Origin of the sequence: Klebsiella sp. CB_Kp196, assembly GCF_040061575.1 — a bacterium.
Classification (GTDB): domain Bacteria; phylum Pseudomonadota; class Gammaproteobacteria; order Enterobacterales; family Enterobacteriaceae; genus Klebsiella; species Klebsiella michiganensis.
On record NZ_JBEAFH010000032.1, the window covers coordinates 173,014 to 223,382 of the forward strand.

Consider the following 50,369-nt stretch of genomic DNA (forward strand, 5'->3'; position numbering starts at 1 on the left):
CAGTGTTCCTGCCGCTGCTGCTGATGGGCGGCCTGCCGGGAAGGCTGCTGCGCGAATTCGCCGTTACCCTGTCGGTGGCGATTGGCATTTCGCTGGCGGTCTCTCTGACCCTGACGCCGATGATGTGCGGCTGGCTGCTGAAAAGCGGCAAGCCCCACGAGCCGACGCGCAAGCGCGGGGTTGGCCGCCTGCTGGTGGCGATTCAGGGCGGATACGGCAAATCGCTGAAGTGGGTGCTGAAGCACAGCCGCTTAACCGGACTGGTGCTGCTTGGCACCATCGCGCTGAGCGTCTGGCTCTATATCTCAATTCCCAAAACCTTCTTCCCGGAGCAGGACACCGGGGTGCTGATGGGCGGTATCCAGGCGGACCAGAGCATCTCGTTTCAGGCGATGCGCGGCAAGCTGGAGGACTTTATGAAGATCATTCGTGAAGATCCGGCGGTGGACAACGTCACCGGTTTTACCGGCGGCTCGCGGGTCAACAGCGGAATGATGTTTATCACCCTTAAGTCGCGCGATGAGCGCCATGAAACGGCGCAGCAGATTATCGATCGGCTGCGGAAGAAGCTGGCCAAAGAGCCGGGGGCCAACCTGTTCCTGATGGCGGTACAGGATATCCGCGTCGGCGGCCGTCAGGCCAACGCCAGCTACCAGTATACGCTGCTGTCGGACGACCTTGCGGCGCTGCGGGAATGGGAGCCGAAAATCCGCAAAACGCTGGCGGCGCTGCCGGAGCTGGCGGACGTCAACTCCGACAGCCAGAATAACGGCGCGGAGATGGATCTGATCTACGATCGCGATACCATGTCGCGGCTCGGCATCAGCGTGCAGGACGCCAACAATCTGCTGAACAACGCCTTCGGTCAGCGGCAGATCTCAACCATCTACCAGCCGCTGAACCAGTATAAAGTGGTGATGCAGGTCGACCCGGTCTACACCCAGGACGTCAGCGCCCTCGATAAGATGTTTGTGATCAACAGCGAAGACAAGCCGATTCCGCTCTCCTATTTCGCCAAATGGCAGCCGGCTAACGCGCCGCTGTCGGTGAACCACCAGGGGCTGTCGGCGGCGTCGACCATCTCCTTTAACCTGCCTACCGGCAAGTCGTTGTCGGAAGCCAGCGACGCCATCAACCGGGCGATGACCCAGATTGGCGTGCCGTCCAGCGTCCGCGGGTCGTTCGCCGGGACCGCGCAGGTGTTCCAGGAGACCATGAACTCGCAGGTGATCCTGATTCTGGCGGCCATCGCCACGGTCTACATCGTGCTGGGGATCCTCTATGAGAGCTACGTTCATCCGCTGACCATTCTGTCGACCATTCCGTCCGCCGGCGTCGGCGCGCTGCTGGCGCTGGAGCTTTTCGATGCCCCGTTCAGCCTAATCGCGCTTATCGGGATTATGCTATTAATTGGCATCGTGAAGAAAAACGCCATCATGATGGTCGATTTCGCCCTTGAGGCGCAGCGCAACGGCAACCTGCCGCCGGAAGAAGCGATCTTCCAGGCCTGTCTGCTGCGCTTCCGGCCGATAATGATGACCACCCTGGCGGCGCTGTTCGGCGCGCTGCCGCTGGTTATCTCCGGCGGCGATGGCTCCGAGCTGCGCCAGCCGCTGGGGATTACCATTGTCGGCGGCCTGGTGATGAGTCAGCTGTTGACCCTGTACACCACGCCGGTGGTCTATCTGTTCTTCGACCGTCTGCGGCTGCGTTTTTCGCGAAAAGTCCCTCAACCGGTAAGCGAATAACATGACAGATCTTCCCTCCAGCGTGCGCTGGCAGCTGTGGATAGTGGCCTTCGGCTTTTTTATGCAGGCGCTGGATACCACTATCGTTAACACCGCCCTCCCCTCCATGGCGCAGAGCCTCGGGGAGAGCCCGCTGCATATGCATATGGTTATTGTCTCCTATGTGCTGACGGTGGCGGTGATGCTGCCCGCCAGCGGCTGGCTGGCGGATCGGGTCGGGGTGCGGAATATCTTTTTTAGCGCCATCGTGCTGTTTACCGCCGGCTCCCTGTTCTGCGCGCAGGCCGCCACGCTCGATCAGCTGATACTCGCCCGCGTGCTGCAGGGCGTCGGCGGCGCGATGATGGTGCCGGTTGGCCGCCTGACGGTGATGAAAATCGTCCCGCGCAGTCAATACATGGCGGCGATGACCTTCGTCACCCTGCCCGGCCAGGTGGGTCCGCTGCTCGGCCCGGCGCTCGGCGGGATGCTGGTGGAGTACGCCTCCTGGCACTGGATCTTCCTGATCAACATTCCGGTCGGCATCGTCGGCGCCATCGCCACGCTGTGCCTGATGCCCAACTACACCCTGCAAACCCGGCGCTTTGATATCTTCGGCTTTATTCTGCTGGCCGCCGGCATGGCGACGCTGACCCTGGCGCTCGACGGTAAAAAAGGGCTCGGGCTCTCCCCCCTGTGGCTGACGGCGCTGGTGGCCATCGGCGCGGCGTCAATGCTGTGCTATCTGTGGCACGCGCGCGGCAACCGCAACGCGCTGTTTAGCCTGAAGCTGTTTACCAACCGCACCTTTTCTCTTGGCCTTGGCGGCAGCTTCGCCGGGCGTATCGGCAGCGGCATGCTGCCGTTTATGACGCCGGTGTTTTTACAGATCGGCCTCGGCTTTACGCCGTTCCACGCCGGGCTGATGATGATCCCGATGGTGCTCGGCAGCATGGGGATGAAGCGCATTGTGGTCCAGGTGGTCAACCGCTTCGGCTATCGCCGGGTACTGGTGACCTCGACGATTGGCCTCGCGCTGGTCAGCCTGCTGTTTATGGCCGTTGCGCTCGCCGGCTGGTACTGGCTGCTGCCGGTGGTGCTGTTCCTGCAGGGGATGATTAACTCCAGCCGCTTTTCTTCAATGAATACGCTGACCCTGAAAGACCTGCCCGACGATCTGGCCAGCAGCGGCAACAGCTTGCTGTCGATGGTCATGCAGCTGTCGATGAGTATCGGCGTCACTATCGCCGGGATGCTGCTCGGTCTCTACGGCCAGCAGCATATCAGCGCCGATGCGGCGATCGCTCATCAGGTCTTTCTCTATACCTACTTAAGCATGGCGGTGATTATCGCGCTGCCGGCGCTGCTTTTTTCCCGCGTACCGGATGACACCACGACCAATACCGTGATTCGTCGCCGTAAAAGGAGTGAGTCTTGAAGTTCTGGCGTCCCGGCATTACCGGCAAGCTGTTTATCGCGATCCTCGCCACCTGCATCGTGCTGCTGATCAGTATGCACTGGGCGGTGCGTATCAGCTTTGAACGCGGCTTTATTGACTATATCAAGCGCGGCAACGAACAGCGCCTGACCATGCTCGGCGATGCCCTGAGCGAGCAGTATGCCCAGCACGGCAGCTGGACGTTCCTGCGCAACAACGACCGCTTTATTTTCCAGCTGCTGAAAACCTTTGAGCGCGACAACGATGACCGCTCGCCGCCGGGCCGCGGTATGGGCCACGGTCCGATGGATGAGCCGCACGGTGGCCCCGGCCCGGAAGAGATGCCGCCGGACGCCGCGCCGGACCGGCCGCTCGACGGTCCACGCGGCGATCGTGGCGACCGCGGTCCCGGCCCCGATATGCCTCCGCACGGTTGGCGCACGATGTTCTGGGTGGTCGATCAAAAAGGACGCGTACTGGTGGGCCCGCGCGAACGCGTGCCGAAGGACGGTACCCGGCGCAGTATTATGGTCGACGGCGTTGAGGTTGGCGCGGTCATTGCCTCGCCGGTTGAACGCCTGACGCGCAACACTGATATCAACTTTGACCGCCAGCAGAAACGTACCAGCTGGCTGATTGTCGCCCTCGCCACGCTGCTGGCGGCGCTGGCCACCTTCCCGCTGGCGCGCGGCCTGCTCGCGCCGGTTAAACGCCTGGTTGAGGGGACGCACCGTCTGGCGGCCGGCGATTTCTCCACCCGCGTCGCCGCCACCAGCAGCGATGAGCTGGGGCGTCTGGCCAAAGATTTTAACCAGCTGGCCAGCACTCTGGAACGCAACCAGCAGATGCGCCGGGACCTGATGGCCGATATTTCCCACGAGCTGCGCACGCCGCTGGCGGTGCTGCGCGGGGAGCTGGAGGCGATTCAGGATGGGATCCGCAAATTTACCCCGGACTCCATCGCCTCCCTGCAGGCGGAAGTCGCCACTCTCACCAAACTGGTCGATGACTTACACCAGCTGTCGATGTCCGATGAAGGCGCCCTCTCCTACCAGAAAACCTCGGTGGATATCATCAATCTGCTGGAGGTCGCCGCCGGCGCGTTTCGCGAGCGCTTCGCCAGCCGCGGGCTGTCGATCGGCGTTTCGCTGCCGGAAAGCGCGACGATTTTCGGCGACCGGGATCGCCTGATGCAGCTGTTTAATAACCTGCTGGAAAACAGCCTGCGCTATACCGATAGCGGCGGCGGCCTGCAGATTAGCGCCAGCCAGAGCGGGGATATGCTGGTTCTCGATTTTGCCGATAGCGCCCCCGGCGTCACCGATGAACAGCTGGAGCGGTTGGTCGAGCGTTTTTATCGTACTGAGGGGTCGCGCAATCGTGCCAGCGGCGGCTCTGGTTTAGGGCTGGCGATTTGCCTTAACATTGTCGCGGCCCACGGCGGTACTTTGCGTGCCGGCCATTCGCCTTTGGGCGGGGTTAGCATTAAAGTAGAACTACCTCTGGAACGTAATTTATCGAGAGACGTATGACTGAATTACCTGTTGATGAAAACACGCCACGCATTCTTATCGTGGAAGATGAGCCCAAGCTGGGTCAGCTGCTGATCGATTATCTTCAGGCGGCGGGCTATGCGCCGACGCTGATTAATCACGGCGATCGGGTTCTCCCGTACGTTCGCCAGACGCCGCCGCATCTGATCCTGCTGGATCTGATGCTGCCCGGCACCGACGGCCTGACCCTGTGTCGGGAAATCCGCCGTTTCTCTGAGGTACCGGTGGTCATGGTCACCGCCAAAATCGAGGAGATCGACCGCCTGCTGGGGTTAGAAATCGGCGCCGATGACTATATCTGTAAGCCCTACAGCCCGCGCGAGGTGGTGGCCCGCGTGAAGACCATTCTTCGCCGCTGCAAACCGCAGCGCGATCTGCAGGCGCTGGATGCGGAAAGCCCGCTGATTGTCGACGAAGGTCGTTTTCAGGCTTCCTGGCGCGACAAGCTGCTGGACCTCACGCCCGCCGAGTTCCGCCTGCTGAAAACCCTCTCCCAGGAACCGGGTAAAGTCTTCTCGCGCGAACAACTGCTGAATCATCTATACGATGATTACCGCGTGGTGACCGACCGAACGATCGATAGCCATATCAAAAACCTGCGGCGTAAGCTGGAGTCGCTGGACGCCGAGCAGTCGTTTATCCGCGCCGTTTACGGCGTAGGGTACCGCTGGGAAGCCGACGCCTGCCGGCTGGCATAATTAGCCCCTGCCCGACTTTTCCCCGGCTCGCGCTGCGCTTAGCCGGGCTACTGGCTCACCGCCGTCTGCGGGCCGGGTCGCCCGGGCAGGCGCGTCAAGCGCCGCCTCCGGGGAAAAAGCAGCGGCTGAAACCGGCAGATAGCGGCCGCTTGATGCCTACCCGGAACTGATTTGCCGTCCGCTTATCGCCAAAGATACCCGACTGATATTTACTCCCCTCCCCCACGGCGCTACAATGCCCGCCCTTAATGTGGGGGCACTCCCCAACTCGCCGTACCGGGTGCGGCGAATCTGACCTGTCATCAGAACGAGAAAATCATGTTTAAACCGGAACTCCTTTCCCCGGCGGGAACGCTGAAAAATATGCGTTACGCTTTCGCTTATGGCGCAGATGCCGTTTACGCGGGCCAACCGCGCTACTCCCTGCGCGTGCGTAATAACGAATTCAATCACGAAAATCTGCAGCTCGGCATCAACGAAGCCCACGCGCTGGGTAAAAAATTCTATGTGGTGGTCAACATTGCCCCGCATAACGCCAAGCTAAAAACGTTTATTCGCGATCTGAAGCCGGTGGTGGAAATGGGGCCGGACGCGCTGATCATGTCCGACCCGGGGTTGATCATGCTGGTGCGCGAAAATTTCCCGCATATGGATATTCACCTGTCGGTACAGGCCAACGCCGTCAACTGGGCGACGGTCAAGTTCTGGCAGCAAATGGGACTCACCCGCGTTATTCTCTCCCGCGAGCTGTCGCTGGATGAAATCGCCGAAATTCGCAGCCAGGTGCCGGAAATGGAGATCGAAATTTTTGTCCACGGCGCGCTGTGCATGGCCTACTCCGGCCGCTGCCTGCTCTCTGGCTATATCAACAAACGCGACCCAAACCAGGGGACCTGCACCAACGCCTGCCGCTGGGAGTATAACGTGCAGGAAGGTAAAGAAGACGACGTCGGTAATATCGTGCATAAGCACGAACCGATCCCGGTGCAGAACGTCGAGCCGACGCTGGGCATCGGCGCGCCGACTGACCAGGTGTTTATGATTGAAGAGGCCAAACGTCCGGGCGAATACATGACCGCTTTCGAAGACGAACACGGCACCTACATCATGAACTCGAAAGATCTGCGCGCGATTGCCCACGTTGAGCGCCTGACCCAGATGGGCGTCCACTCGCTGAAAATCGAAGGCCGCACCAAATCACATTACTATTGCGCCCGTACCGCTCAGGTCTACCGCAAGGCCATTGACGATGCTGCCGCTGGCAAACCGTTCGACACCTCCCTGCTGGATACCCTGGAAAACCTCGCGCACCGTGGCTATACCGAAGGCTTCCTGCGTCGCCACACGCACGATGACTACCAGAACTACGAGCACGGCTACTCCGTTTCCGAACGCCAGCAGTTTGTCGGCGAATTTACCGGCGAGCGCAACGGCCAGCTGGCGGCGGTGGCAGTGAAAAACAAATTTTCCGTCGGCGACAGCCTTGAGCTGATGACCCCGCAGGGCAACGTTAACTTTACCCTCGAGCATATGGAAAACGGCAAAGGCGAACGCATGCCGGTGGCGCCGGGCGATGGCCACACAGTATGGTTGCCTGTTCCGGAAGATATGGCGCTGCAGTATGCGCTGCTGATGCGTAATTTTACTGGTCAGACGACCCGAAACCCGCACAGTAACTAGTTAATTTGGGTTATTTTTTCACGATGTAAAGATATTAGAAACGGATCACATACCGGTTCGTTCAAAGCAGATATCATCCATTTCGCTGAAAAACATAACCCATAAATGCTAGCTGTACCAGGAACCACCTCCTTAGCCTGCGTAATCTCCCTTACGCGGGCTTATTTTTTTATCTCTCTCCCGGCCTTCCCTTTCCGCATGCGGTACACTTTATGCATCATTGAGCAACAAAGGTCCCCTGATAATGTCCACGTTTCCAGCCAGCTTACTGATTCTGAATGGTAAAGGCGCCAATGAACCGTCCCTGCGAGAGGCGGTTAAACTGTTACGCGACGAAGGTATCGACATTCACGTCCGCGTCACCTGGGAAAAGGGCGATGCCGTTCGGTTTATCGATGAAGCCCTGACGCTGAACGTCGAAACGGTGATTGCCGGCGGCGGCGATGGCACCATCAATGAGGTGGCGACGGCGCTGGTGGAGCGCGACGGCAATCTGGCGCTGGGGATTTTACCGCTGGGCACGGCGAACGACTTCGCCACCAGCGTCGGCATCCCTCAGGATCTGGCCAGCGCCCTGAAGCTGGCCATCGTTGGCCGCGATGTGGCGATAGATGTTGCACGGGTTAACGATAAGACCGGTTTTATTAATATGGCCACCGGCGGTTTCGGCACCCGAATCACGACCGAAACCCCGGAGAAGCTCAAGGCCGCGCTGGGCGGCGTCTCTTATTTAATCCACGGCCTGATGCGCATGGATACGCTTAAGCCTGACCGCTGCGAAATCCACGGCGAGAACTTTCACTGGCATGGCGACGCGCTGGTCATCGGCATCGGCAACGGGCGCCAGGCCGGCGGCGGCCAGCAGCTGTGCCCGGAAGCGTTAATCAACGACGGCCTGCTGCATCTGCGCATTTTCACCGGCGAAGAGCTAATCCCCGCATTGTTCAGCACCCTGGCCAATCCGGAAACCTCGCCGAATATTATCGACGGCGTCTCATCGTGGTTCGAGATCACCGCTCCCCACGAGATGACGTTTAATCTCGATGGTGAACCGCTAACCGGCAAAACCTTCCGTATGGAGCTGTTACCGGCCGCGCTACGCTGCCGACTGCCGCCGGACTGCCCGCTGCTACGTTAATCAGGTTTCGCAAAGCAAAGACGGCGCCCGGCTGGTATACAGCAGCCGGGTACGTTCGTTGAGCCGCTGGATGTTAAGGTAAAACGGCACCTGCGGCTGGAGGAAAAACGCTGGCAGGATACGCTTTACATGCTCCTCCTGCTCGGTCTCGCCGATGCTGGCTGAGACGGTTTCCGAACGCAGGAAGTAGTGCTGGCCGTCGCGGGTAAAGCTAAACCAGATGTTCTGATTAATGGTAAACGCAGCGCCCTGCGGCGGCGTAATTTCCCCCCGGACCATCGCCAGCCCGCGGCTGCTATCAAATACGTAGCGTAAGGAAATATCGCCCTGGTAGCCTGCGTTAATTAGCCGCATCTCGCCGCTGCACTGGAAATGATTGCGCTGCCAGTATTGCCAGGATTTTATCATTATTCCGCTAAGCACCCCGATAAATACGATAGCGATTAACCATTTAATTTCACGCGGGCGCATTGGCTACCTCCTTAATGTAATATTTGGTGAGGCATTGATTATCACGCCATTGACTAAATGGCTGACGGCAGCGAATCACCGACACCCGCGCTTGCCCGGGATAAAGCGTCAAATAAATCCACGAGTATTCTTCACATTCAAATTTGCTGCGCTTGATAAAATTGACATGACGAACGTGATCAACCACATCATTATTGGCAAAGAAATGACATTGTTGCGAAAGTTTAGCAATTATGGGCGAATAAGTTTGCAAATAAGAGTCGAATTCTGTTTGCCACGCAACAAAACCGCCGACCAGACAGCTCAGCAGCGCCGCAAGCCCCCATAACAGAGAGCATCGCGGCCTTAACCGCTTTTTTTCAGGCACACTCGCAGCCGCGACCTCCTCGTGCACGGGCCCATCCAGGGGCACCTGTGGCTCCGGCGCCTTCTCCATCTCGCACGGCTGGGACTCCGTCACCGATATTGTCGCATCCAGCCTGACGCCAACCCTCGGCAGCGTAATAATAATATCGCCCTCCATGCCCAGCTCTTTAAATGCCCGGCGCAGCAGAGAAATATTCTGGTAGAAACCGTTGCTGGTTACCTGGGAGCCATGCTTTATCCACACTTCCTCGAAAAAGGTTTCGCGGGCAACGGTTTTGCCATCCTGCTGAATAAGCAGCAATAAACAACGGCTGGCCGGCATATTTAATGAAACCGTTTTCGTCTCGTCAGCAATGAGTATTAGAGCACCACGTTGAGGAATAAATGTAATTATTCCATTAATCGTATATGTTTTTTCCATCCTGTTCCCTGAGAATAGTAATCAAGTGGATAAGCGGCATGGGTACCCTACTCTAAATACGGTAATCCTTTATGACGCAGCTGATAACTTAAGATTATTCGCAGGCGAGTTTACTCTATTACTCAGCGGATCTGGAGGCGTAATGCGCAGTTTTTCCTTGCAATTAACAAGGTTTAAATGAATTTACAGCATGGAATATTTTGAGATTTGAAGAAAATCTGGTTATTTATTTCAAAATGAATAATAAACACAAGTTATGATTCCATATATTTTCATTCATACAACAGATACTTTCATTTTAGATCTAAACACCACTTTTACATTAATAGACGATATTTATAACTATTAATACATATCATTTCAAAGTTTTATCCAAAAACAGGGCGCATTGTCCGCGAGACAATGCGCCATATCGCTTAGTATGCCGCCACCTCGCGCGCCATTTCGCGCGTATATTGCCGGCTGGCGTTAACCAGCATCTGCGTATAGGCCGTTTGCGCCTCGCCGTTGACCAGCGCATCGACCGTCAGGGTTTCAAGGATTTTCCCGTACTGCATTACCGCCACCTTCTGGCATAAATGGGCAATGACGCCCAAATCGTGGGTCACCATCAGGTAAGTGAGTTTAGCCTCCTGCTGCAATTCTGCCAGCAGGTTGAGGATCTCGGCCTGCACCGACACATCCAGCGCCGACGTCGGCTCATCCAGCAGCAGCACCTGCGGCTCAAGGATCAGCGCTCTGGCAATCGCCACGCGCTGCCGCTGGCCACCGGAAAGCTGATGCGGATAGCGTTCGCGAAACGCACGATTGAGGCCCACTTTGTCCAGCAGCGCATGAATCCGCCGGTCGCGATCGTGAATGCGATGAATCTGCAGCGGCTCTTCAAGGATATCGCCAATGGTGTGACGGGGATGCAGCGATCCGTACGGGTCCTGAAATACCATCTGCACCTGACGACAGCGCTCGCGGCTAATCTCATGCCCTAAGCGCTGCCCGTCAATGGTTAACTCCCCCTGCCAGTGGGTAAACAGCCCCGCCAGGCACTTCAGCACCGTGGTTTTGCCGGAGCCGGACTCCCCCACCAGACCGTAGATCTCGCCGGGCTTAACGTGGAAATTAACGTCGTACAGCACCTGGTTACGCTTCTCCCCTTCGCCAAACGCGAGGTTGAGACGTTGAACTTCAATCATCATCCACTCCTTATTCCGTTAACCAGCTGGCCTGGCGCTGCAGCACCGGCAGTATCGGGCGACGATGCTGCATATCCGGCAGCGAGTTAATCAGCCCCTGAGTATAGGGATGGCGGGCGTTATCGAGATCGCAGGCGGCAATAGACTCCACCACCCGTCCGGCGTACATCACCAGCACGCGGTCGCAAAAGCTGCGCACCAGGTTGATGTCGTGGCTAATAAAAATCAGCCCCAGCCCGCGCGACTGAACCAGATCATCCAGCAGGCCCAGTACCTGCAGGCGCACCGACACGTCCAGCGCGGAGGTCGGCTCATCGGCAATCACCAGCTCCGGGTCGGTAATCAGCATCATGGCAATCATGATGCGCTGCCCCTGTCCGCCGGATATCTCATGCGGATAAAGCTGATAAACGCGCTCCGGCTGGCGAATACGCACCACCTCCAGCATCTCCAGCGCCTTTGCCTTCGCCTCATCTTTGCGTCCCGGATGATGGGTCAGCCAGGCCTCGGCGATTTGCTTACCGACGCAGACCACCGGATTAAGCGAATATTTCGGGTCCTGCATAATCATGGAGATACGTTTGCCGCGCACGCCGCGCATCTGCGCTTCAGTAAGATGCAGCAGATCGAGGTTGGCAAACTGCATCCGGCTGGCGCTGACGCGGGCCTTTTTCGGATGCAGCTGCAGCAGAGCGCGCCCAACGGTGGATTTACCTGAACCGGACTCGCCGACAATGGCCAGCTTTTCGCGCCCCAGCTGGAAGGAGACGCCGCGCACGGCATGGGTCACCGCGCTGCCGTTAACAAAGTCGACGCACAGATCGCGCACATCGAGCAGCGGAGCATTATTCGCTGCGGGGATCGAGGATGTCACGTAGGCCATCTCCTAAGAAGTTAAACGCTAAGCTGTTGATCAGAATCGCCAGCCCCGGAATCGTAACCACCCACCAGCACTCCATCATGTAAGTGCGCCCGCTGGAGATCATCGCCCCCCACTCCGGCTCCGGCGGCTGCGCGCCGAGCCCGAGAAAGCCCAGACCGGCCGCGGTCAGAATGATCCCGGCCATATTCATGGTGATACGGATAATGACCGAGGGCAGACACAGCGGCACGATATGGTGCCAGAGGACGCGGGCCGATGATGCGCCCTGCAGACGTACGGCGGAGATAAAATCGGCCTGGCGCAGAGAGAGCGTTTCGGCGCGCGCCAGGCGGGCTATCGGCGGCCAGGCGGTGAGCGTGATGGCGATAACCACGTGCTCCAGCCCCGGACCTAAGGCGGCGACAAACGCCAGCGCCAGGACCAGACTCGGGAAGGAGATGAAAATATCGGTGACGCGCATCAGCACCATATCGACCTTACCGCCAAAATAGCCGGCGCTGACGCCGAGCAGCAGCCCGAGCGGACCGACGGTCACCGAGACCAGCAGCACGATATAGAGCGTGATGCGCGAGCCGTACACCAGGCGGCTAAAGATATCCCGGCCAAACTCATCGGTGCCGAACCAGTGCTGCGCGTTCGGCGCGACCAGCGCGCTGTTGAGGTCCTGTACCAGCGGGTTATACGGCGCAATCAGCGGCGCGAAAATCGCCACCACCAGCAGCAGAAAGATAATTCCGCCGCCGATGGCCGTTAGCGGGTTGCGCGCCATTTTGCCGATAAACCCGACGGCCCGCGCCGCCGCGCGTTGCAACCGCTGACGGCCTTCGCCCGTGCCGCCCGAAAGCGGCGAATCCAGAGAAACGGTCATGATTTTGTCCTCGGGTCAAAGAATTGATACAGCATGTCGGAGAGCAGGTTGAGCATCACGAAGATCGCCCCCACCAGCAGCACGCAGCCCATTACCGCATTCATATCGCCCAGCAGCAGGCTACCGGTGAGGTAGGAGCCGAAACCCGGCCACGAGAAGACGGTTTCAATCAGCACCGCGCCTTCCAGCAGCGCGCCGTAGGCCAGCGCCACCACCGTCAGCAGCTGTACGAGGATATTGCGAAACGCATGGTTCCAGATGACCTGACGCTCGGTCAGCCCCTTCACCCGCGCGGTAATAATGAACTCCTGCGACAGCTGGGCCAGCATAAAGCTGCGGGTCATGCGGCTGATGTAGGCCAGCGAGTGAAAGCCGAGCAGCGAGGCGGGCAGAATCAGGTGATTAATAGCGTTCCAGAAGACCTGACCGTTGCCCGCCAGCAGCGCATCAACGGTCATCAGCCCCGTGCGGCGCGGCACCATACCGTCCAGACCAAGGTCCACCCGTCCGGCGCCGCCCACCCAGCCGAGCCAGGCGTAGAAGACTAAAAGCCCCATCATCCCGACCCAGAAAATCGGCGTCGAGTAGCCCGCCAGGCTGATAATGCGCACGACATAATCGGAGACGCTATTGCGCCGCGCCGCCGCCAGCACGCCCAGCGGAATACCGAGGCCCGCGCCGACGAGAATCGCCATCGTCGCCAGCTCCATGGTTGCCGGGAAGACGCGGATAATGTCGTCCACCACCGGTTTCCCGGTCAGCAGCGCGTTGCCCAGATCGCCGTGCAGCAGGTTGACGAAATAGATGCCAAACTGGGTGGTCAGCGATTTATCAAACCCCAGCTGATGGTAAACCTGCTGGTAGGTACTCTGGTCAGCGTCCGGGCCAACAATCGCCAGCACCGGGTCGATGGGCATAACGCGGCCAATAGTGAAGGTCAACAGCAGCAGGCCGAACAGCGTAATCACCACCTGCAGCAGCCGTTTTGATAAGCGCCGGCCGCGTGAGCCGGGCGCAAGGATTGCGATACTCATCCTTTCTCTCCTTCGCGGACTTTATCGACGTCACGCAGAAAAGTGGTGGCAGAGGGGTGCGGCTGATACTGCCGTACCTCATTGCGCACCACCACGGAATCGACCATCTGCGAAAGCGGAATAAGGGCCGGGACCAGCTGGTCGTAGCGCGTCTGGATGGCCTGGTAGTCGGCCACCTGTTTTTGCGGATCGCGTTCCAGCAGGGCGCGGTCAATCATCGCGTTGAGCTGCGGGTCGTAAAAGCCGGTGCGCCAGCCCTGGAAGTTGGTCAGGCGCGCCTCATCGCTGTTATCCGGGTTATAGACCAGCGCGCGCAGGCTGGAGTGCGGGTGCGGCTCCATTCCGCTGCCGCCGCGTCCTACCAGCAGGTCAAATTTACGCTCGCGCATCGCGCCGTAGATCTGGTTACCGGTGCCGGTGATAATTTTGGCGTTAATCCCCGCCTGCATCAGCGTCGACTGCACGGCGATAGCAATGTTCAGGAACGGCTGATCCGAGAGGACCCGCAGCGTGGTATCAAAGCCGTTGGGATAGCCTGCTTCCGCCAGCAGCTTTTTCGCCCGCGCCACGTCCAGCTTATAGCCCGGGTCGGGCAGCGTTGACGGCATGCCCGCCTTAATCGGCCGCTGGTGCAGCACCCCGTAGCCCGGCATCAGCGCTTTATTGATGCCCTGGTAGTCAATCAGATAGCGCACCGCTTCACGCACTTTCGGATGGGCGAAGTGCGCCTCTTTCATGCTCATCGCCACGTAGTACATGGTGCCGCGCTGCACCGCATCGACGGTCAGCTGGGGGTCGCTGCGCAGGGCGTTGATGTCGGAAACCGCCATATTGTTGGCAATATCGAGGTCGCCTTTTTCGATCATCAGGCGCAGGGTTTGCGACTCCTGGAAATGGCGCAGCACCACGCGGCTCATTTTCGCCTCGCCGCGCCAGTAGTCAGGATTGCGCTTCATGCGCAGCACATCTTTCGCCTGCCAGGTTTCCAGCGTGAACGGCCCGGAGCCGGCTTCATGGGTGGTCAGCCAGCGGTTACCCCAGTCGTTATCCTGCTGGTGGCTTTGCACCGTTTTGCTGTCGAGCACTCCGAGGTTGCCCAGCGCCGCCAGCGAGTAAATCACCAGCTGCGGATCGTTATCTTTGGGTAACTCGATTTGCACCGTGAAGCGGTCCGGCGCGCTGACCTGGCTGTCGATGTTTTTCTGACTGAAACCGTAGGATTTCCATACCGAGGCCTGCGCCAGGTTGAGGTGCAGGATGCGCCGCATCGACCACACCACGTCGGCGGCGGTCAGCGGATTGCCGGAGTGAAATTTCACGTCGTCGCGCAGATGAAAGGTCAGGGTTTTGCCGTCGGGGCTGATATCCCAGGATTTCGCCAGCGCGGGCTTAACGTTGGTGAGCTGCTCAGGGTCAAGCTCCACCAGCGAGTCGTAGAGGTTGACCACGATCCCCACCACTTCATTACCGGTCATCGCCGCCGGGTCCAGGGTGAGCAGGTTATTCATATTCATACCGATGATGAGCTGGTCGGGCGGCGTTTTCGCCATCGCCGCCCCGCTCCCCATCGACACGGCGAGCGCGAGCAAGCACGCTGCCAGTCGGGAGGTTTTTTTCATATCTCTGTTTGCCTGTACTGTAGGGTACATGTTGCCGGATGACGGCATTTTCGCCTTATCCGGTCTACCGGGCCGCAGACCCGATAAGCGCAGCGCCATCGGGCATTTATTTTTTTGAATCAGTCGTGGCTAACGGTATTGGCTTCGATATACGCAAAATTAATGTCTTCGCCGAGGCCCGGACGTTGTGACAGATGCACAAAGCCCTGGTCATCCATCGGGTCAACAATGCTATTGAGATAAGCCGCCGGTTCATCGTAGTCGAGGAACGGATGCAGCAGGCCGCGCTCGTACCAGCGGCAGTTGCGGATCGCCCCGACCACCGCCAGGCTTGCCGCGCCGTTGCCGTGGACTTCGCAATCCATGCCGAAAGATTCCGCCAGCGCCGCGACCTTCATGGTCGGGGTAATACCGCCCACGCCGTTAGCGCCGGCGCGCAGAATGTCGCAGGCTCCGGCTTTCACCCATTCGGCGCGCATGCGGTGCTTGCCGCCGAAGCTCTCCGGCCCGACGATGGGAATCGACAGGTTTTCCGCCAGCCACGCGTAGGAGGACATCGAATCCTCCTCCATCGGCTCCTCAAACCAGGCGAAGTTGAGTTTTTCCAGCTCTTTGCCGATCCACAGCGCCTCGGCGCGGCTGTACCAGTGATAGCCGTCAATCATCAGGTCAATATCCGGCCCCACCGCTTCGCGCACCGCCGCGCAGGCTTTAATGTCCATTTTGGGATTGGGCGCAAAAGAGATTGGCGGCATCCAGGTGTGCAGCTTGATGGCCTTGTAGCCGCGGGCGACCAGCTTTTCGGCAAAGGCGGCATACTCCTCCGGGGTCGACAGACCGCCCGGCAGATCGTCGCCGCACATCGTGCTGCCGTAAGCCGGGACGATGTCGCGATAGCCGCCGAGCAGCTTGTAAACCGGCATCTTAAGGCTGCGGCCTATCAGGTCCCACAGCGCCTGTTCAATAAACGACAGCGCGCGCTCGGTCAGCTGGTGAGCGCTGCCGCGCTGCCAGTGGTTAAGAGCCTGCCAGATACGCTCGCGGTTAAACGGGTCCTGCCCCACCAGCACCTTGCGGAAAAAGGTATTCACCACGAACGGGCGCACCACTTCCGGAGGCGCAAACGAAAAGCCCTGCGCGCCATCATCGGCGGTGATGGTCAGCATCGCCATTTTGGCCATGCTTTCAGCCCCCGGATGGGAGTGCCCGGCGCTGTCGGAAACCCGACGCGTGGGATACTGGAAAACGGTGACATTTACAGATTCAATTTTCATGCTCGGTCCTTATCACGGCCAAATCCGATCGATAGAAGCAAATCGGCAAAGTGGTTTCACATTATTGAAAATACGTTTCAATATCTAATCTAAGCACAATTACGCAGCAGTGCCTCGGACAAACACCGCTAAGCAAGGCAATAAATTTGGGCATTGGCACAACAAGGCGTGACTGTTTTCACAAAAGATAAGCGAAATGTGAGGCGGATCGGCATGGTGAAAAAAGGGGGCGTGAGCGCAGAAAAGAGAGTAACCGACCGTGTACATCCCGGGATTTTCTGCGCTCACGAAAGGGTGAGTTATTCGACCGCCTCCGCCTCGGCGGTGAGGGCTTCCAGCAGTTCAGGCAGCGCCCGGTAGCGGCCAGCGGCGCCCTGAAAACGCGCGTGCTGGCTATCTTCGGCAATCACTATCGTGGCAATCCCCGCCGCCCGGGCGGCGCTAAAGCCGTTGAAGCTGTCTTCGATCACCAGGCACCGGCTGGCGTCGAGATTCAGCTTATCCAACGTCGTCAGATACACCGCCGGATGCGGTTTGCCCTGTGCTTCATCGTCCGCGCTGCAAATCACATCAAAATAGTGCCAGAGCGAGAGCTTGTTCAGCACGGCGGCGATAACCTGCCGGGACGAGGAGGTGGCGAGGGCAATTTTATAACCGGTATGGCGAAAATAGCGTAACGCCTCATGCACGCCGCGCATCGGCTCGCCTTCGGCGGCGATCAGGCCGGTAATACGCTGCAATATCGCGGCCTCAAGCCGCTGCGGGGCAAGCTCAAGCTGGCAATAGCGGCACCAGGTGCGGGCAATATCGTCGAGGCGTTTGCCTTTGGTCAGGGTTTCGCACTCCTCGACGCTCGCCGTTGCCCCCCACTGCGCGAGGGCGTCGATTTGCGCCTGCCGCCACAGGGCTTCGGAATCAATAATTACGCCATCCATGTCAAAAATCACTGCCTGAATACTCATCATCCACCTCATTAAGGCCGGCATGCCTGGCATGCCGGCCGCATCACCTTAAGAGAACTCCACCTGCTCGCTGGCCGGCGCTTCCTTGTGGGAAAAACCGGGCTGCTCGACGCGAATAAACGCACAGAGGAAAAAAGCCGCCACGTACAGCGCGGTATAGGCGATCACCACTCCGATGGTGCTGAAGAACGGTAGCAAAATCACCGCAATGGCCGGCGCGAGAAAGTTCGACATCCCCGCCGACAGGTTATATACCGAAATGGCCGCGCCTTTGTGCTTCGGCTCCAGCGCCGGGAAAACCGCCGCCAGCGGTACGAACGCGGCGACAAAGATCCCCAGGGCGATAGCCGGAAGCAGCGCCATCGCGAAGTTATGTCCGAAGTGCTGCGGAATGTAATAAAACGTCAGGCTGGAGAGCGCCATGCCGATGCAGCCGAACCAGCGCACCACCTTCATCCAGCCCAGTTTTTCGCCCAGAATGCCCCACAGCACGTTCGAAAAAATGGTGGTGAAGAAGAAAACCGCCCACACCTGCAGCCATTCCGAGGTAGTAAAGCCCAGCTCATCGACGAACATCATCGGCATAATCACCGCAAAGCCGAACAGCGACAGGGTGTTGATAATTCGCACCATGCTCGACAGCAGAATATTGCGGTTGGTATAGAGCAGCGTCGCCGCGCGGCCCAGTTCGGCAAACTTCTCGCGGGTGGTCAGGTTCTGCATATGGTGCGGCGTTTTAATATGGCGCAGGGAAGCCAGCGCAATGATGCCGCCGGTGACGCAGAAAGCCAGCGCCAGCCACAATGTCCCCAGCTCGCCGATATGCGGGATGGTAAAGCTCGGAATATAGCTGCCGAACACGCCGATGCCGATCGAGTAAACCGCCCAGAACCAGCCGATCGCCGAGCTGGCGTTATCGCTTTTCACGTTGTGGATAATGGCGACGATAAACGAGTAAAGGAACAGCGGATACGCGAAGCCGCGGATGCCGTAGAAAACCAGGATCAGGGCATAGTTCGCGTGACCGAGGCCGAAAACGAGGAACAGCACGTGGAACACGCACCACAGCACGAAGCCAATCATCATGGTCTTCAGCGGCGTGATGATTTCCGCCACCACGCCGGAGATCCACGCCGACAGCGCGGCGGCCAAGCCGTAGAGGGTAAAGGCGAACGATGCCTGCGCCGGGGAGAACCCGAGCTCTTTGATGTAGTGCGACAGGAATGCCAGTTCAAAACCGTCGCCGGTCATAAATACGGCAATGGCGATGTATCCCCAGAGCAGGTTCAGGGGTAAACCGAGCCACTGTTTATTATTGATGGACATAATGACCTCGTTTTTAGGGTACAGGAGGCCGCTCCGGTCAGTTCACCGGAGCGGTTATGGTGATAAAAATTAATGCTGCCGATAGTTCAGATCGTTTAAATACAGGGTCTTAAACTGCGCATAGCGCCGCATCAGGGTTTGATGGCGTACCGGGTCCGCGCGCCAGGTCTGCCAGATCTCCGGTTTTTCACAGACTTCGGTGATCGGTTTGCCCGCCGCCAGGCAGGCCAGCCGCGCCGCGCCCAGCGCGCCGCCGGTCTCACCGCCTTTGTGGGTCACCACCGGCATATCGAGGATATCGGCCAACAGCTGCGCCCAGAACGGGCTGCGGGCGCCGCCGCCAACCAGCGAACATTGTTCGATCTGCGTACCGCTCTCTTTCAGTACCTGCAGACCGTCGCTGATGCCGAAGCTCACCCCTTCCAGCACCGCGTAGCCGAGCTGGGCGCGCAGGCTGGAGTGGGTCATGCCCCAGAACATGCCGCGCGCGTCAGGATCGTTGTGCGGCGTACGTTCGCCGGAGAGATAGGGTAAGAAGAACGGCGCGTGGGACTTCTCCTCTTCGCTAAGTTCGGCAATCTCCTCCAGCAGCGCCACTTCCGTGGTGCCGGTCAGGCGGCAGAACCACTGCAAACAGCTGGCGGCGCTGAGCATCACGCTCATCTGATGCCACAGATTCGGCAGCACGTGACAAAACGCATGGACCGCCGACTGCGGAGCCGGACGATAGGCGTCGGTCACCACAAACAGCACCCCGGAGGTGCCAAGCGAAATGAACGCATCCCCGGGCGAAACCGCGCCGACGCCTATGGCGCTGACCGCGTTATCGCCGCCGCCTCCGGCTACCGCTACCGAGGCGTTCAGCCCCCAGCGTTCGGCCACCTGCGGGTCAAGGGTGGCGGAGACCTCGCAGCCTTCAACCAGGGTCGGCATCTGGCTACGCGCCAGGCCGCATTTATCCAGCAGAGCGTCGGACCAGTCGCGCTTCGCCACGTCCAGCCACAGCGTCCCGGCGGCGTCGGACATATCGGAGACTTTTTTACCGGTCATCCGGTAGCGCAGATAATCCTTCGGCAGCAGCACCGTGGCGGTGCGCTGAAAATTTTCCGGCTCATGGCGACGCACCCACAGCAGCTTCGGCGCGGTAAAGCCGGGCATCGCCAGATTTCCCGCCACCTGATGCAGCTCCGGCGCCATCTCTTCTAGCTCCGCGCACTCCGCGGCGCAGCGGGTGTCGTTCCACAGGATTGCCGGGCGAATCACCTCCCCGTCGGCATCCAGCAGAACCGCGCCGTGCATCTGCCCGGAAATGCCAATGGCCTTAATGGCCGGCCAGTGCTGGGCGCATTTTTCCCGCAGCGTGGTCATCAGATACTCCGTCGCCTCCCACCATGACGGCGGCGACTGTTCTGACCAGTGCGGATGGGGCCGCTGAATGCTCAGCGGCGCGCTATGGCTGGCGATAACCTCATTGTTCTCATCAATGACCAGCGCTTTGACTTCCGATGTGCCGAGATCGATACCCAGATACATAGCCACCTCTTAGTTAATCAGCGTATAAACGGCCGCCACTTTTTCGCGCATCAGCGCGAGGAAATCGGCGTTTTCGGCCAGTTCGCCAAACAGCGCTTTATCGCGGGCGTACAGGGCCAGCGGATCGTTGGCTTCAAACATCTGATGTACCCCCTCGGCGTCGAGGATGCCGTCCTGGTACTCATACGGCAGGGTGCCCTTGTGCCACTGCTCCATAAAGACGAAGAACAGCGCGGGCAGCATGGCGGTGGCTTGCGGGCGAACGCCGCGCTGGTAGCACTCCTGCAGGGTTGGGGCGATCATCGCCGGAATTTTCGAGAAGCCATCGGCGGCGACGCGCTGGTTGGTGTCCTGGATATATGGGTTGGTAAAGCGTTTGAGCACCACGTCGCGATAGGCCGGCAGGTCAATGCCGTTATCGCCGAGGCATGGGATCACATCTTCCGTAACGTAGCGGTCGGCAATGGCGTAGATGAAATCCGTTAGCGTGCTTTCATGAATGTACTGCTGGCCGATTAACGTTCCCGCCCACGCAATGCAGCTGTGCGACGAGTTCAGAATGCGAATTTTCGCCTCTTCGTAAGGAATCACCGACGCCACCATCTCAACCCCGACCGCTTCCAGGTTCGGGCGTTCATCGCGGAAATTGTTTTCCACCACCCACTGGATAAAGGTCTCGCCCATCACCGGCGCTTTATCGTCAATGCCGGTCTGCGCTTTGATGCGCGCGGGCAGGTCCGCCGCCGGGCGCGGGGTGATGCGGTCGACCATGGTGTTCGGACAGGTGGTGTTGGCGGCCATCCAGTCAATCACCGCCTGCTTGCCGGTTAGCTGCAGGAACTCAACCATACCGTCGTGGAAGCGTTCGCCGTTATGGCGCACGTTATCGCAGTTCAGCAGAGTCAGCGGCCCGGCGTTGTCCGCCATACGCTTTTCCAGAATCCGCGCGATAGTGCCGTAAATCGTTTTGCACTCCCCTGCCAGATCGGCCTGCAAATCAGGGTTGCTGGTTTCCAGCTTATGGCGGGTATTCAGGTAGTAGCCACCTTCCGTCACGGTGAAGGCGATGACTTTGGTCTGCGGGTTTGCCCCTTCGTTAATCAGCGGCTGCAGCCCGGCCTGCCACGGCAGCAGTTTCTGAATGGAGGTGATCTCTTCATATTCACGTTCACCTTCCGGGCTGACGGTTTCCAGCACATAGCGCCCGCCCTGCGCCGCCAGCGCCTGAACCACCTGTTCGGCGTCGTTGCGGATATTCCCCGCCGCGATGTGCCAGCGTTTATCTCCGGAAGCGATCAGACGATGCAGATACCACGCCTGATGCGCGCGATGAAAAGAACCCAGACCAATGTGAAGCCATGTGAATTGATTGTTCATGTTCCGCTCTCCTTGAGTTGATGGCCTCACTGTAAATGATCAATTGACCAAAATAAGAGCCACGGATCACAAAAGAACAATTACCCAATAAAATTACAAATGACCAGAAAAGAGCAAAAGCTTGCCAGTTTTCCCGACCACGGCGAGAATGCGGGTATTCGCCGGGCGAAATTATCGCCGCGGCCCGACACTTAGGGCAGGAAAGCATGAGCAAAGAAGATGATATCCGGCTGGATCAAAAGGTCCGCGCCGCGTGGATGTACTACATCGCCGGGCAGAATCAGAGCGAGATCGCCAGCCAGCTTGGCACGTCGCGGCCGGTGGTACAGCGGCTGATCGCCGCCGCGAAAGAAGAAGGGATTGTGTCGATTAGCCTGCACCACCCGGTGGCGAACTGCCTCGACTATGCGCAGCTGCTGCAGGAGAAGTACCGGCTTATCGAGTGCAATATCGTGCCCGCCTTTAACGAAGAAAGCACCCTGGATAGCGTCTCCTTCGGCTGCTATCAGCTGATGGCCCGCTATCTGCAGGATGATAAAGAGAAAATCATCGGCCTGGGTTCCGGCCTGACCCTGAAAAAAGCGCTGCAGCGCATCGACTTCGACAGTCTGAACACCCGCTGCGTCGCCCTGATCAGCGCCATGGACGCCGACGGCCAATGTAACTATTACGATGACGTCCCGCTGCTGCTGACCAGCAAAATTAAGGCCAAGTACTATCAGTGGCCCGCGCCGCGCTACGCGCAGACCCAGGACGAGTACGACATGTGGTGTACCAGCCGGCTGTTTCGCAGCGTTTCCGCCGTCGCCCGCCGGGCGGACGTTATTTTTGTCGGCATTGGGCCATTAGGTACCCAAAGCCCCATCTTCAAAGATGGCTTTATCAATCAGGCGCAGATGGATGAGCTGACCGCACGCGGCGGCATCGGCGAGATCATGGGACGCTTTATCGATGCCGAAGGCGGCGTGGTGGAGAGCGAAATCAACAGAATGATCACCAGCTACGATATCCGCCAGAACCAGTGCCCGCGCATCGCGGTGGCGTGCGGCGAGTACAAACGTCCGGCGATTCTGGCGGCGCTTAAAGGCGGCTGGATCAACGGCCTGGTGACCGACGAGCACACCGCCCGCTGGCTGCTGACGCGCTAACGGCGGCAGCCGGATCAGCGGCTGCTCATCAACAGCGGCGGGATTTCAATCCGCTGCTGCCCGGCCTCGCCGGCGTCAATAATCGTGAACACCGCTTCCAGCATCGCCGGCACGTCCTGCTGCACCATGTCGATATCGTGCCCCAGCAGATAGACAAACGGGTCCCAGTCGAAGCAGCCCATCGGCGGCTGCTCGCTGCCGGTAAGTCCCGCCTGCGACAGCCAACGCACCACCCCTTCCAGCGATATTGTCGAGTTGACAAATAGCCCCGGCAATGGGGTCTTCGCGGTAGCAAACCGCTCCTGCAGGCAGGCCTCAACTTTGCCTTTTGAATAGCCGGGCGCCAGGATATTTTCCTGCGGCACGACCAGCCCCTGCTCCCGATGCGCATCGTGGAAGCCGCGTAAACGCTCGCGGGTGTTATGGTCGCTGCTGCGCCCGCCGATAAAGGTCAGCGGCGCCAGCGCTCCCCGGCGGCGAGCGCTGTTGGCGAGGATTTTGTAGGTCAGCGCCTTCGCGCCGCCGTAGTTATCCGATATCACCGACGGGGCGACAGAGCCCGGCAGGTCGAGATTGACCGTGGGCACGCCTGCCTGCTGGCACAGGGCGGTAATTTTGTCCGGATTGGTTGCCCCGGTGGCCACCACCCAGTCAACCTGCCAGGAGAGCATCGCTTTTACCGCTTCGATCTCCAGCTCCGGCCTCCGGCGCGTACAGGTGATAATCGGCAGCAGGCCGCGCTCGCGGGCCATCTCCTCAAAGCGCTCCGCCACCGAACCGAAATAGCGGTTATCGTATTTGGGGATAATCATACCGATGACGCGCGATTTTTTGCTGCGCAGCATGCTGGCCTGGCGGTTAATCGCATAGCCCTGCTCCTCGGCAATCCGCGTCACCTTTTCGGCAAGCTTCGCGCTGATGCGGCGCTTTTTCCAGTTGCCGTTGAGGATAGCGCTCACCGCGCTCGCTGAAACGCCGGACAGTTCCGCCAGGTCGTAAATCGTGATTTTCTTCATTTTCCCAACTTGCGTCACAAAATCATTTCGCTGTTAATTTCCCCACTTGCTCAATCGATGAAGCTAGCGCAACATGAGCTTCATCGATTGAGCTTCCATTTTACTTCCCGAAGTATTAACGCATTCAGCGTGAATACGCCAGCGAACATCAAAAAAATGACGCTCATATTCAATACCTTAACAAGTTTTCGTCTCCAGCGTCGAACGCGATGCCCTCGCGTTCGATAGTTCCAACCAGACTCTGTAAAGGATTATAAAATGAACCACTCTGTCTCCTCTATGAATACTTCCCTTAGCGGTAAAGTCGCCGCCATTACCGGCGCGGCGTCCGGTATCGGCCTCGAATGCGCCAGAACCCTGCTGGGCGCTGGCGCAAAAGTGGTGCTTATCGACCGTGAAGGCGAGAAGCTCAACAAACTTGTCGCCGAACTCGGCGAAAACGCCTTCGCCCTGCAGGTTGACCTGATGCAGGCGGATCAGGTCGATAATATTCTGCAGGGTATTTTGCAGCTCACCGGGCGTCTCGATATTTTCCACGCCAACGCCGGAGCGTACATCGGCGGGCCGGTGGCAGAGGGCGATCCGGACGTCTGGGACCGCGTGCTGCACCTCAACACCAACGCCGCCTTCCGCTGCGTGCGCAGCGTCCTGCCGCATCTTATCGCGCAAAAGTCCGGGGACATTATCTTCACCAGCTCTATCGCGGGGGTGGTGCCGGTGATCTGGGAGCCTATCTATACCGCGTCGAAATTTGCCGTCCAGGCGTTTGTTCATACTACCCGCCGCCAGGTTTCGCAGTACGGCGTGCGCGTCGGCGCCGTGCTGCCGGGCCCGGTGGTCACCGCCCTGCTGGACGACTGGCCGAAAGCCAAAATGGACGAAGCGCTGGCCAACGGCAGCCTGATGCAGCCGATTGAGGTGGCCGAGTCGGTGCTGTTTATGGTGACGCGCTCGAAAAACGTCACCGTGCGCGACATTGTGATCCTGCCGAACAGCGTGGATCTCTGACCGTTCAACCAGACTCTGTGAGAGGATGTTATGCAAATCGATACGCAACATATTATTGGCGTCGATGTCGGTTCGGGCAGCGTTCGCGCCGGGGTGTTCAATCTGCGGGGCGAGCTTCTCGCCCACGCGACCCGGGAAATTACCCTGTTTCGCAGCGCCGGAAGCGTGGTCGAACAGTCGAGTCGCGAGATCTGGCAGGCGGTGTGCTACTGCATTAAAACGGCGGTGGCCAGCGCCGGGGTCGCGCCGTCATCGATTGCCGGAATCGGCTTCGATGCCACCTGCTCGCTGGTGGTGATTGGCGATAACGACGCCCCGCTGGCGGTCGGGCCTTCGGAAGATGCGGAGCGCAACATTATCGTCTGGATGGATCACCGCGCCACCGGGCAGGCGGAAAAGATCAACGCCACGGGCCACGCGGTGCTGCAGTACGTCGGCGGTAAAATCTCGCCGGAGATGGAAACGCCGAAAATTCTCTGGCTGAAGGAGAACCGCCCGCACATTTATCAGCAGGCGCGCCACTTCTTCGACCTCGCCGATTATCTCACCTGGCGCTCAACCGGCGATTTAGCCCGCTCGGTCTGTACCGTGACCTGTAAATGGACCTACCTGGCGCATGAACAACGCTGGGATGCCAGCTACTTCCGCCAGATTGGCCTCGAAGAGCTGGCGGATGAAGATTTTGTCCGCATCGGCCAGCAGATTGTCGATCCGGGAACCCCCTGCGGCGACGGCCTTTGCGCCACGGCGGCAGAGGAGATGGGCCTGCCGGTCGGTACTCCGGTGGCGGTCGGGATGATCGATGCCCACGCGGGCGGTATCGGCACCGTCGGCGTGCTTAACGGCGCGGTTAACAATATGGCCTACGTCTTCGGCACCTCCTCCTGCACCATGACCACCACTCAGGAAGCGGTGTTCGTGCCCGGCGTCTGGGGGCCATATTACTCGGCGATGGTGCCGGGGTTCTGGCTGAGCGAAGGCGGGCAGAGCGCGGCCGGAGCGGCCATCGACCAGCTGCTGAGCTTCCATCCCGCCGCCGCCGAGGCTAAGGCGCTGGCCAGGGCGCGCGGCGTCCCGCTGCCGGTTTATCTTGCCGATAGCGTGCTGGCGAAAGTGGAACGTCCTTCTGCCGCGGTCAAACTCGCCGCCGGGCTGCACGTGGTGCCTGAATTTTTAGGTAATCGGGCGCCGCTGGCCGACCCGCACGCGAAAGCGATTATCGCCGGGCTGGGGATGGAGCGGGATCTGGACAACCTGATGGCGCTCTACGTCGCCGGATTGTGCGGTATCGGCTACGGCCTGCGGCAGATTATTGACGCCCAGAAAGCGTGCGGCATCCACAGCGAGCATATCGTCATCAGCGGCGGAGCCGGGCAGCATCCGCTGGTGCGCCAGCTGCTGGCGGACGCCTGCGGAGTGAGCGTGGTGAGTACCGAATCCAGCGAACCGGTGCTGTTAGGTTCGGCGATTCTCGGCGCGGTGGCCGGCCAGATCGCCCCGTCCCTGCCGGAAGCGATGAAGCAGTTTACCCGGGTGGATAAAACCTACCGCTGCGTTGCCCAGTATAGCGCCGATCATCAGCGGCGCTATGAAGCGTATAAAACGCTACAGCACACGGCGCGGCTGATTCGCGAGTAAGCAAGATCCCGGGCTGCGGCGTAAACGCCCTACCCGGGCTACCAGACCGCACGAAACCGTAGCCCGGCCAGGCGTAGCGCCGCCACGCGAATGCTTAAGCGATGGTGACTTTGCCGTCCAGATAGACATCCTGCACGGCATTGATCAGCTTCACGCCGTCGGCCATCGATTTTTTAAACGCCTTACGGCCCAGAATCAGCCCCATGCCGCCCGCGCGCTTGTTGATAACCGCGGTGCGCACGGCGTCGGAGAGATCGGTTTCCCCGCCCGCGGCGCCGCCGGAGTTAATCAGCCCGGCGCGGCCCATATAGCAGTTCGCCAGCTGGTAACGCACCAGGTCGATCGGATTATCGCTGGTGAGCTTGCTGTAAACCCGGTCATCGGTATAGCCGAAGTTCACCGCTTTATAGCCGCCGTTATTTTCCGCCATTTTCTGCTTCACGATATCCGCGCCGATGGTCGCCGCCAGATGGTTAGCCTGGCCGGTTAAGTCAGCGGAAACGTGGTAGTCGACGCCATCTTTCTTAAACGCCGAATTACGCAGATAGGCCCACAGCACGGTCACCAGGCCCAGTTCGTGCGCGCGCTCAAACGCAGCGGAGATTTCTTCGATTTGCCGACGGGACTGTTCGGAACCGAAATAGATCGTCGCCCCGACCGCCACGGCCCCCATATTGAACGCCTGCTCAACGCTGGCGTACAGCGTCTGATCGTATTCGGTCGGGTAGCTCAGCGTTTCGTTATGGTTCAGCTTGACCAGGAAGGGGATGCGGTGCGCATAGCGGCGCGACACCGAGGCCAGCACGCCATAGGTGGAGGCCACGCAGTTACAACCGGCCTCAATGGCCAGTTCGACGATATTTTTCGGATCAAAGTACAGCGGGTTGGCGGCAAAAGAGGCGCCAGCAGAATGCTCTACGCCCTGGTCGACCGGCAGGATCGACAGATAGCCGGTTCCCGCCAGGCGGCCAGTGTTATACAGGGTTTGCATATTACGCAGCACCGCCGGCGGACGGTTGTTATCAACCATCACCCGATCGACGTAATCCGACCCCGGCAAATAGAGCTGGTCGGCTGGAATCGTCATACAGCGGTGCTGTAAAAGCGTGTCGGCATCTTTGCCAAGCAACTGCGTAATATCAGTCATAGCGATCTCCCGTAAGTGCCGGTCGAAACCGGCATGCATTTTCCCAACCCAATTATTTTGGGCAGGTTAAGCCTGGTACCGACTCAGCAGATTTTCCAGCCGGGAGCCTATTTTTTCAGCATAGTCTGCTGACACGTTGTCTTGCCGTTTACCACCAGGCGTGGAAATGGTGTACCGGACCGATGCCGTGCCCCACTTCCAGCGAATCCGCCTGCGCCAGCGCCGCAGAAAGCCAGCCCTTGGCTTCCGCCACGGTTCGCCCCCAATCCTCATAACGCGGACGCAGGGCCGCCAGCGCCGCTGACAGCGTACAGCCGGTACCGTGGGTGTTTTTGGTCTGGACTCTCTGCGCGGTAAAGCGCTGCTCCCCATCGCGGGTAAAGAGCCAGTCCGGGCTTTCCGCATCATCCAGATGGCCGCCTTTCATTAATACCGCTCCGCAGCCCATGCCCAGCAGCGCTCTGCCCTGCTCCAGCATCTCCTGTTCCGTTCTGGCATGCGGCGCATCCAGCAGCGCCGCCGCCTCCGGCAGGTTCGGGGTGATCAGCGAGACCTGCGGCAGCAGGCGCTGGCGCAGCGTCTCTACCGCCGAGGCTGAGAGCAGCGGATCGCCGCTTTTCGCCAGCATGACGGTATCCAGCACCACATTTTTAATCTGATAACGCGCCAGCCGTTCCGCCACCGCCTCGACGATATCGGTTTCCGCCAGCATCCCGATTTTGGTGGTATCGATGCGCACATCGCTGAAAACGGAATCGAGCTGTGCGGCGACAAAATCAGGCTCTATCCGGTACACCGACTGGACGCCGCGGGTGTTTTGCGCCACCAGCGCGGTGATGACCGAGCAGCCGTAAGCGCCCAGCGCGGAGAAGGTTTTGAGATCCGCCTGGATCCCCGCGCCGCCGCTCGGGTCGGTGCCGGCGATGGTTAGCGCATTAATTCGTTTCACAGATCGCCTCCCGCATAGAGCGCATCGAGGAAGGCGGGAGTAAAGCTGCCGGGGCCGCCCTGCAGCGCCGCTTTTCCCCCCGAAAGCTTCATCAGACCGCAGGCCGCGGCCACGTTCTCCAGCCGATCGCCGGGCATCGCCGCAGCGGCGGCAACCACCGCCGATAGCGCGCAGCCGGTGCCGACTACCCGGGTCATCAGCGGATCGCCGCCGGTGACCGCGCGCGTACGCTGGCCGTCGGTCACGTAATCGACCTCGCCGGTTACCGCGACAACGGTATTCAGCTGGCGGGCCAGCGCCTGGGCCGCGGGCAGCGCTGCGGCGGCGGTATCGGTCGTATCGACGCCGCGCCCGCCGCCGCTCATTCCGGCCAGGGCCATAATTTCCGACGCATTACCGCGAACGGCGGCAGGCTGCAGCGCCAGCAGCTCCCGGCAAAATTCTGTCCGTAAAGTCAGCGCGCCGACCGCCACCGGGTCCAGCGCCCACGGTTTACCCGCCTGCTGCGCGCTGTGCGCCGCCGCACGCATCGCCGCCGCGCGTTCAACCGTCAGCGTACCGACATTAATCAGCAGCGCATCGGCAATGGCGGCAAACTGGCTGGCTTCGTCCGGGTCGATAACCATCGCCGGGGATGCGCCAATCGCTAACAGGACGTTGGCGGTAAAGGTCTGCACCACGTCGTTGGTCATGCAGTGAACAAGAGGAGAATGGCGGTGAAAAAGGTGCCGCAGATGGGCAATATGCGCGGGGTTCAGCAGGTCAGACATCGTTTGCTCCCGCCAGGCGATGAAGAAGCGACGACCCTGCGGTCTCTGACTTCCCTACGCTGGCATTATCCAGATCAGGTGGTACGGGTTTTTCTCAGCCTTCACAAGGAAGGGCACCCCGAGTCATTTAGATTACATTTCTCTTACTTTTTGCCAGCTTAGGGGAAGTTGCTTGCTGGCGCAAGCCCATCCTCTCGGTTATCGCTTCTTCACCTTAAAAATACGCCAGTGTGCCACTACATCACGACCCGCAATAATCCTAAGCAGCTAAACGAAGTAGATTTTTTAACTACTCTTTTTTTGGGAAAACTTGCAGTGCATACATGACCAATTATTCTTCGGGAGAATTCCATAAGCCCGATTTCCGGCGGTAACAATGGAACGCAGATGATGTTTCTTGTTATCACCTTCGTAGCATCTCGGACAGAAAGGGATTTCATCACCTTCTTTCCAGTACAATGGCGGCTTAAATACGAACGTTGATTTATCTACCAACTGTTCTTCAAGCTGCTTGTTTTTTTGTTCAGCGTCGAAAAGCAAAGTCTGCGTAGTTATCGCTTCGATTTTGGCGTTAGCAAGTTCAACCATCAGATTAGCCAGCTCAAGTTTGAGCGTGGCCTTGTCCAGTTCATCGCTGTTATTCGCCAGTTTCTGGGTGATGCTCACCGCTTTATCAAGGATTCCAACCGCTGCCGCCGTGCTTGCCAATACCCCTGCCATAACATCTTCTGCGTGAGATTTATCTAAGCGTTATTGCGCTTACTCTACCGGATAACCTTCCGTTACGAAACGCAGTTTCGCTTAAGTCTAATACCTGTTGCGGATGTGGTGATTGTTTGTAAAATGACCACGATGATTATTTCCATAACAAGTAGAGGGACTTATGAAGCAATACACCAACGAACTTACCCCATCAGTGCTCACATCATTCAAGAACCCATTCAGCCCAGATCAATTGGCAAACGCAGACGAAGAACAACGTCAGATTTTCAAATCCCATGTTGAAGAAATGAAAGACCGATCTTTAGTGGCGATTTGGCGTTTTGCCACTGCGGGATCACTCACCCAAAACGGTGGGAAGATTGAGAAAGCCAGCGCCAACGACTCATTTACTCTTGAAGACGGGAGCGAGGTTAATCGGGCAATGGTTGGGGATTACGTTATTTATCCTGACGGAACACGCGCAAGAATCATTAACGGGTCGGGGTCAGTCAATACCAACGGCAACGGCGTTTCTTATGCACTCGTAGGGAGCCAGCTTGATAACGGTGATGTGATTGTTAGCACCCCACAAGATTATGCTCTCCTGTGCCAGTTAGACAATAGCCCAGCAATGCCAGCCGATTTCCTCACTCCAGCGGCACTCTAAAAAATAAGGAGTTCAGCAAATGGCTACAGGCTTTTGGGTAGTACAGGGCGATAAAACAACATGCGGGGGTTCTGTACTGACCGGACACCCGAAAGGGAAGAAGATTGGCCCGAATCAAAACAGACAGGCAACAGTAGGCTGCCAGGTATCCTGTGGTAAACATCCAGGTAAATACAGCGTGGCAGGTGGATACCCTGGCGAGGTCATTCACGGGCAGTTAGCCGCGAGTACTATATACAGCCGTTCAACCTGCCCATGTAAGGCTTTCTTCATCCCTACTCATACTTTTATGTCACATGGCCCTTATCAGGCACCAGTGAAAGCAGCACCTGCGCCAGTAGCGGTGAAAGCCACGTCTGAGCCAGTTCAGGAGCCAGAACAACACGCACAGGCAGCAAAAAAACCTACGCAAGTAGAACCAAAACCGCAAGAGTCAAAACGCGAACCTGTAGACGCTGGTTTCTGTATTCTCCCTTACGGAGCCGAAACAAGAGCCTATGAACCGTGGTTGTTCGAAAGCGAACCGCCAGCAGGAACACGCGAACTTTATCGCTCACTTAATGGTGCAGGTAAGGAATATAAAGCCGGTTCTATTATGCTTCTGGTTGATCCTGAGAAGCAGGACGACGAGCAGATCGCCCACATGAAAGCCGCGAAAGCGCGAGTCGATGCAGCATTGGCCCCATTGACGCATGAGGAAGCTAACTTACTGCACAAACACTACGCTACCATAGCTAATTTCACCAGCTACGCTGATACAGGAATTGGCCTTGCTGCTGATCCTGTTGGAAAATACTTCGAGAGTATCGAAAAAATACTCAAAGAGATCCAGGAAACATATAAAAACACCTACTTAACACGTGGTGCATTAATTGGTGAACAATTTTATGTACGGCGCAGCCAGTTGTTTAAAGAGCTTGAATCCATACTCAAAGTCAACTTCCTGAATAAGGCTATGAAATTCGGAGAGTATACCAAAATAAAAAATGCACTCGGCCTGTCCAGTAGTTCTATTACCCACAAATGGAATGAAACGGGGATCAGTGACATTGAAGGTTATGCTACCCACATCGAACGGGCAGCTAAATACGTAAAAGCAATGCGTTACACTGGTTATTTAGGCATTGGTTTTAGCGGACTCCATTCTCTTAACGAAATCCATGAGGCATGTTCTGTTGGTCGCGAAGCTGAATGTACCAAGAAAAAGTATACTGAGATAGGTAGTTTTGCTTTGGGTACAGGTGGCGGTGTTCTCGCTGGTGGCGGGGCTATACCATTATGCGTCGCAATAGGCGTTGGTACTGCTGGTGTTGGCGGGCTTGTTTGTACCGTTATTGCAGGTGTTGGTTTAGGGTACGCTGGTAGCACAGTGGGAAGTGCTGTTGGGGAATTAGGCGGAGAACAGTTGTATGACGTTTTCGGCAATTAATTTTCTGACGATACATCGAGTTGAAATCGCTGGGATCTTTTTGATTCTCGGAATAATTAATTATGTTTCTTACGTGATTCATGACAAATTAGCCAAGAGAAAATTCATGACTCTTTGCTCTCTATTTGTCGATAAATTTGGAGCAAGACCAGCAGAAGTTTTAATTTATCAGGATGGGGGATTCTTTTTCTCGTTTATGCGTGATGCATTCTTTATTAAAGCATTATACTTTAAAGAGAACTCATTCCATACGCGAGGAATGGATAATGAGCAAATCCGATTCATTAAAGAACTTCCTAATCAGTACACCGATTGGTTACGTGTAAAAGTGCGGCTTTCTGTCGTCGGTATTATTTTTCTATTCATGATGTTATCAGCTTTCTATTTACCAACGTTCATTTAACGGAAGTAAAATAAATAGCCAAGCGAAAAACTTGGCTATTTTATTCACTCCCAATCAATACCATCAATTACATAAGAAACTGAAGATAGGGGAACGTATGCAAATAGCGTTTAGTGATCCCTCCGCTTTTCTCATGACCTACGGTTTGCTGTAGGTGTAGAATGTTTTTCACCCAACCAGCCATTGCCGAAGAGCAAACACTATGACGAATGGAATGCAGTAACCGCCGTTGTCCGTAATCATCCAGATACGGGATACCAAGCTGATCTCGTAGATCAGCAAACACCTTGCCGATCTTAGTCATGTTTGTACCCGCCACTTCTGAGAAGATCCGCTCTTTCCACTGGCGATCAACGTATTCCATGAATCCCCATTCGATCAACTTGGGATGAATAACTACCTGTCTTGTAGCATTCTCCGTCTTCCCTTGCCCTCCTTCGGCAATCAGGAAATAGTAGCGCTGGCTATCTTCATCGAATTTAATTTGTGACTTCTCCAGTTTACCTATCTCGCCTCTTCTCGACCCCGTGTATGCCAATAATAACGTGATCCATTTTTGCCAGTTATCAGGCTGCTTAAGCGCCCATCCGACAAACTTTTTCATCTCCGCCGTGCTGTATTGCGCCAAATCTTGCTTTTGATGGCGCAGCCACTACGCCATCAAAAGCAAGATTTGGGCAGAATGTCTTTGCCCTCGGTAAGAAAAGAGTAGGAACAATTATCTGCTGTTGTTGGGCTAAAAGTGGATTTCTTGCAGCCTTGCGTTCTGACGTAATCAGATTTGACAAAAACGCTTCGAATACAGGGAGCGGGGTTGCTAAAGATTTAACAAATGGGAGGTGCGGAATGATGCTAACCATCAAACCAGATGCTTCGCGGTAGCTGTCAGTGGATAGTGATTTTTTGTATGACCGCCCATCAGATAAGCGGATCTGAATGTAGTAGTTACCGTATCTCTTGAAGGTGTACGGAAGTGATTTTAACCTCATGGACAAGCCCTTTTTGTACCTCAAGTGCATTACGCACGGACAAAAAGAAATGTAATCCAATGATAAATAGGCTGAATTTCGGCCCCCTACGCTGGCATTATCCAGATCAGGTGGTACGGGTTTTTCTCAGCCTTCACAAAGAAGGGCACCCCGAGTCATTGAGAGATAAAAACGTTCTCAGTGGGCAGGTTACGGTAAGTCGCGGGACAACGCAAGCCGGCCCGGCGTAGGTATACAAGCGCAAGGCAATTCAAAATTAACAATAAGCATTCAAATAATTAACAAAATAAACACTTTTGCAGATACGTGTTTATAGTTTAGGAGGCGTTACAGGATGTAACCCGACGTCATATCGAAATTAACGAGTGAATCAGCGTAAAACCATGAGGATTCCGATGAAATTAACACCGATTATGAAAAGTCTGGCTCTGGCAGGAATTATCTCGACTCTCCCTGTGACCAGCTGGGCCGAAACGTCGCCGAAAGAAGCCGCTGCGGCGACCAAACAGGCAAACGACGCGCTGTATAAACAGCTCCCCTTCTCCGACAACACCGACTTTACCAACGCGCATAAAGGTTTTATTGCCGCGCTTCCTACGGAAGTGATTAAAGGTGAACAGGGCAACGTTATCTGGAACCCGCAGCAGTACGACTTTATTAAAGAGGAGGAAAAGGCGCCGGATACGGTCAACCCCAGCCTCTGGCGTCAATCCCAGCTCATCAATATCAGCGGCCTGTTTGAAGTGACCGAAGGCGTGTACCAGATCCGCAACCTCGATCTCTCCAATATGACCATCATTGAAGGTAAAGAGGGCATCACGGTTGTGGATCCGCTGGTATCAGCGGAGACCGCAAAGGTCGGAATGGATCTGTATTACAAAAATCGCGGCAATAAGCCGGTCGTTGCGGTGATCTACACCCACAGCCACGTTGACCATTACGGCGGCGTGCGCGGCGTGGTCGATGAAGCCGATGTCAAATCCGGCAAAGTCAAAATCTACGCGCCTTCCGGTTTTATGGAAGCTGCCGTTGCTGAAAATATTATGGCCGGTAACGTGATGAGCCGTCGCGCCAGCTATATGTACGGCAACCTGCTCAAACCGGATGCCACCGGCCAGGTTGGCGCAGGTCTCGGCACTACGACCTCTGCCGGCACCGTCACGCTGATTGCTCCCACCAATATCATCGAGAAAGATGGCCAGAAAGAGACTATCGACGGCCTGACCTACGATTTTATGCTGGCGCCGGGCTCGGAAGCACCGTCGGAAATGCTGTGGTATATCGAAGAGAAGAAGCTCATTGAATCCGCCGAAGATGTCACCCATACCCTGCATAACACCTACTCGCTGCGCGGGGCGAAAATTCGTGAACCGCTGCCGTGGTCGAAATATATCAACGCCGCCATTGTGCGCTGGGGCGACAAGGCTGAAATCATTATGGCCCAGCACCACTGGCCGACCTGGGGTAATGAGAACGTTGTTAACCTGCTGAAGAGCCAGCGCGACCTGTATCGGTACATTAATGACCAGACTCTGCGCATGGCCAACGAGGGCCTGACCCGCGATGAGATCGCCGCCAAATTCAAGCTGCCGGACAGCCTGGCCAATACCTGGGCCAACCGCGGCTACTACGGCTCCGTCAGCCATGACGTGAAGGCTACCTACGTCCTCTATCTCGGCTGGTTCGACGGCAACCCGGCTACGCTGGACGAGCTGCCGCCGGAAGAAGCGGCGAAGAAGTTCGTTGATTATATGGGCGGCGCCGACGCTATCCTCAAGAAAGCCAAAGAAGATTACAACCAGGGCAACTATCGCTGGGTAGCTCAGGTAGTCAGCAAAATTGTCTTCGCCGATCCCGGCAATCTGGAGGCGCGCAATCTGGAAGCCGATGCCCTGGAGCAGCTGGGCTATCAGGCGGAATCAGGACCGTGGCGTAATTTCTACCTGACCGGCGCGCAGGAGCTACGCAACGGCGTCGTGAAAGGGCCGACGCCGAATACCGCCAGCCCGGATACCGTGCGGGCCATGACCCCGGAAATGTTTTTCGACTATCTTGCGGTCCATATCAACGGCGAAAAAGCCGGAACCGCCAAAGCGGTATTCAATATCGACCTTGGTAACGATGGCGGTAAATATAAGCTAGAGCTGGAAAACGGCGTGCTCAACCACACCGCCGATGCCGAAGCCAAAGACGCCGACGCTACCATCGCGCTGGATCGCGCCACGCTGAACAAAATCATCCTGAAAGAGGAAACGCTAAAACAGGCGGAGGATAAGGGTGAAGTCAAAGTGACCGGCGACGGCGCGAAGCTGGACGAGATGCTGGGCTATATGGATAAATTTGAGTTCTGGTTCAATATCGTGACGCCGTAAATAAGCTCCCGCGGCGGCCAGCTGCGGGGTTCCCCTCCCGGAGTCGACGCGCGCCGGTCAGCGCAGCGAACTTAGTAATAATGCGAAACATTCCTCAATCAGCGGCGGCAAAGGCTGCGGCCCGCGCATCAGCGCCACGGTTCGCGTCAGCGCGGGCTGCTGAAGCTGCGCCACCTTTAACGCCGGATCCTGAAGGTGGATAGTATAAAGCTCAGGCAGAATCGCCACCGCCAGCCGGGAACGCACCAGGCCGTAAAGCGTTTCAATATAGTCAACCTGATAACGCGTATTCAGCGTGAGGCGATGGCTCTCCGCCAGCGCGCCGACCAGACGCTGAATATTGCCCTTTGAGAACACCGCGATATCGCGCCCCGCGAGCAGCTTCCACGGCAGATGCGGCTGCCCGGCTAGCGGATCGTCGCAGTGCAGCACCGCCACAAACGGATCGTCGCGCAGAGGATAAACCTGCAGCTCAGGCGGTAACGAACTGTCTATTGCGCCAACGGCAAAATCTATCTTTCCCGACTGCAGCTCGCAAAACAGGGCGTCGTTGGTCTGATCGTGAAACTCCACCCTCAGGCGCGGAAACGCCTGGGCCAGCGTTTGCGGCAGCAGCGGAAACAGCAGCGAGCTCACCGAGGGCACCAGCCCGATACGCACCGTACCGTCGCCGCCGGCCTCGACTATCTGCTGCATATCCTGAAACGCCAGCTGCGCCACGCTCAGCACCCGTCGGGCGTGGGGCAAAATCGCCGCCCCCAGCTCGGTTAAGGTCACCGCCGAGGCGGTACGGTTGACCAGCTTGCCGCCGAGCACCGTCTCGATTTGCCGCAGCGCGCTGCTTAGCGCCGGCTGGCTGATAGCCAGCCGGTTAGCGGTGTCGGTGAAGTGGCGTAGCTGGGCCAGGGTCACAAAGTACTGGATCTGCTTAAGGGAGAGCGCGGGCAGACGCTGCCAGGGTTCAGTCATCATGTTTTCATCAATGGTGAGCATGCAGAATAACCCGAGGTTATCGGGCGATAAATTTATTCATCTGGGCAAACGTTTGCTCTGCCCCTAGAGTATCCCCATTATCCTTGTGCCGGAGTTGTTATGTCCAGCAGTGCTGAAACCCGCCGCCGCGCCGTGCAGGCCGCACGCGGCGAATCCCCGTTCGATCTCTTATTAACCGACGCGCAGATTGTCGATATGGCCACCGGAGAGATCCGCGAGGCCGACGTCGGGATCGTCGGCGAAACCATCGCCAGCGTGCACCCGCGCGGCAGCCGCTCCGATGCCCACGAACGCCGCTCGCTGGCGGGATATTTCCTGTCGCCGGGGCTGATGGACACGCACGTCCACCTTGAAAGCTCCCACCTGCCGCCTGAACGCTATGCCGAAATCGTCCTGGCTCAGGGCACCACGGCGGTATTCTGGGACCCGCACGAGCTGGCCAACGTGCTGGGCGTCGAAGGCGTGCGCTACGCCGTCGCCGCCAGCCGCCATCTGCCGCTGCAGGTGATGGTCGCGGCGCCGTCCAGCGTGCCGTCGACGCCGGGACTGGAGATGTCCGGCGCCGATTTTGCCGGTGCGGAGATGGAAACCATGCTGGCCTGGCCGGAAGTTTGCGGCGTCGCCGAAGTGATGGATATGCACGGCGTGCTGCACGGCAGCGAGCGGATGCAGGAGATTATCCAGGCCGGTCTCAACAGCGGCAAGCTGATCGAAGGCCACGCCCGCGGTTTGCGCGGCGCGGATCTGCAGGCCTACCTTGCCGCCGGGGTCACCTCCGATCACGAGCTCACCTCGGCGGATGACGCGCTGGAAAAACTGCGCGCCGGGCTGACTATCGAAATTCGCGGCTCGCACCCTTACCTGCTGCCGGATATCGTTAACGCGCTGAAAACGCTGCCGCATCTCTCCTCGCAAATCACCGTCTGCACCGACGATGTGCCGCCGGATATGCTGCTGGAAAAAGGCGGCATTATCGCCCTGCTCAACCTGCTGATTGAGCACGGACTACCGGCCACCGACGTCCTGCGCTTCGCCACCTTAAACGCGGCGATCCGTCTGCAGCGTAACGATCTGGGGCTGATTGCCGCCGGACGCCGCGCCGATCTGGTGGTTTTTGATTCATTAGAAAAGCTCGACGCGCGGGAGGTGTACGTCGCCGGGAAGCTGATTGCCCGCAAGGGCGCCCTGCTTGAGTCGATTCCGCCGGCGCCGGGTATTACCCCGCCGCGCGATACCCTGCAGATGCCGCCGCTCAGCCCTGACGATTTTATCCTCCGCGTCGGCGCGATTCGCCACGGCGTCGCCCGCCTGCGGCATATTCGCGGCGCGCGCTTTACCCAGTGGGGAGAGGTTGAGGTGCAGGTCCGCGATGGCCGGGTGCAAATCCCGGACGGGTTTAGCCTGATTTGGGTTAAGCACCGCCACGGTCGTCACCAGGCGACGCCGCAAATTGCGCTGCTGGAAGGCTGGGGCGAGCTGCGCGGCGCCATCGCCACCAGCTACTCCCACGATTCCCACAACCTGGTGGTGCTCGGCCGCGATGCCGACGAGATGGCGCTGGCGGCAAACCGCCTGATCGCCTCCGGCGGCGGTATGGCGCTGTCTCAGCAGGGAAAAATCCTTGCCCACGTGGCGATGCCGATTGCCGGAATGCTTTCCGACTTGCCCGCTCCGGAGCTGGCCAGACAGTTCCGCCAGCTTCGCGACCTGAGCGCGGAGGTCGCCGACTGGGAGCCGCCCTATCGCGTATTTAAGGCTATCGAAGGCACCTGCCTTGCCTGTAACGCCGGGCCGCATTTGACCGATTTAGGTTTGACCGACGGCAGCACCCGCCAGATCGTCGAGCCGCTGATAGACTGCCGGGAAATCCCGGAACACACAAAACACAACAATAATCATCAGGGAGCCTGAGCATGGCCGACAATACCCTTCATTCATCCACGCAAGGAAGCTGGCTGGAGCGCCGTTTTGCCTTGTATTCCCGCGGCAGCACGCTGCGCACCGAATGCCTCGCGGGCATCACCGGCTTTCTCGCCGCCGCCTACCTGCTGGTGGTTATCCCCGGCCTGCTGGCGGTTGGCGGGATGGATAAAGGCGCGGCAACCACCGGCACGATTCTGGTGTTCGTCGGCGGCACGCTGCTGATGGCGTTTTATGCCAACCTGCCGTTTATCGTCGGGCCGGGCATCGGCGGCTCGGTGCTGGTCGGCGTCACGCTGGCGGGCAGCGAAGGCATTGGCTGGCAGATTGGTCTTGGGATCGCCTGCTGGTCGGGGATTCTGTTTTTCCTGCTAACCAGGTTCGGCCTGCGTGAAGTGGTGACCCGTTCGGTGCCGCAGTCGATCAAGCTCGGCCTGACGGCCTCCATTGGGCTGTTTGTCGCGGTGCTGGGTTTCCGTAACGCCGGGCTGGTGCTGGCTAACGCCAAAACCAACGCCCTGATGCTCGGCGATTTTCTCTCACCGGGGGCGCTGGTGGCGCTCTGCGGGCTGTTTCTGGCCATTGCCCTGCAGGCGAGAAAAATCCCCGGCTCAATTCTGTGGGCGATTCTCTTTGCCACCCTGGTCGGCATTCCGATGGGCGTCACCAGACTCCCGGGCAGCTTTATCGATATGCCGCATTCGCTGACGCCGGTGCTGGGGCAAATCGATATGCTGGGCGCGCTGAATATCGCCTTCCTGCCGTTCCTGTTCGTCTTTTTCGCCTCAGAGTTCTTTTCCACGATGGGCACCACGCTGGCGGTAGGCGGCGAAGCGGGTCTGCTGGATGAGGAAGGCAATATGCCGCATATCAATCGCCCGTTTATGGTTGACTCGATCGCCGCGGCCGTTGGCCCCTGGCTGGGCATTCCGGCGGCGACCGCGCTGATTGAATCCTCAGCGGCAGCGGAAGCCGGCGGCAAAACCGGGTTAACCGCGCTGTCGGCGGCGGTGATGTTCCTCCTGATGCTGCTGTTTACCCCGGTGGCGCTGATGATCCCGAAAGAGGCGACCGCGCCTGCGCTGATCCTCATTGGCCTGAATATGTTCAGCGGCCTGCGCAAAGTGGACCTGGCAAACTTCACCGACGGCCTGCCGGTGCTGATGATGGTGATGATTACGCTGATTGCCAATAGCTTCGGGACCGGGATTGCCGGCGGGCTGCTGTTTTATGTGGTGATTAAAACGATTGCCGGCAAATGGCGGGAAATCCCCATCGGGCTGTGGATCCTTGCGATTCCGCTGGTCTACTACTTTGCCACGCTGGTGAAGCATTAAGCTTCGCACCGATCGTTCTCCCGGAGGCGGCACTGGCGCACCTGTCCGGGCTACCAATCCGTAGCCCGGCTAAGCGCAGCGCGAGCCGGGAACAAGCCACGCCGATGCATAACCCGGCACCATTCCCGAGTCGGCGCTAGCGGCCCGCAGAGGGCGCGCGGGAATGAACCGCTTCGCACGCCTCTTTCACCGCCTCATACAGCAACCGTACCGCAGGCGAAAGCTGCTTGCGGTGCGGGCAAATCATATTCAGCGGCACCACGTCGCCCTGATACTCCGGCAACAGCACCTGGAGCCGCCCTTCACGGATATCATCCCCGACGTCGAGTTCAGATTTGAACGCGATCCCCTCCCCGGCAACCGCCAGGCGGCGAATCACCTCCGCATCATCGCTCACGATAGTGCCGGCAACCTGCACGTAATGGACCTTCCCGTCCAGGCTCAGCGGCCAGCGATCGAACGCCCTGCCGCGCAGCACGTAGGTCAGCGCATTGTGCCGGGCCAAATCTTCCAGCGTCTTCGGTTCGCCGTGTTCGGCTATCCAGCCGGGCGAGGCCACCAGCATCCGGCGGTTCTCCGGCGCGACGGGTAGGGAAATAAACGAGGCATCGTCGTTATCGCCGTAGCGAAACGCCACGTCTACCGGATCTTTAAATACGTCGGTCCGATGATCGGAAAACAGTATCCGCAGGCGCAGCGCGGGATGGCGCTGGCGAAAAGCGCGAAACACGCGCAGAAGCAAGTTGCGCCCCAGGTCGGACGGCACGGCAATTTGTAACGTACCGCGTACTTCGTCATCCGGCGTGCTGATTTTTTGCAGCCCCGCGTGCAGCGTATCAAGCATCTGCGTGGCATAGGGCAGCCAGGTTTCGCCTTCCGGCGTCAGGCGTAAACTCCGCGTAGAACGGGCAAAAAGACGAATATTCAGCGTCGTTTCCAGACGCTTGATCGCCGCGCTCACCTGCGCGGGCTGCAGCCCGGCCTCTCGCGCCGCATCGCTGAAGCTGCTTAACGCCGCAGCGCGGACAAACAATGCCAGATCTTCCAGCCGGAACATACACACTCCTCACCCCGGATTATTCTCAAAACAGGCGCGCGCCGATGAAAAACGGCGCTGCATCACCGTTTGCTTACACTTTTACCCAAACCAACGCTTGCCAATCCCTTGACCTATCAGGAATCATACGAGGCTGCGATTTTGTGTCCAGGATAATAATGGGGAAATTATGCGTAAAACAAAAATGATGCTTCTGGGCGTACTGTTGGCCTGCGCCAGCGGCGCGTGGGCGGCGACCGGCGAAGGTATACAGAAATATGAGCTGGATGGGGTCACCGCGGACTTCAAACAATTTCACATCGGCGATACCGTCCCGCCGCTGTACCTGACGCCAGAATACAACATCAAGCAGTGGCAGCAGCGCAATTTGCCTGCGCCGGATGCCGGGACCCGCTGGACCTACATGGGCGGAAGCTACGTGCTGATTACCGAAACCGAGGGGAAAATCCTCAAAATTTATGATGGCGAGATTTTCTACCATCGCTAAAAGCTGAACGCCAGCGCGCTCTCCCTGCCGCTGGCGTTTTTTGTGGCAAAATGCTATTCGTTAAAGCGGTTCTGTTTGTGCATAAATTCCTCGACGGCAATATATGAAGCAACCTGCTCATAGAGCATTAAAATACTTAATATCAGATCGCCGCCGCTACGCAGTAAATCATCCGGGGCCGTACGACTCTTGTCATCCGATAAAAAAACAATCTGTTCAAAAATATCACTGTACTCACCATAAGCGCCAATCGGAATCTCAGCTATCGGGAGATGCTCCTGGCAATAACGCAACGCGTCTGCTGCTTTCTCCGGCAGCGAGCGCGTATGCATAAAAATAACCAGTAGTTCTCGTAACTTAACGATTAGAGCAATATTATTCATCATGCACTCCGGAAATGTGTACGGCTATACTTTCCTTCCATCGTTTTTATATACGTATTACTGATAACATCCACGTTTCGCCAAATAAAAAGCCAAAATTAAATCTCATCACGGCGAATTAAAATCGTTACTTCTTTGCTATTAAAGCTCGCACAACCGCCAGAGGAAAACAATGTTAGCAATATGTTTTATTGATTAATCTCAATATCGCTAAATGTGAATAAAAATAAATAATATTTAACAGCGATATTATTCGCGCGGTGATTATCTCCTCGGTAGAAAACCGGGACGAAAAAACTAAAAAACCGCACGGCGAAAAGCGCCGGGCGGCTCAGGATAGTGAGGAGATTAGACCGCGCGGAAGGCTATCTCTCCGGGGATGACTTCCCCCTGCCAGTACAGCTGCGCCGCGACGCGGTCGGCCAGCTGGCGGTAGGTCTCGGTAAACTCGCTTTCCGGACGCGCAACCACCGTCGGCGTCCCTTTGTCGAGGTCTTCGCGCAGGGTAATATGCAGCGGCAGCTGGCCCAGCAGCTGAGTATGATATTTCTCCGCCAGCTTCTGCGCGCCGCCGGTACCGAAAATCGGCTCGTGGTGTCCGCAGTTGCTGCAGATATGCATGCTCATGTTTTCCACGATACCCAGCACCGGTACCTCGACTTTTTCAAACATCACGATGCCTTTTTTGGCGTCGATCAGGGCAATATCCTGCGGCGTGGTGACGACGACCGCGCCGGTGACCGGAATGTTTTGCGCCAGCGTCAGCTGAATATCACCGGTGCCCGGCGGCATATCCAGTACCAGATAATCGAGATCCGGCCACAGCGTTTCCTGCAGCATCTGCATCAGCGCCTTGCTGGCCATCGGGCCACGCCACACCATGGCGTTGTCGTCGGTCACCAGATAACCGATGGAGTTGGTAGCGAGACCGAATTTCATAATCGGCGCCATATGGGTGCCGTCCGGCGAAGTCGGACGCTGATCTTCCGCGCCGAGCATGGTCGGAATCGACGGCCCGTAAATATCGGCATCCAGAATGCCGACTTTCGCCCCTTCCGCCGCCAGCGCCAGCGCGAGGTTGACCGCCGTCGACGATTTACCCACCCCGCCCTTGCCGGAGCTGATGGCGATAATGTTTTTCACGCCGTTGATGCCCGGCTGATTTTTTACCCGCTGAAGCGTGGCGATGCTGTGCGTCAGCTTCCAGTCAATGGCTTTGGCGCCGGTAATGCGCAGCAGCTCGGCGCTGCACTGCTCCTTCAGCGCTTCAAACGCGCTGTTCCAGACGAACGGCATCTGAATTTCAATGTGCACGGTCTCGTCCAGCCAGGCGACGTGATGCAGCGCCTTCAGCGTAGTGAGGTTATGTTTCAGGGTTGGGTGCTGGAAATTAGCCAGGGTCCCGGCGACCATCGCGCGCAGACGCTCGGGGGATTTGGCCTGGGATTGCGAACTCATCCCGACTCCTTTGTTATTGTGAGTTGAATCTTGTGCGTTAAGTTTACCTTAAAGGGAATAATTCCCCCACCATAAGCTTTGGGCTTACCAAATTATTGCCTTTGCGGTAACATCAAAACCCCTTTTTACAATAGAAGATGTAATGCCCACTATGACTCAAGTCGCGAAGAAAATTCTGGTAACGTGCGCGCTGCCGTACGCAAACGGCTCAATCCACCTCGGCCACATGCTGGAGCACATCCAGGCTGATGTCTGGGTCCGTTACCAGCGAATGCGCGGCCACGAAGTCAACTTCATCTGCGCCGACGACGCCCACGGCACCCCGATCATGCTGAAAGCGCAGCAGCTCGGAATTACTCCGGAGCAGATGATTGGCGAAATGAGTCAGGAGCATCAGACCGATTTTGCTGGCTTCGACATCAGCTACGACAACTACCACTCCACGCACAGCGATGAAAACCGCGAGCTGTCGGAGCTCATCTACACGCGCCTGAAAGAGAACGGTTTTATCAAAAACCGTACCATCTCTCAGCTTTACGATCCGGAAAAAGGCATGTTCCTGCCGGACCGCTTTGTGAAAGGCACCTGTCCGAAGTGTAAATCACCGGATCAGTACGGCGATAACTGCGAAGTGTGCGGCGCGACCTACAGCCCGACCGAGCTTATCGAGCCGAAATCGGTGGTATCCGGCGCGACGCCGGTGATGCGCGAGTCCGAGCACTTCTTCTTCGACCTGCCGTCGTTCAGCGAAATGCTTCAGGCGTGGACCCGCAGCGGCGCGCTGCAGGAGCAGGTGGCGAATAAAATGCAGGAGTGGTTCGAGTCCGGCCTGCAGCAGTGGGATATCTCCCGCGATGCCCCGTACTTCGGCTTCGAAATCCCGAACGCGCCGGGTAAATACTTCTACGTCTGGCTGGATGCGCCGATCGGTTACATGGGCTCCTTTAAGAACCTGTGCGACAAGCGCGGCGACGCCACCAGCTTCGACGAGTACTGGAAGAAAGACTCTACCGCCGAGCTGTACCACTTTATCGGCAAAGACATCGTTTACTTCCACAGCCTGTTCTGGCCGGCGATGCTGGAAGGCAGCGGCTTCCGCAAACCGACCAACCTGTTCGTTCACGGCTACGTGACGGTCAACGGCGCCAAGATGTCCAAGTCGCGCGGTACCTTTATTAAGGCCAGTACCTGGCTGAATCATTTTGACGCCGACAGCCTGCGCTACTACTACACCGCCAAGCTCTCGTCACGTATCGATGATATCGACCTGAACCTGGAAGACTTCGTGCAGCGCGTCAACGCCGATATCGTCAACAAGGTGGTTAACCTTGCCTCGCGTAACGCCGGTTTCATCAACAAGCGTTTCGACGGCATGCTGTCCGCCGAGCTGGCCGATCCTCAGCTGTATAAAACCTTCACCGATGCGGCAGCAAGCATTGGCGATGCGTGGGACAGCCGCGAGTTCGGGAAAGCCATCCGCGAAATCATGGCGCTGGCCGACGTGGCAAACCGCTACGTTGACGAGCAGGCGCCGTGGGTGGTCGCCAAACAGGAAGGCCGCGACGCCGATCTGCAGGCCATCTGCACCATGGGCCTGAATATGTTCCGCGTGCTGATGACCTGGCTGAAGCCGGTTCTGCCGCAGTTGGCCGCCCGCGCCGAAGCGTTCCTCAACGGCGAACTGAGCTGGGATGCTATCCAGCAGCCGCTGCTCGGTCACAAGGTTAACGCCTTTAAAGCGCTGTATAACCGCATCGAAATGAAGCAGGTTGAGGCGCTGGTCGAAGCGTCGAAAGAAGAAGTGAAGGCGCTGTCAGCGCCGGTCACCGGTCCGCTGGCGGACGATCCGATTCAGGAAACTATCACCTTTGACGATTTCGCCAAAGTGGATATGCGCATCGCGCTGATTGAAAACGCCGAGTTCGTCGACGGTTCCGATAAGCTGCTGCGCCTGACGCTGGATCTCGGCGGCGAGAAGCGTAACGTCTTCTCCGGCATCCGCTCCGCCTACCCTGATCCGCAGGCGCTGATTGGCCGCCTGACGGTGATGGTCGCTAACCTGGCGCCGCGCAAAATGCGCTTCGGCATCTCTGAAGGCATGGTGATGGCCGCAGGTCCTGGCGGGAAAGATATCTTCCTGCTCAGCCCGGACAGCGGGGCTCAGCCGGGCCAGCAGGTCAAGTAAGGCTGTATAAAGCGCTGCTCCGGCAGCGCTTTTTTTTGAGCGCCACGATATTGTCGACGACATCGCCCGCCGGGTGCTGGCGCAGAAAGAAGAAAACGCTGGCATAAGCGCGAAACGGCGACTTCCGAGGATACGCCCGGCACCATCGCCCAATGCTGTATACAATTAGAGATGATGATTGATTAACAAGGAATGATAATGAAATTTAACCGCAGGATGACCGCCGCTCTGGGCGCCACGCTATTGATGGCCGCGCTTGTCGGCTGCGATAACAACAAAGATGAGGTCAAAACGTTTAACAACACGATCAACGGCGTTGATCTGACCTACATCTATCACTACAAAGGCGATGTCGTCACCCGCCAGGACGCTGAGAATACTATCCCCTATCAATCACTCGGGGTAAGTAACGAAGAGCAGGCGCGCAAGGTCATCGACCCTATCGGCGCGGCCTACAGCAAAATCAAAGGCGTTACCCACAGCGTCGACTATAAAGAGAACGTCGCGCAGGAACACCTCTCCATCGACTTTAATCAGGCTAAAATCAGCGAGCTGTGTCACTTGCCGGGGGCCAGTTTTTCCGACTGTTCACAAAAGTTCATTTCGCTGAGCGAGTCGGAGAAATTGCTGAAATCGCAGGGTTTTAAAGAAGTGAAACAGCCCTGACTGGTGCGGACTACTCCCGGCTTGCGCTGCGCTGAGCCGGGCTACGGAGCCGTGCATTTAGTAGCCCGGCTCAGGCGTTTACGCCGCAAGCCGGGGAGGCATATCAGGATTTCGCGTGTTCGCGCTCGGTCAGTCCGCGCAGGAAGTAGCGCAGGAACTGGTCGCCGCATTCGCGGAAGTTTTTATGATCCGGGGCGCGCATCATGGCGGTGATTTCCGGCATGGAGACGCGGAATTTCTGCTGGGTGAGGATAGCGAGAATATCATCCGTCTTCAGAGAGAAGGCAATACGCAGCTTTTTCAGCACGATGTTATTATTCACCCGGCGTTCGACCGCCAGCGGCGGCGCGGACGCATCTTTACCGCGTTTGTCGTAAATCAGGCCGTTGAGGAAATTCGACAGCACGATATCCGGGCAGCGCACAAACCCCTCTTCGTCTTCTTTTTTCAGCCAGGGAACCAGCTGTTCCGCGCTGACCGGCGCATCCGCCAGGGCAAAAATACGAACCAGGCCGCTGTTATTGGTTTTCAGGGTGTAGCGCAGGCTACGGAGAATATCGTTACTGATCATATTGCCTTCATGATGAAAAAATCTGCTGCTAAGTCTATCACGATTCCGCCGTTTTACAGCCCAATCGCCTCTTTCAGGCTCTTCAGGTAGCGGCGGCTGACCGGCACCGTTTGGCCAGCGCGCATCAGCAGCTCCGCCTGGCCGTTCTCCTCAAAGCGGATCTCCTTGAGATGGGACATGTTAACCAGATACTGCCGATGGCAGCGCAGCAGCGGCGTTCGGCTCTCGAGCGTGCGCAGGGTGAGCTCGGTAAAGCCCTCTTTCCCTTCGCGGTCGGTCACATAAATCCCGCTCATCCGGCTGCTGACGAAGGCCACATCCTCCATCTGCAGCAGCCAGATCCGGCTGTGTCCGGTGCAGGGAATATACTTCAGCGCCTGCTGGGTATCGTCGAGCACGGTCATATCCTGCAGGCTACGCTCCTGGCGCAGGCGAAACAGCGTTTTTTCCAGCCGGGCGGACTCAATCGGCTTCAGTAAATAATCAAACGCGTGCTCTTCAAAGGCCTTCACCGCGTACTCGTCAAACGCGGTAAGGAAGACGATATAGGGCCGATGCTGCGGATCGAGCATGCCGACCATCTCCAGACCGCTGATGCGCGGCATCTGGATATCCAGAAACAGCACGTCCGGGCGCAGCTTATGTACCGCGCCAATCGCCTCGACGGCATTCCCGCATTCGCCAACGATCTCAATATCAGGCTGGGTCTCCAGCAAAATACGCAGGTTTTCACGCGCCAGCGGCTCGTCGTCGACAATTAATACTTTTAACATGCGCTTTCCTCCAGAGGCAGTCTCAGCGTGACGCGGGTAAAACATTCCGGCTCGCAGGTTACGGTGATCCCGCAGTCGGTGCCAAAGCGCGCCCGCAGTCTGCGGTCGACCAGGTTCATGCCCAGCCCGCTGGCGCTGGGTTTGTCCTGATACAGCCCGGCATTATCTTCAATATCCAGCTGCAGCCAGCGCTCTTGCTGACTGGCGCGGATGGTGATTTCGCCCACCCCAAGGTGCTGCGAAGTCCCGTGTTTAATCGCGTTTTCGACGATTGGCTGCAGGGTAAACGCCGGTAGCTGATGCTGCCCCAGCGCCTCGGGCACCAGCATATGAATCTGCAAATTGGTCTGAAAACGCGCTTTCTCAATCTGCAAATAGGCGTTCACATGTTCAATCTCATCGGCCAGGGTCACGATCTCCGCTGGCCGCTTCAGATTTTTGCGGAAAAAGGTCGACAGATACTGCACCAGCTGCCCGGCCTGGTCGCTATCGCGGCGAATCACCGCTTTTAGCGTATTCAGCGCGTTGAACAGGAAGTGCGGGTTCACCTGGGCGTGCAGCAGCTTGATTTCCGACTGCGTCAGCAGCGCCTTTTGCCGCTCATACTGTCCGGCCAGGATCTGCGCCGACAGCAGTTGCGCAATTCCCTCCCCCAGCGTGCGGTTGATGGAGCTAAACAGGCGGTTTTTCGCTTCATAGAGTTTAATGGTACCGATGACCCGCTGATTTTCGCCGCGCAGCGGGATAACCAGCGTCGAGCCCAGCTTGCAGTTCGGATGAATCGAGCAGCGGTAAGGCACCTCGTTGCCGTCGGCGTAAACAACTTCGCCGGTATCTATCGCCTTTTGGGTATAGAGCGAAGAGATGGGTTTGCCCGGGAGGTGGTGATCGTCGCCGATCCCGGTAAACGCCAGCAGCTTGTCGCGATCGGTTATCGCCACCGCGCCGATATCCAGCTCCTGGATCAGCACCTGCGCGACCTTCATGCTGTTCTCTTCGTTGAACCCCTGGCGCAGGATCCCCTCCGTCGAAGCGGCGACCTTCAGCGCCGTAGCCGAAAAGGCCGAGGTGTATTTTTCAAACATCGCTCGCTTATCCAGCAGGATGCGCATAAATAGCGCCGCCCCGACGGTGTTGGTGACCATCATGGGCGCGGCGATGCTTTGTACCAGATGCAGGGCATCTTCGAACGGGCGAGCGATAAGCAGAATAATCAGCATCTGCACCATCTCGGCGAAAAAGGTGATCGCGCCGGCGGTGAGCGGGCTGAAGACTTTGTCCGGCCGCCCGCGTTTGACCAGAATACTGTGTACCAGCCCTCCGAGTAGCCCTTCTACGATGGTGGATACCATACAGCTCAGCGCGGTCATGCCGCCCAGCGAGTAGCGGTGAAGCCCGCCGGTCAGCCCCACCAGGCCGCCAACCACCGGCCCGCCCAGCAGCCCCCCCATCACCGCGCCGATGGCGCGCGTATTGGCGATCGAGTCTTCGATATGCAGCCCGAAGTAGGTACCGAGGATGCAGAAAATGGAGAAGGTTACGTAGCACAGGAGCTTATGCGGCAGCCGGACGGTGACCTGCATTAACGGGATGAACAGCCGCGTTTTGCTCATCAGCCACGCAATGACCAAAAACACGCACATCTGCTGAAGCAGCAGCAACACCAGATCAAACTCGTACATACCCGCAGACCACACTTCATTTGAAAGCGCGTAACATACACTGCTTGCTTATAACTTTCTTTGAAGCAATACATGAAAATGATAATTCATGTTCAGGATCACATTTCTTCGCGTCTCGCCGGCCCAAATTTGTACAAAAAACAGACAAAAATTCCCGCTTCGGCAAACAGCTTCTACAGTTAATGGAGGAGAACATAGCGGGAGGAGAAAATGGCGCTTTATACAATCGGCGAAGTGGCCCAGCTTTGCGATATCAATCCCGTGACGTTACGCGCCTGGCAGCGGCGCTACGGATTACTGAAACCCCAGCGTACCGACGGCGGCCACCGCCTGTTCAACGAATATGAGATAGACCGGATTCGCGAAATTAAACGCTGGATTGACTCCGGCGTGCAGGTGGGGAAAGTGAAAACGCTGCTGATGGATAATGAGCAGGAGGTGGCCGACGGCTGGCGCAAGCAGCAGGAAATTTTGCTCGGTTATCTGCAAAACGGTAGCTATCATCGCCTGCGTATGTGGCTTAAGGAGCGCAACCACAGCGAGTCAGCGCAAATTCTGGTGAAGAATCTGATTAATCCATTACGCCAGCGCCTGCTTAGCCCGCAGCCCACGCTGCTGGCGCTGCGGGGCATCCTTGATGGTATTCTGATTAATCATATCGCCCGCACTCTTTCATCCACGGCAAAATATCCCGGCAGCCATGCGCTGATTATCGGCTGGAATGTGAATGATATCACCCGGCTATGGCTGGAGGGCTGGATAGCCAGCGAACAGGGCTGGCGGGTGGACATTCTCGCCCATTCGCTGAACCAGCTCCGACCGGAGCTTTTCCCGGAGAGTACGCTGATGGTCTGGTGTGGAGAAGCGCCCTGTAGCGCCCAGGTCAATCAAATGCGCCTCTGGGAGCAGCAGGGCCAGATTATCTGGCTGAATCACGCCACCGCCACGTCTCCCGGAGGCGGCGCCTGACGCGCCTGTCCGGGCTACGGGTTATCTGCAATCTGTGGCCGGGTAGAAACCGCAGCAATGCCACATCGCGGCACATTCCCCGGGTTGCGGCG

The 50,369-nt window shown here is 57.7% G+C and carries 43 protein-coding genes, 1 pseudogene and 2 riboswitches (1 of these 46 running past the window's edge); of the genes and pseudogenes, 19 read left to right on the top strand and 25 right to left on the bottom strand.

Annotated elements, in window-relative coordinates:
• From mdtC to yegS, 6 genes are all read left to right on the top strand, one after another.
• A protein-coding gene (gene mdtC / locus ABLU87_RS06520) for a multidrug efflux RND transporter permease subunit MdtC (protein ID WP_016946935.1) crosses the window boundary here: on the top strand, positions 1-1,748 show its 3' portion. 1,330 nt of this gene lie to the left of the window's left edge; only the last 1,748 of its 3,078 coding nucleotides appear in the window; its start codon lies beyond the left edge, outside the window; its stop codon occupies positions 1,746-1,748.
• A 1-nt stretch (position 1,749) separates the two neighbouring features.
• Positions 1,750-3,165, top strand: a complete 1,416-nt coding sequence (locus ABLU87_RS06525) for an MFS transporter (RefSeq protein ID WP_014230099.1) — start codon at positions 1,750-1,752, stop codon at positions 3,163-3,165.
• Entirely contained in the window at positions 3,162-4,697 is a 1,536-nt protein-coding gene (gene baeS / locus ABLU87_RS06530; protein WP_016946933.1) for a two-component system sensor histidine kinase BaeS, read from the top strand. The genes ABLU87_RS06525 and baeS overlap by 4 nt, the downstream gene beginning before the upstream one ends.
• On the top strand, positions 4,694-5,416 hold the full coding sequence (gene baeR, locus ABLU87_RS06535; protein WP_014230101.1) for a two-component system response regulator BaeR: 723 nt from the start codon (positions 4,694-4,696) through the stop codon (positions 5,414-5,416). Before baeS ends, baeR begins: the two co-directional genes overlap by 4 nt.
• 318 nt (positions 5,417-5,734) lie before the next feature.
• Positions 5,735-7,096 carry a tRNA 5-hydroxyuridine modification protein YegQ gene (gene yegQ, locus ABLU87_RS06540; RefSeq protein ID WP_025107782.1) on the top strand — a complete coding sequence of 454 codons (1,362 nt, stop codon included), beginning with the start codon at positions 5,735-5,737 and terminating at the stop codon, positions 7,094-7,096.
• Positions 7,097-7,340: 244 nt separating this feature from the next.
• Positions 7,341-8,234, top strand: coding sequence for a lipid kinase YegS (gene yegS, locus ABLU87_RS06545; RefSeq protein WP_128334764.1), 894 nt, complete (start codon positions 7,341-7,343; stop codon positions 8,232-8,234).
• Here the strand turns inward: yegS and ABLU87_RS06550 are convergent, their stop codons facing one another.
• From ABLU87_RS06550 to dalD, 12 genes are all read right to left on the bottom strand, one after another.
• Positions 8,235-8,705: a hypothetical protein gene (locus tag ABLU87_RS06550; protein WP_014230103.1), complete on the bottom strand. Its 471-nt coding sequence runs from the start codon at positions 8,703-8,705 to the stop codon at positions 8,235-8,237.
• Positions 8,692-9,492, bottom strand: coding sequence for a winged helix-turn-helix domain-containing protein (locus ABLU87_RS06555; RefSeq protein ID WP_128334765.1), 801 nt, complete (start codon positions 9,490-9,492; stop codon positions 8,692-8,694). The genes ABLU87_RS06550 and ABLU87_RS06555 overlap by 14 nt, the downstream gene beginning before the upstream one ends.
• 416 nt (positions 9,493-9,908) lie before the next feature.
• Positions 9,909-10,682 (bottom strand): ABC transporter ATP-binding protein, encoded by a 774-nt coding sequence (locus ABLU87_RS06560; protein WP_014230105.1) that lies wholly within the window; start codon positions 10,680-10,682, stop codon positions 9,909-9,911.
• A gap of 10 nt (positions 10,683-10,692) precedes the next feature.
• The gene (locus ABLU87_RS06565; protein WP_032719918.1) at positions 10,693-11,556 is read right to left on the bottom strand and encodes an ABC transporter ATP-binding protein; all 864 of its coding nucleotides are present in this window, start codon (positions 11,554-11,556) and stop codon (positions 10,693-10,695) included.
• A complete protein-coding gene (locus ABLU87_RS06570; RefSeq protein ID WP_032719861.1) occupies positions 11,528-12,433 on the bottom strand; it encodes an ABC transporter permease in 906 nt (301 codons plus the stop codon). Before ABLU87_RS06570 ends, ABLU87_RS06565 begins: the two co-directional genes overlap by 29 nt.
• Positions 12,430-13,467, bottom strand: coding sequence for an ABC transporter permease (locus tag ABLU87_RS06575; protein ID WP_032719862.1), 1,038 nt, complete (start codon positions 13,465-13,467; stop codon positions 12,430-12,432). Before ABLU87_RS06575 ends, ABLU87_RS06570 begins: the two co-directional genes overlap by 4 nt.
• Positions 13,464-15,086 (bottom strand): ABC transporter substrate-binding protein, encoded by a 1,623-nt coding sequence (locus ABLU87_RS06580; RefSeq protein ID WP_128334766.1) that lies wholly within the window; start codon positions 15,084-15,086, stop codon positions 13,464-13,466. Before ABLU87_RS06580 ends, ABLU87_RS06575 begins: the two co-directional genes overlap by 4 nt.
• Before the next feature lie 119 nt (positions 15,087-15,205).
• Positions 15,206-16,360, bottom strand: a complete 1,155-nt coding sequence (locus tag ABLU87_RS06585) for a mandelate racemase family protein (protein ID WP_032719864.1) — start codon at positions 16,358-16,360, stop codon at positions 15,206-15,208.
• Positions 16,361-16,659: 299 nt separating this feature from the next.
• Positions 16,660-17,322, bottom strand: a complete 663-nt coding sequence (locus tag ABLU87_RS06590; RefSeq protein ID WP_048260778.1) for an HAD-IA family hydrolase — start codon at positions 17,320-17,322, stop codon at positions 16,660-16,662.
• 48 nt (positions 17,323-17,370) lie between these two features.
• The gene (gene dalT / locus ABLU87_RS06595; protein ID WP_128334767.1) at positions 17,371-18,648 is read right to left on the bottom strand and encodes a D-arabinitol transporter; all 1,278 of its coding nucleotides are present in this window, start codon (positions 18,646-18,648) and stop codon (positions 17,371-17,373) included.
• A 69-nt stretch (positions 18,649-18,717) separates the two neighbouring features.
• On the bottom strand, positions 18,718-20,181 hold the full coding sequence (gene xylB / locus ABLU87_RS06600) for a xylulokinase (protein WP_128334768.1): 1,464 nt from the start codon (positions 20,179-20,181) through the stop codon (positions 18,718-18,720).
• A 9-nt stretch (positions 20,182-20,190) separates the two neighbouring features.
• Complete coding sequence (dalD, locus tag ABLU87_RS06605) at positions 20,191-21,558, bottom strand: D-arabinitol 4-dehydrogenase (RefSeq protein WP_032693709.1); 1,368 nt, start codon at positions 21,556-21,558, stop codon at positions 20,191-20,193.
• 206 nt (positions 21,559-21,764) lie between these two features.
• Here dalD and ABLU87_RS06610 point away from each other — a divergent pair, with 206 nt between their 5' ends.
• The gene (locus ABLU87_RS06610; RefSeq protein ID WP_014839020.1) at positions 21,765-22,706 is read left to right on the top strand and encodes a sugar-binding domain-containing protein; all 942 of its coding nucleotides are present in this window, start codon (positions 21,765-21,767) and stop codon (positions 22,704-22,706) included.
• A 14-nt stretch (positions 22,707-22,720) separates the two neighbouring features.
• Here ABLU87_RS06610 and ABLU87_RS06615 read toward each other — a convergent pair whose 3' ends face one another.
• Entirely contained in the window at positions 22,721-23,722 is a 1,002-nt protein-coding gene (locus ABLU87_RS06615) for a LacI family DNA-binding transcriptional regulator (protein ID WP_128334769.1), read from the bottom strand.
• Between the two features lie 258 nt (positions 23,723-23,980).
• On the opposite strand from ABLU87_RS06615, the gene ABLU87_RS06620 reads away from it, so the two are divergent.
• Both ABLU87_RS06620 and ABLU87_RS06625 read left to right on the top strand, forming a co-directional pair.
• Complete coding sequence (locus ABLU87_RS06620; protein WP_004852583.1) at positions 23,981-24,730, top strand: SDR family oxidoreductase; 750 nt, start codon at positions 23,981-23,983, stop codon at positions 24,728-24,730.
• A gap of 30 nt (positions 24,731-24,760) precedes the next feature.
• The gene (locus tag ABLU87_RS06625; protein WP_057173264.1) at positions 24,761-26,368 is read left to right on the top strand and encodes an FGGY-family carbohydrate kinase; all 1,608 of its coding nucleotides are present in this window, start codon (positions 24,761-24,763) and stop codon (positions 26,366-26,368) included.
• A 94-nt stretch (positions 26,369-26,462) separates the two neighbouring features.
• Here the strand turns inward: ABLU87_RS06625 and fbaB are convergent, their stop codons facing one another.
• The 4 genes from fbaB to ABLU87_RS06645 form a co-directional block, all read right to left on the bottom strand.
• Positions 26,463-27,515, bottom strand: a complete 1,053-nt coding sequence (fbaB, locus tag ABLU87_RS06630; RefSeq protein WP_004852587.1) for a class I fructose-bisphosphate aldolase — start codon at positions 27,513-27,515, stop codon at positions 26,463-26,465.
• A 148-nt stretch (positions 27,516-27,663) separates the two neighbouring features.
• Positions 27,664-28,464: a bifunctional hydroxymethylpyrimidine kinase/phosphomethylpyrimidine kinase gene (gene thiD, locus ABLU87_RS06635; RefSeq protein WP_128334770.1), complete on the bottom strand. Its 801-nt coding sequence runs from the start codon at positions 28,462-28,464 to the stop codon at positions 27,664-27,666.
• Positions 28,461-29,234 carry a hydroxyethylthiazole kinase gene (gene thiM / locus ABLU87_RS06640; protein WP_049082640.1) on the bottom strand — a complete coding sequence of 258 codons (774 nt, stop codon included), beginning with the start codon at positions 29,232-29,234 and terminating at the stop codon, positions 28,461-28,463. Before thiM ends, thiD begins: the two co-directional genes overlap by 4 nt.
• 34 nt (positions 29,235-29,268) lie before the next feature.
• A riboswitch (TPP riboswitch) is annotated at positions 29,269-29,365 on the bottom strand.
• 154 nt (positions 29,366-29,519) lie between these two features.
• Positions 29,520-29,954, bottom strand: a complete 435-nt coding sequence (locus ABLU87_RS06645) for a hypothetical protein (RefSeq protein ID WP_128334771.1) — start codon at positions 29,952-29,954, stop codon at positions 29,520-29,522.
• Between the two features lie 163 nt (positions 29,955-30,117).
• Here ABLU87_RS06645 and ABLU87_RS06650 point away from each other — a divergent pair, with 163 nt between their 5' ends.
• From ABLU87_RS06650 to ABLU87_RS06660, 3 genes are read left to right on the top strand one after another with little or no spacing between them, the layout of a single operon-like run.
• Entirely contained in the window at positions 30,118-30,603 is a 486-nt protein-coding gene (locus ABLU87_RS06650) for a PAAR domain-containing protein (protein ID WP_128334772.1), read from the top strand.
• A gap of 19 nt (positions 30,604-30,622) precedes the next feature.
• Positions 30,623-32,032: a PAAR domain-containing protein gene (locus ABLU87_RS06655; protein ID WP_128334773.1), complete on the top strand. Its 1,410-nt coding sequence runs from the start codon at positions 30,623-30,625 to the stop codon at positions 32,030-32,032.
• Positions 32,013-32,435, top strand: a complete 423-nt coding sequence (locus tag ABLU87_RS06660; protein WP_128334774.1) for a hypothetical protein — start codon at positions 32,013-32,015, stop codon at positions 32,433-32,435. Before ABLU87_RS06655 ends, ABLU87_RS06660 begins: the two co-directional genes overlap by 20 nt.
• Before the next feature lie 44 nt (positions 32,436-32,479).
• Here the strand turns inward: ABLU87_RS06660 and ABLU87_RS06665 are convergent.
• A pseudogene (locus ABLU87_RS06665) lies at positions 32,480-33,424 on the bottom strand (tyrosine-type recombinase/integrase).
• 67 nt (positions 33,425-33,491) lie between these two features.
• A riboswitch (TPP riboswitch) is annotated at positions 33,492-33,587 on the bottom strand.
• Between the two features lie 232 nt (positions 33,588-33,819).
• Between ABLU87_RS06665 and ABLU87_RS06670 the strand changes: the two are divergent.
• Positions 33,820-35,796: an alkyl sulfatase dimerization domain-containing protein gene (locus tag ABLU87_RS06670; protein WP_128334775.1), complete on the top strand. Its 1,977-nt coding sequence runs from the start codon at positions 33,820-33,822 to the stop codon at positions 35,794-35,796.
• A 57-nt stretch (positions 35,797-35,853) separates the two neighbouring features.
• On the opposite strand, the gene ABLU87_RS06675 is transcribed toward ABLU87_RS06670, so the two are convergent.
• Positions 35,854-36,768 (bottom strand): LysR family transcriptional regulator, encoded by a 915-nt coding sequence (locus ABLU87_RS06675; protein WP_162557348.1) that lies wholly within the window; start codon positions 36,766-36,768, stop codon positions 35,854-35,856.
• 120 nt (positions 36,769-36,888) lie between these two features.
• On the opposite strand from ABLU87_RS06675, the gene ABLU87_RS06680 reads away from it, so the two are divergent.
• Together ABLU87_RS06680 and ABLU87_RS06685 are read left to right on the top strand one after the other, a co-directional pair.
• Positions 36,889-38,700 carry an adenine deaminase C-terminal domain-containing protein gene (locus ABLU87_RS06680; protein ID WP_348865925.1) on the top strand — a complete coding sequence of 604 codons (1,812 nt, stop codon included), beginning with the start codon at positions 36,889-36,891 and terminating at the stop codon, positions 38,698-38,700.
• 2 nt (positions 38,701-38,702) lie between these two features.
• Positions 38,703-40,046: an NCS2 family permease gene (locus ABLU87_RS06685; protein WP_047723259.1), complete on the top strand. Its 1,344-nt coding sequence runs from the start codon at positions 38,703-38,705 to the stop codon at positions 40,044-40,046.
• 136 nt (positions 40,047-40,182) lie between these two features.
• Here ABLU87_RS06685 and ABLU87_RS06690 read toward each other — a convergent pair whose 3' ends face one another.
• A complete protein-coding gene (locus ABLU87_RS06690; RefSeq protein ID WP_014230127.1) occupies positions 40,183-41,103 on the bottom strand; it encodes a LysR family transcriptional regulator in 921 nt (306 codons plus the stop codon).
• 169 nt (positions 41,104-41,272) lie between these two features.
• Between ABLU87_RS06690 and ABLU87_RS06695 the strand changes: the two genes are divergently transcribed.
• Positions 41,273-41,590, top strand: a complete 318-nt coding sequence (locus ABLU87_RS06695) for an RcnB family protein (protein ID WP_004852605.1) — start codon at positions 41,273-41,275, stop codon at positions 41,588-41,590.
• A gap of 53 nt (positions 41,591-41,643) precedes the next feature.
• Here the strand turns inward: ABLU87_RS06695 and ABLU87_RS06700 are convergent, their stop codons facing one another.
• Positions 41,644-41,973: a hypothetical protein gene (locus tag ABLU87_RS06700; protein WP_025107803.1), complete on the bottom strand. Its 330-nt coding sequence runs from the start codon at positions 41,971-41,973 to the stop codon at positions 41,644-41,646.
• A 348-nt stretch (positions 41,974-42,321) separates the two neighbouring features.
• Complete coding sequence (apbC, locus tag ABLU87_RS06705; protein WP_004103811.1) at positions 42,322-43,431, bottom strand: iron-sulfur cluster carrier protein ApbC; 1,110 nt, start codon at positions 43,429-43,431, stop codon at positions 42,322-42,324.
• Between the two features lie 151 nt (positions 43,432-43,582).
• On the opposite strand from apbC, the gene metG reads away from it, so the two are divergent.
• Both metG and ABLU87_RS06715 read left to right on the top strand, forming a co-directional pair.
• Positions 43,583-45,616: a methionine--tRNA ligase gene (metG, locus tag ABLU87_RS06710; RefSeq protein ID WP_025107804.1), complete on the top strand. Its 2,034-nt coding sequence runs from the start codon at positions 43,583-43,585 to the stop codon at positions 45,614-45,616.
• 198 nt (positions 45,617-45,814) lie between these two features.
• Positions 45,815-46,282, top strand: coding sequence for a YehR family lipoprotein (locus tag ABLU87_RS06715; RefSeq protein WP_014230129.1), 468 nt, complete (start codon positions 45,815-45,817; stop codon positions 46,280-46,282).
• Between the two features lie 103 nt (positions 46,283-46,385).
• Here ABLU87_RS06715 and ABLU87_RS06720 read toward each other — a convergent pair whose 3' ends face one another.
• From ABLU87_RS06720 to ABLU87_RS06730, 3 genes are read right to left on the bottom strand one after another with little or no spacing between them, the layout of a single operon-like run.
• Positions 46,386-46,853, bottom strand: coding sequence for a DUF1456 family protein (locus ABLU87_RS06720; protein WP_004852612.1), 468 nt, complete (start codon positions 46,851-46,853; stop codon positions 46,386-46,388).
• A 53-nt stretch (positions 46,854-46,906) separates the two neighbouring features.
• Positions 46,907-47,626, bottom strand: coding sequence for a two-component system response regulator BtsR (btsR, locus tag ABLU87_RS06725; protein WP_004852613.1), 720 nt, complete (start codon positions 47,624-47,626; stop codon positions 46,907-46,909).
• Positions 47,620-49,308 carry a sensor histidine kinase gene (locus ABLU87_RS06730; RefSeq protein ID WP_004852614.1) on the bottom strand — a complete coding sequence of 563 codons (1,689 nt, stop codon included), beginning with the start codon at positions 49,306-49,308 and terminating at the stop codon, positions 47,620-47,622. Before ABLU87_RS06730 ends, btsR begins: the two co-directional genes overlap by 7 nt.
• A gap of 210 nt (positions 49,309-49,518) precedes the next feature.
• On the opposite strand from ABLU87_RS06730, the gene ABLU87_RS06735 reads away from it, so the two are divergent.
• A complete protein-coding gene (locus ABLU87_RS06735; protein ID WP_047723253.1) occupies positions 49,519-50,277 on the top strand; it encodes a MerR family transcriptional regulator in 759 nt (252 codons plus the stop codon).
• The last annotated feature ends 92 nt before the right edge of the window (positions 50,278-50,369 follow it).

Bases quoted from the DNA above. Each gene is read 5' to 3' on its own strand.
- ABLU87_RS06525 (WP_014230099.1), top strand. From the start codon at position 1,750: ATGACAGATCTTCCCTCCAGCGTGCGCTGGCAGCTGTGGATAGTGGCC.
- baeR (WP_014230101.1), top strand. From the start codon at position 4,694: ATGACTGAATTACCTGTTGATGAAAACACGCCACGCATTCTTATCGTG.
- yegQ (WP_025107782.1), top strand. From the start codon at position 5,735: ATGTTTAAACCGGAACTCCTTTCCCCGGCGGGAACGCTGAAAAATATG.
- yegS (WP_128334764.1), top strand. From the start codon at position 7,341: ATGTCCACGTTTCCAGCCAGCTTACTGATTCTGAATGGTAAAGGCGCC.
- ABLU87_RS06550 (WP_014230103.1), bottom strand. From the start codon at position 8,705: ATGCGCCCGCGTGAAATTAAATGGTTAATCGCTATCGTATTTATCGGG.
- ABLU87_RS06555 (WP_128334765.1), bottom strand. From the start codon at position 9,492: ATGGAAAAAACATATACGATTAATGGAATAATTACATTTATTCCTCAA.
- ABLU87_RS06560 (WP_014230105.1), bottom strand. From the start codon at position 10,682: ATGATTGAAGTTCAACGTCTCAACCTCGCGTTTGGCGAAGGGGAGAAG.
- ABLU87_RS06570 (WP_032719861.1), bottom strand. From the start codon at position 12,433: ATGACCGTTTCTCTGGATTCGCCGCTTTCGGGCGGCACGGGCGAAGGC.
- ABLU87_RS06575 (WP_032719862.1), bottom strand. From the start codon at position 13,467: ATGAGTATCGCAATCCTTGCGCCCGGCTCACGCGGCCGGCGCTTATCA.
- ABLU87_RS06580 (WP_128334766.1), bottom strand. From the start codon at position 15,086: ATGAAAAAAACCTCCCGACTGGCAGCGTGCTTGCTCGCGCTCGCCGTG.
- ABLU87_RS06585 (WP_032719864.1), bottom strand. From the start codon at position 16,360: ATGAAAATTGAATCTGTAAATGTCACCGTTTTCCAGTATCCCACGCGT.
- ABLU87_RS06590 (WP_048260778.1), bottom strand. From the start codon at position 17,322: ATGAGTATTCAGGCAGTGATTTTTGACATGGATGGCGTAATTATTGAT.
- dalT (WP_128334767.1), bottom strand. From the start codon at position 18,648: ATGTCCATCAATAATAAACAGTGGCTCGGTTTACCCCTGAACCTGCTC.
- xylB (WP_128334768.1), bottom strand. From the start codon at position 20,181: ATGTATCTGGGTATCGATCTCGGCACATCGGAAGTCAAAGCGCTGGTC.
- dalD (WP_032693709.1), bottom strand. From the start codon at position 21,558: ATGAACAATCAATTCACATGGCTTCACATTGGTCTGGGTTCTTTTCAT.
- ABLU87_RS06610 (WP_014839020.1), top strand. From the start codon at position 21,765: ATGAGCAAAGAAGATGATATCCGGCTGGATCAAAAGGTCCGCGCCGCG.
- ABLU87_RS06615 (WP_128334769.1), bottom strand. From the start codon at position 23,722: ATGAAGAAAATCACGATTTACGACCTGGCGGAACTGTCCGGCGTTTCA.
- ABLU87_RS06620 (WP_004852583.1), top strand. From the start codon at position 23,981: ATGAACCACTCTGTCTCCTCTATGAATACTTCCCTTAGCGGTAAAGTC.
- ABLU87_RS06625 (WP_057173264.1), top strand. From the start codon at position 24,761: ATGCAAATCGATACGCAACATATTATTGGCGTCGATGTCGGTTCGGGC.
- fbaB (WP_004852587.1), bottom strand. From the start codon at position 27,515: ATGACTGATATTACGCAGTTGCTTGGCAAAGATGCCGACACGCTTTTA.
- thiM (WP_049082640.1), bottom strand. From the start codon at position 29,234: ATGTCTGACCTGCTGAACCCCGCGCATATTGCCCATCTGCGGCACCTT.
- ABLU87_RS06645 (WP_128334771.1), bottom strand. From the start codon at position 29,954: ATGGCAGGGGTATTGGCAAGCACGGCGGCAGCGGTTGGAATCCTTGAT.
- ABLU87_RS06650 (WP_128334772.1), top strand. From the start codon at position 30,118: ATGAAGCAATACACCAACGAACTTACCCCATCAGTGCTCACATCATTC.
- ABLU87_RS06655 (WP_128334773.1), top strand. From the start codon at position 30,623: ATGGCTACAGGCTTTTGGGTAGTACAGGGCGATAAAACAACATGCGGG.
- ABLU87_RS06660 (WP_128334774.1), top strand. From the start codon at position 32,013: ATGACGTTTTCGGCAATTAATTTTCTGACGATACATCGAGTTGAAATC.
- ABLU87_RS06670 (WP_128334775.1), top strand. From the start codon at position 33,820: ATGAAATTAACACCGATTATGAAAAGTCTGGCTCTGGCAGGAATTATC.
- ABLU87_RS06675 (WP_162557348.1), bottom strand. From the start codon at position 36,768: ATGATGACTGAACCCTGGCAGCGTCTGCCCGCGCTCTCCCTTAAGCAG.
- ABLU87_RS06680 (WP_348865925.1), top strand. From the start codon at position 36,889: ATGTCCAGCAGTGCTGAAACCCGCCGCCGCGCCGTGCAGGCCGCACGC.
- ABLU87_RS06685 (WP_047723259.1), top strand. From the start codon at position 38,703: ATGGCCGACAATACCCTTCATTCATCCACGCAAGGAAGCTGGCTGGAG.
- ABLU87_RS06690 (WP_014230127.1), bottom strand. From the start codon at position 41,103: ATGTTCCGGCTGGAAGATCTGGCATTGTTTGTCCGCGCTGCGGCGTTA.
- ABLU87_RS06695 (WP_004852605.1), top strand. From the start codon at position 41,273: ATGCGTAAAACAAAAATGATGCTTCTGGGCGTACTGTTGGCCTGCGCC.
- ABLU87_RS06700 (WP_025107803.1), bottom strand. From the start codon at position 41,973: ATGAATAATATTGCTCTAATCGTTAAGTTACGAGAACTACTGGTTATT.
- apbC (WP_004103811.1), bottom strand. From the start codon at position 43,431: ATGAGTTCGCAATCCCAGGCCAAATCCCCCGAGCGTCTGCGCGCGATG.
- metG (WP_025107804.1), top strand. From the start codon at position 43,583: ATGACTCAAGTCGCGAAGAAAATTCTGGTAACGTGCGCGCTGCCGTAC.
- ABLU87_RS06715 (WP_014230129.1), top strand. From the start codon at position 45,815: ATGAAATTTAACCGCAGGATGACCGCCGCTCTGGGCGCCACGCTATTG.
- ABLU87_RS06720 (WP_004852612.1), bottom strand. From the start codon at position 46,853: ATGATCAGTAACGATATTCTCCGTAGCCTGCGCTACACCCTGAAAACC.
- btsR (WP_004852613.1), bottom strand. From the start codon at position 47,626: ATGTTAAAAGTATTAATTGTCGACGACGAGCCGCTGGCGCGTGAAAAC.
- ABLU87_RS06730 (WP_004852614.1), bottom strand. From the start codon at position 49,308: ATGTACGAGTTTGATCTGGTGTTGCTGCTGCTTCAGCAGATGTGCGTG.
- ABLU87_RS06735 (WP_047723253.1), top strand. From the start codon at position 49,519: ATGGCGCTTTATACAATCGGCGAAGTGGCCCAGCTTTGCGATATCAAT.